The sequence below is a fragment of the Pseudomonas sp. FSL R10-2964 genome (genome assembly GCF_009600035.1).
In the GTDB taxonomy this organism is placed as follows: domain Bacteria; phylum Pseudomonadota; class Gammaproteobacteria; order Pseudomonadales; family Pseudomonadaceae; genus Aquipseudomonas; species Aquipseudomonas bubulae.
Map to the genome: position 1 here is coordinate 1 of NZ_WIWH01000025.1, position 57,671 is coordinate 57,671.

Sequence of the window (57,671 nt, forward strand, 5' to 3'; positions counted from 1 at the left end):
TAACACTGCTGCCGAACAACCTGCCATTCACCGCTCTCACCCCAGACTTTATTCCTTTCTTTAGACACAAGCTGCCGTAGGAACGAGGCTGCGTCCGATTGCAAAGCAATCGTAAAATCAGAATCCGCGGTTTAACTGAATAATCGCGTGCGCTGATTTTGCGGTGGCTACGCCGCCGAACGCAGCCTTGTTCCTTCGGCAGCTGCTACGGATATTGGTACAGGGCTACTTAACCGACCACGCCTGCACAAACTCGGCGCTGTCCACCTTGGGCGCAACGCGCAACTCGTTCTGCGGCGTGCCCAAATACAGGAACGCCACCACTTCCTCGCCCTCACCCAGCCCCAAACCCTTGGCCACATGCGGTGCATACGACAACTCGCCGGTGCGCCATACCGCGCCAATGCCCTGGGCATAAGCTGCCAGCTCAATGGCATGGGCCGCACAGCCCGCGGTAATCAGCTGTTCAGCCTTCGGCACCTTGAAGTGATCCTGCAAACGGGCAATCACTACCACCACCAAAGGGGCGCGCAAGGGCATGGCGCGAGCCTTGTCCAGGGCGGCCTGGGTCACTTCACCACCTTGGGCCAGCACGGCCTCGGCGAGGATTTCACCCAGTTGATTGCGCGCAGCGCCTTCAACCGTCAAAAACCGGTAAGGACGCAACTGACCGTGGTCCGGCGCACGCAAGGCGGCGGCGAAAAGTACTTCACGTTGCTCAGCCGTTGGCGCCGGATCGAGCAGGCGCGGGGCAGAAACACGGTTGAGCAAAGCGTCGAGAGCCTCCATTGGCCACCTCCTGAAGAAAATGTGCAGCTATTCTAACGGTATCTCCCGAAGGCTTGGCGGTTTACATAGCCCGGACCACAGGTAGAATGGCGCCCCTCTTTCATCCCCGAGCTGACTTCATGGCGTTGCCGACATTACGCATCATCGGTTTCATTATCGGCATCTTCCTGATTACGCTCGCGATCAGCATGGCCGTGCCCATGCTGACCCTGGCGATTTACGACCACCTGGGCGACTTGCCATCCTTTTTGTGGGCCAGCCTGATTACCTTCATTGCCGGCCTGGCGCTGGTCATACCGGGCCGCCCCGAGCAGGTGCATCTGCGCCCCCGTGACATGTATCTGCTGACTGTGTCCAGCTGGGTGGTGGTGTGCATCTTCGCCGCACTGCCGTTTTTGCTGACGCAGCACATCAGCTATACCGATTCTTTTTTTGAAAGCATGTCCGGTATCACTGCCACCGGCTCTACGGTGTTGAGCGGCCTGGACACCATGTCCCCCGGCATTCTGATGTGGCGCTCGATGCTGCACTGGCTGGGCGGCATCGGCTTTATCGGTATGGCGGTAGCCATCTTGCCCCTGCTGCGCATCGGTGGCATGCGCCTGTTCCAGACCGAGTCCTCTGACCGCTCCGAAAAGGTCATGCCGCGCTCGCACATGGTGGCCCGCCTGATTGTCGCCACCTACGTCGGCATCACCATTCTGGGCAGCCTGGCGTTCTGGTGGGCGGGCATGAGCGTGTTTGATGCGATCAACCACGCCATGTCGGCCATTTCCACCGGCGGTTTCTCGACCTCCGATCAGTCACTGGCCAAGTGGTCGCAACCGGCGGTGCACTGGGTCGCCATTGCCGTGATGATCATGGGTAGCTTGCCGTTTACCTTGTATGTGGCCACCCTGCGCGGCCATCGCAAGGCCCTGATCAAGGATCAGCAGGTACAAGGCTTGCTCGGCTTGCTGGTCGTGACCTGGTTCGTGCTCAGCATCTGGTTGTGGTGGACTACCAACATGCCGTGGTGGGACGCCTTCCGCCATGTCGCGCTCAACGTGACCTCGGTAGTAACGACCACGGGCTTTGCTCTGGGTGACTACAGCCTGTGGGGCAATTTCTCGCTGATGCTGTTCTTCTACCTGGGCTTTATCGGCGGTTGCTCGGGCTCGACTGCAGGCGGGATCAAGATTTTCCGCTTTCAGGTCGCCTATATCCTGCTCAAGGCCAACCTTAATCAACTGATCCACCCTCGAGCGGTGATCAAGCAGAAGTACAACGGCCACCGCCTCGACGAAGAAATCGTACGCTCGATCCTGACCTTTTCGTTTTTCTTCGCCATCACCATCTGCGTGATCGCGCTGGCCCTGTCGCTGCTGGGACTGGACTGGATGACCGCCCTGACCGGCGCCGCCAGCACGGTGTCGGGCGTAGGGCCAGGGCTGGGCGAGATCATCGGGCCGTCCGGCAACTTCGCCAGCCTGCCGGATGCGGCCAAGTGGATTTTGTCATTGGGCATGTTGCTTGGGCGACTGGAGATCATTACCGTGTTTGTATTGTGCATTCCGGCATTTTGGCGGCACTGATCCACAGAAGAGACCTGTCATGGACCAAATCCTGTCACTGCGCCATTACCGCCACGACCTGATTGCCCATAGCCATGAACATGCGCAGGTGGTGATCAGCTTGTCGGGCAAGCTGGATTTCGAAGTCGAGGGCCGGCCCAGCCTGCTGCGCCAGCAACAGCTGATGGTCGTGCCTGCGGGCGCCCACCACACCTGCGGCAGCCCGCAAGGCAGCCACTGCCTGGTGCTGGACGTGCCTGGTGACAACTGGCTGGGCCAGTCCCTGGGTGGGCACGCCGATGCCAGCCGCCGATTGCTCGACAACCCCGCACAGCTGCCTCTCGACCCGAAACAGCATCAACTGGTCGACTGGCTCGCCACCAGCCCGATAAACGACCCGTTGATTGCCCGCCAGGGTGCGATTCTGCTGCTCGCCAGCCTGGCTAACCTTGCCGGCGAACGGGCGCAACCCAAACGCCTGCCCTACGCGGCCATGGATGCCTATATTGAGCAGAATACTGCCTACCCTTTACAGGTTGCGGATCTGGCTCAAATTGCAGGCTTGTCCTGCGCCCGCTTGCACAGCCGCTTTGCCAGCGAGTGCGGGCAAACGCCAATGGACTACATCCGCCAGCGACGCCTGCGCAGTGCCCTGACGCTGCTGCGCCAAAGCGCCCTGGCCATAGGCGAAATAGCCAGCCGCGTTGGCTACAACTCGCAAAGCGCGTTCGCCGCCGCCATGCTGCGCGAATTCGGTGCCTCGCCTTCGGTGCTGAGACGCGAGTCTGGCGACAACTGACGCCAGTGTCGCGACAGACAGCTCCCCGCCCTGCCCCGTAGACTGCACGCCTTGCCTGTATTGAACCAAGGATTGCAATGACTCCGCGTACTGCCCTGGGCGCCCTGCATATCGGCGCTTTGATGTTTGGCCTGACTGGCGTGTTCGGCAAACTTGCCGCTGCATCGGCTTCGATCATCGTATTTGGCCGCGCCGCTTTCGCAGTGCTGGCATTGCTGTGCTTCACCGCGCTGGCCAAACGCAGCGCCTGGTACCGACTGACCCTGCGCGACGCCCGCAGTTTGCTGCTGAGCGGTGTGCTGCTGGCCGGGCACTGGATAAGCTTTTTTGTCTCGGTAAAAATCGCCGGGGTCGCGATTGCAACCCTGGGCTTTGCCAGTTTCCCGGCGTTCACGGTGATTCTGGAAGGACTGATTTTTCGCGAACGCATTCGTCCCAACGAAATAGTTCTGGTGGCGCTGGTCAGCATCGGGCTGATCCTGGTCACGCCAAGCTTTGACCTGGCCAGCCAGGCCACCGAAGGGCTGCTGTGGGCCGTCGCTTCCGGCTTGCTGTTTGCACTGCTGTCGCTGAACAACCGCGCCAACTCGGGGCGGATGCCCGCCGTGCAGGCCGCCATGTGGCAAAACGCGGTGGTCGCGTTGTGCCTGCTGCCCTTTGCCGGCCCGGGGCTGAGCGAAGTCCGCCCGCTGGACTGGCTATGGATCGGTCTGCTCGGGGTGTTTTGCACCGGCGTGGCACACAGCCTGTTCGTCGCCAGCCTGGCAGTGATCAAGGCGCGCACTGCCGCCGTGGTCTTTGCCATGGAACCGGTCTATGGCATCACCCTGGCATGGTTGCTGTTCCACGAAACACCCTCGCTGCGCATGTTGCTGGGCGGTGTACTGATAATCGTCGCCATCGTGGTGTCGAGCCGCATGCGCAGCGGCCCCGCACCCGATAAGGCAGGGCTGGACGCCGCCGCTCACTGAGCCCGGTCGTTGTGCCCCAGGTCGCGCTGCGGGTCAATTTGGTCACGCACTCGCTGCTTGAGCACCTTGGCTTCGGGAAAGCCGCCGTCAGCCTTGCGTTCCCAGATCTGCACACCGTCGCAGGTGATGCGAAACACCCCGCCGGTGCCAGGCTCCAGCACGACCCGGCCCAGGTCTTCGGCAAAGGTGCTGAGCAACTCTTGAGCCAACCAGGCGGCACGCAGCAGCCACTGGCATTGGGTGCAGTAGGTAATGACAATTTCGGGTTTATTGATCGACATGATTTCAAAGGCTCTTGAAAGGAAGGCGCCGCTATAATAGCCGCCTTTCTCGCTTGCCCAGAGACTCATGATGCGCCGCCTGCTCTGTTGTTTGTTCCTGTGTCTTTGCCCTTTGGTGCTGTTTGCCGCCGAAGCCGCCAAACCCAAAGTCGGCCTTGTGCTGTCCGGCGGCGCGGCCCGTGGCCTGGCCCACGTTGGCGTATTAAAGGCCCTGGAAGAACAGGGCATTCATATCGATGCCATCGCGGGCACCAGCATGGGCGCAGTGATTGGCGGTCTGTATGCCTCCGGCTACAAAATCGATGAGCTGGAAAAACTCGCGCTGAGCATCGACTGGCAAGAGGCCCTGTCCGATGCGCCGGAGCGCGAAGACATACCTTTTCGGCGCAAGCAGGATGACCGCGACTTTCTGGTCAAGCAACAACTCAGTTTCCGCGACGATGGCAGCCTGGGCCTGCCATTGGGCGTGATTCAGGGCCAGAACCTGGCATTGCTGCTCGAAAGCCTGCTGGCACACAGCAGTGATGTGCGCGACTTCGACAAACTGCCAATCCCGTTCCGCGCCGTGGCCACTGATATCGTCAATGGCGAAAAAGTGGTGTTTCGCAAAGGGCATCTGCCCCAGGTGATCCGCGCCAGCATGTCAATCCCGGCGGTATTCGCCCCGGTCGAGATCAACGGCCAGCTGTTGGTCGATGGCGGCATGGTCGACAATATCCCGGTGGATGTGGCCCGGGAGATGGGCGTGGACATGGTCATTGTGGTGGATATCGGCACCCCGTTGCGGGGGCGCAAACAACTCAACACCGTGTTCGACATCCTCAACCAGTCGATCACCCTGATGACCCGAAGCAATTCAGAAGTGCAGCTGGCATCATTGAAGCCTGACGATATTTTGATTCAGCCCGCCCTGGCCAGCTATGGCGCCACTGATTTTGGCCGCTCACTTGACATCATCAATGCAGGCTACAGGGCCACGCAGGTGCTTGAGAAACGCCTCGCCAGCCTGCGTCAACCTACGGACGTGCAACTGGCTGAAGCCCGCACCCCCGAAGAACGCACTCCGGTGATTACCGCGATCAAGATCGAAAACGACTCGAAAATCGGCGATTCGGTAATCCGCTACTATATTCGCCAGCCCATCGGCGAGCCCCTGGACCTGGGCCGCCTGCAACGTGACATGGGCACGTTGTACGGGCTCGATTACTTCGATCAGGTGCAATACCGCGTGGTGCACAAGGGCAAGGAGCGCACCCTGGTCATCAGCGCCAAAGGCAAGCGCAGCGGTACTGACTACCTGCGCCTGGGGCTGAACCTGTCGGACGACATGCGCGGCGACAGCGCGTTCAATATTGGTGCCAGCTACCGAGTCAACGGCATCAACCGGCTGGGTGCCGAATGGCTGACGCGGGTGCAGATTGGCGACAAGCAAGAGCTGTACAGCGAATTTTACCAGCCCCTGGATGCCGGCTCGCGCTACTTTGTCGCCCCCTATATCCGCGCCCAGTCACAAAACGTGGAAATCATCGACGAGAACGACCCTATTGCCGAGTACCGGCTGGAGCGCTATGGCTTTGGTCTTAACTTTGGTCGCCAAATCGGTAATAGCGGTGAAATTCGCCTGGGCATCGGTGAGGCATGGGGCAAGGCTGACGTACGCATCGGTGAGCGCGACATGCCAAGCCTCAACTTCAAAGAGGGATCCTATGATTTGAAGTACTCATTCGACTCACTGGATAACGTGTACTTCCCCCATTCAGGAGAAGACATCAGCCTGAGCCTGCGCCAGTTCGACCCGAGCCTTGGCTCGGATGAGCGCTATCGACAGTGGGAATTCAAACTGGACAAAGCCATGAGTTCAGGCCCCAACACCTGGATATTGGGCGGGCGTTACGGACGTACCCTGGACAAGACTGAAATTGTCACCTCGAGCTTCTTGCTCGGCGGGGCACGACAACTCTCGGGTTTCAGGGAAGATGCGATTTCGGCACAGAATATAAGCCTGATGCGCGCCGTTTATTATCGTCGCCTCACGCCCCGCTCGTATTTGCCGTTTGATTTTCCGTTGTATGCCGGCGCTTCTCTGGAGCGCGGACGTGCCTGGAACAACGACAACGAGTACAACAGCGGCTATATCAATGCGGCGAGCATTTTTATCGGCTTTGACACGCCGCTGGGGCCGCTGAACTTCAGCTACGGCTTCAACGATGATGACCAGAAAGCGCTGTATCTGAACCTGGGGCAGACGTTCTGACGGCTGAAAACAGACTACTGTGGGAGCGAGCCTGCTCGCGATGCTGGCAGCGTGGTCTTTTAGGCAGGCCGCAGTGATGCCATCGCGAGCAGGCTCGCTCCCACAACAGGGATGTGTGAGATCAGTTCTTTTCGAGGTTATCCAGAATCCGCTTGTGCACACGCAGGCAAATGCGCGCTTCTTCTTCATCAATACCCACGAACAGCTCCTGACGCAACGCCGTGGCAATGGCTTCGATCTGTTCGATCAGCGGGCGGGCAGAATCACTCAAGACGATTTTTTTCGCACGGCGGTCTTCAACCACCGCGTGACGCTGCACCAGCCCCTGCGCCTCGAGGCTGTCAAGCAGACGAGCCAGTGTCGGACCTTCAACGCCAACGCTCTGGGCCAGTTCGCGCTGCGTGGGCGCCTCGTCAAAACGGGCCAGATGCAAAAGCACCAGCCAGCGTGCCTGGGACAAGCCCAGGCCAGCGAGACGACGATCCAGCTCGGCACGCCAACCACGGGACATTTGGGCCAGTTGCATACCAAAACGGTGTTGATCGGTTAACGGCATAAAAAACTCAATGTTTAGACTGAAAATAGAGTGAAACTAATTATTAGTCAGCTAAGCATGCCGTTTGCTCATAGGCAAGGCCTATAAGTCAATCAATCGTTACATAATCCCCGTAATAGCTAGATTTCAAACTCCGATTGCAGGGCTGCACGCACGCAATACAGCACGCCCTCAGGTACCCGCCCCTTGAACTGCTCGGCGATGCTGGCCACGCTCGGCAGCTCGCCTTCACCATCGAGGAATGCATCCTGCACTTCCTCCATCAGCTCTTCAGGCAAGTCCAGTGCCTGCTCCAGCGACAGCTCCTGACGACCTATGGCTTCGGCCAGCATGGTGTAAACGTTCTTTTCCGAGCACTGCAATTGCCCGCTGATCTGCAGCGGAGTCATGCCGGCGCGGGCCAGGCTGATCAGTTCGTGGCGGATATCGGCCACCACCTTCGGTGTTTCGCCCTGCCCGCCCAGCACTTCGAGGAATGCCTCGCCATAACGCTCCAGCTTGCGTGCACCGACACCGCTGACCCTGGCCATCTCGGACATCGAGGTGGGCTGGCTGCGCAGCATTTCGAGCAGCGTGGAGTCGGGGAAGATGACATAGGGCGGTACGCCGTGCTCCTCGGCCAGTTTGCGCCGCAGGGCACGCAGGGCTTCCCACTGTTCGCGCTCTTCGCCACGCACCAGCTGGCTGGCCGGGCTGGCAGAGCTGCTCTTGACCGAGATTTGCGGCTTGAGCTCGCGACGCAGCTCCAGGGTCACTTCGCCACGCAGCAACGGCCGGCAGCTGTCGCTCAGGCGCAGGCCGCCGTAGCCTTCAATATCGATGTCAGCCAGACCACGGGCCACCAGCTGGCGGAAAAGCGTGCGCCACTCGCCTTCGGCGCGGGCTTTGCCCACACCAAAAACAGACAGATGTTGATGGCCAAAGCTGCGGACTTTTTCGTTTTCGCGACCCAGCAGCACGTCGATCAAGTGTCCGGTACCATAACGTTGGCCCGTGCGATAAATCGCTGACAGCGCCTGACGCGCTGGTTCGGTGGCATCCCAGGTCTGCACGCCATCCACGCAGTTGTCGCAATGCCCGCAAGGTTGTGGCATTTCTTCATCAAAGTAAGCGAGCAGGGTCTGACGGCGGCAGCGGGTTTCTTCGCACAGCGACAGCATGGCGTCGAGTTTGTGGTGCTCCAGACGCTTGTGTCGCTCGTCGCCTTCGGAGTTTTGCAGCATCTGCTTGAGCATCACCACGTCTTGCAGGCCGTAGGCCATCCAGGCATCCGCCGGCAGACCATCACGGCCTGCGCGGCCGGTTTCCTGGTAATACGCCTCTAGGGACTTGGGCAAGTCCAGATGCGCAACGAAACGCACGTTGGACTTGTCGATGCCCATACCGAACGCAATGGTGGCTACCATGATCAGCCCTTCCTCGTTGAGGAAGCGCTTCTGGTTGGCAGCCCGGGTGTCGCTGGGCAAGCCGGCGTGATACGGCAAGGCCGGGAACCCCTGATCGCAGAGGAACTGCGCGACTTCATCGACTTTTTTACGGGACAGGCAGTAGACGATGCCCGCATCGCTGCGGCGCTCCGACAAGAACGCCAGCAACTGCTTGCGCGGCTGCTCTTTGGGCACGATGCGATAGAAAATATTGGGACGGTCGAAGCTCGACAAAAAGCGTTCGGCATTCTGCAAATGCAGGCGAGTGACGATCTCTTCGCGGGTGCGCTTGTCGGCCGTGGCCGTCAGGGCAATTCGCGGCACAGTGGGAAACACTTCAGCCAGTTGGCCCAGCTGCAGGTATTCAGGGCGGAAGTCGTGGCCCCATTGCGATACGCAGTGAGCTTCGTCGATGGCAAACAAGGCGATGTCCAGGCTCTGCAAAAACGCCATCATGCGCGGCTGCACCAGACGCTCCGGCGCAAGATAGAGCATCTTGACTTCGCCACGCTTGATACGGTTGGCCAGCTCGCGCTGCTGCTCGGCACTGAGGGTCGAATTCAAGGACGCCGCGGCCACCCCGAGTTCCTCAAGGGTCGCGACCTGGTCGTCCATCAAGGCAATCAGCGGCGATACCACCACGGCCAGGCCATCGCGCAGCAAGGCCGGCACCTGGAAGCACAGGGACTTGCCGCCGCCGGTGGGCATCAGCACCAGGGCGTCGCCACCATTGGCCACGCGCTCAATAATGTCACCCTGGCGGCCACGGAAACTGTCGTAGCCGAAGATGTCTTTGAGTACGCGTTGAGCCTGTTCGAGCATAGAAACTCCAGAAATCGCCGAAACACCCCTGCGCCAGCACGATCCGCCGCGCCCGCAAGCCTCTAAAAGGCTCGGACCCAGGCCACCGGTACGCGACATTTAACGCAGGGCATCACAAAACGCGGCAGTATACCCGAGCACTCCCCCGCTGCGGGGGGTGTAATTGCAACACCGATAACCGGGAACTGATGGCAAATGTGCCCTGCGACTGGCTTGGAAGCTCAAGAAAGCCTAGAATTCACTATCGTTTATTTACTAGGTAACACTTAATGTCCTTCGCTGAGCAACTAACCCGCCTGCAAGCCTTCCTCGACGCCGACGAGCTGCATGACGAGGCGCTGGACTACGTGGCCACCCACGGCTATCTGACTGCCCTGTCCATCTGTTCCGAGGAAGTGCCAGAGCGCGAATGGATCGACGCGATCTTCTCCGAAGCCCCGCACTACAAGGACGACGCCCAGCGCACCGAAATCGAAGGCACGCTGATCCAGCTCAAGGCTCACATCGCCCGTCAACTGGCGTCCGATGAAGAGTTCGAACTGCCATGCGACCTGGATCTGGGCGACGAGCCGGATGATTCCGACCTGCGCGGCTGGTGTGTAGGCTTTATGGAAGGCGTATTCATGCGCGAAGCCGCCTGGTTCGAAACCGCCGAAGAAGAAGTCAGCGAAATGCTGCTGCCAATCATGGTGGGCTCGGGCCTGTTCGATGATCAGCCAGAATTCGAAGACATCGCCAAAGATGCCAACCTGATGGACGACATGATCGTTCAGATTCCGGAAGCGCTGACCGCCCTGTACCTGCTGTGCCAGGCGCCAGACGAAAAGCCGGCGATCCTCAAACCGCGCCACCACTGATCCTTTAGTGGTTCAGCCCCCACTCGGCAACCGCCCGCGGTTGCTGCGCTACGCTTTGTTTGCCATTGGCTGGCTGAGCGTAGCCCTGGGGGTGATCGGCATATTTCTGCCGGTACTGCCTACAACCCCCTTTCTGCTATTGGCTGCCGCATGCTTTGCGCGCAGTTCGCCGCGTTTTTATCAATGGCTGGTCGAGCACCCACGGCTCGGGCCATGGATCCGCGACTACCTGGACGGTAATGGCATCCCGCTCAAGGGCAAGGTCTACGCCATTGGCCTGATGTGGCTGAGCATTGGCCTGTCCTGCTACCTGGTACCCTTGCCATGGGCCCGGGGCTTTATGCTGACCAGTGCCGTGCTGGTGAGCATCTACATCCTGCGACAAAAAACCCTCGAAAAACCCTGAAACCCTGTGGGAGCGGGCTTGCTCGCGATCGCCCCAACTCGGTTTCCCTGACATACCCCGCAACCTGCATCGCGAGCAAGCCCGCGCCCACAGATTACGACTTGTGCCCGTGATTTTTCAGATAGGTATCGGCGCCCATCGCTTCGATCTGGCCTTCAATCAGCGCCTCGAACGGGCGCAGCAACGGCGTGAACGAGGTGGCCGGCTCCAGAATTTCCAGCGCCTGCACAATCGCTTCCAAAGTAGACAGGGCACCCGGCCCCGGCGCCTTGCGCAACCGGTAACGTGACACAGCGCCCTCGGGCAACGTCACCCGCGGCAATTGCGCCAGCAGCGGATTAAGGTGCAGCAACTTGCGCGCCTTGCGCCAGGTGCCATCGGGTACCACCAACAGCAACGGCAGGTCTTGCTCGCCGACAACATCGGCCACGATCAGTTGCGCATCGTCACCGGGGAACAATAACCGCGCCCGATACCCCGGCGGGTTGAGCAAGGTTGCCAAATCTTCGAACACCTCGCCAACCACCAATTGTGCGTTGGTCAGCCCCAAGGCTGCCAGTCGGGCGGTGTTCAGTGCGTGATTGACCTCACTGGGGTGCTGCAACAGCAACACGCGGGTACGGCTTGCCAGTTGTGGAATAAGTTCGCACAGGCAGTGGGACTGCGGGCGCATACAGCGCGGGCATTGGGCTCGGGACATAGAGTAAACGGGCTCGTTCAAGGTTTATGAAGCTGGGCTTTGAGCAGGTCGCGAAACGTCTGGATCAAGGGTTCGCGGCTGCGACCACGGCGCACGATCATCGAGAACGGCGCCTGATAGCCAAAGGTCGCGGGGAGCAGCACGCGCAGGTCACCCTTCTCCACCCAGGGCTCGGCATAGTGTTCGGGCAGGTAACCGATGTAGGCGCCCGAGAGCACCAGAATCAGCTGTGCCTCCATGCTGTCCACCGTCGCGGCGCTGTGCTTGAAGCCGTGGCGCGCCAGTTCAGCCTGGCTCCAGTAGCCGCGCCCGACCATCCGCTGCTGGGTAATCACCGGCCCGGGGATACGCCGTTCACTGAACAGAGGGTGTCGCGCGCTGCAGTACAGCCAGTGCTGCTCGCGGTACAACGGCTGGTAGACCAGCCCGCTCATGCGCGTGGAAAACGCTCCGATGGCCAGGTCCAGGCGATTGTCCTGAACCCCGAGCTGCAATTCATACGGGCTCATCACCGATAAATGCAGGTGCACCGCTGGATGCTCCTGGCTATAGGCACCAATGGCCTCGGCAAAGGGCAAGGCCTTGTCGTTGACCGTCGAGTCGATCACACCCAGGTTCAGGGTACCGCGCAACTCACCCTTGAGCGCTGCCGCGTATTGCTCGAAACCTTCCAGTTCGCCCAGCAGGCGCAGGGTTTCCTGATGGAACAACTCGCCCTTGCTGGTCAGGCTGAACCCGCCACGACCGCGATGGCACAGCACCAGCCCCAGATTGGTTTCAAGCTGGCTCATATAAGTGCTGATGGCAGACGTCGAGAGGTTGAGCGCCTGCTGGGCATTGGCGAACCCCTGGTGCCTGACCACGCTGGCAAAAATTCGCAATAGTTTCAGATCGGGTAAAGCGTTGGCCATCAGTAACTCACTTTCCACCGTGGGAGCGGGCTTGCCCGCGATACAGGCGCCCGGGTTTCAGCCTGCTCTGTGGTGATGCATTCGCGAGCAAGCCCGCCCCCACAGGCAATGATGAATGATCAAAGTCTACCGCTATCAGTTTAGAAAAACCTGAACTAAGTATTTGTTCGCAGCGATTCTTCCCGCCTCGTACCTTTCGCAGAATCGAGCGCCATAACTCCTACAAAACGACGAGGCCTTACCCGTGGACAAAATTCTTCATCAACCACTGGGCGGTAATGAAATGCCGCGCTTCGCCGGCATCGCCACCATGATGCGCCTGCCCCACCTGCAATCGGCCGCCGGCCTTGACGCTGCTTTTGTCGGTGTGCCCCTGGATATCGGCACTTCGCTGCGCGCCGGCACCCGCTTCGGCCCCCGCGAAATCCGCGCCGAATCGGTAATGATCCGCCCGTACAACATGGCCACCGGCGCCGCCCCCTTTGATTCATTGTCGGTTGCCGATATCGGCGATGTGGCGATCAACACCTTCAACCTGCTGGACGCCGTGCGCATCATCGAAGAAGCCTACGACGAAATCCTTGAACACGATGTCATCCCCATGACCCTGGGCGGTGATCACACCATCACCCTGCCCATTCTGCGGGCCATCCATAAAAAGCACGGCAAGGTTGGCCTGGTGCATATCGATGCCCATGCCGATGTAAACGATCATATGTTTGGCGAGAAAATCGCCCACGGCACCACCTTCCGCCGCGCCGTGGAAGAAGGTCTGCTGGACTGTGACCGCGTGGTGCAGATCGGCCTGCGTGCCCAGGGCTATACCGCTGAGGACTTCAACTGGAGCCGCAAACAAGGGTTCCGCGTGGTGCAGGCCGAAGAGTGCTGGCATAAATCCCTGACGCCATTGATGGCCGAAGTGCGCGAGAAAGTCGGTAACGGCCCGGTGTACCTGAGCTTTGATATCGACGGCATCGACCCGGCCTGGGCGCCGGGCACCGGCACCCCGGAAATCGGCGGCCTGACCACCATCCAGGCAATGGAGGTGATCCGCGGTTGCCAGGGCCTCGACCTGGTCGGCTGCGATCTGGTAGAAGTCTCGCCGCCGTACGACACCACCGGCAACACTTCATTACTGGGCGCCAACCTGCTCTACGAAATGCTCTGCGTGCTGCCCGGCGTAGTACATCGATAAGGACATCTCTGCGGTGCCAGCAAGCCTTGCGCTTATGGCACCAAGCCACCGTGCTTTAGCTGCATCCATAAAAAAAATAATCGGAGATTCGCCATCATGGCTCTAGATCTACTGGTCGTCCTTATCTACGCAGCGGCAATGCTGGTGCTCGGTTACTACGGCATGCGCAAGGCCAAAACCCACGAAGACTATCTGGTTGCCGGACGAAATCTGGGACCCACGCTGTATATGGGCACGATGGCCGCCACCGTTTTGGGCGGTGCCTCTACCGTCGGCACCGTGCGCCTGGGCTATGTTCACGGGATTTCCGGCTTCTGGCTATGTGCCGCTCTGGGTTGCGGGATCATCGCGCTGAACCTGTTTTTGGCCAAGCCGCTGCTCAAACTGAAAATTTTTACCGTCACCCAGGTGCTGGAAAAACGCTACAACCCGATGGCCCGCCAGGCCAGTGCGGTGATCATGCTGGCCTACGCACTGATGATCGGCGTGACCTCAATCCTGGCCATCGGCACCGTTCTGGAAGTGCTGTTCGGCCTGCCTTTCTGGATCTCGGTATTGATCGGTGGTGGCGTGGTGGTGATCTACTCCACCGTGGGCGGCATGTGGTCGCTGACCCTGACCGACATCGTCCAGTTCGTGATCAAGACGGTCGGCCTGATGTTCGTGCTGCTGCCCATCTGCCTGTACCGCGTCGGCGGCTGGGACGAACTGGTGAGCAAGTTGCCAGCCTCGAACTTCAGCTTCACCAGCATCGGCTGGGACACGATCATCACCTACTTCATGATTTATTTTTTCGGCATCCTGATCGGCCAGGACATCTGGCAACGGGTGTTCACCGCCAAAACTGCCAAAGTGGCCAAGTATGCTGGCACATTCGCCGGGTTCTACTGCATCCTCTATGGCCTGACCTGTGCACTGATCGGTATGGCCGCACACGTGCTGATTCCCGACCTGGATAACGTCAACAACGCCTTTGCCGCCATCGTCAAAGTGTCGCTGCCAGACGGTATTCGCGGGTTGGTGATTGCAGCAGCACTGGCGGCCATGATGTCCACCGCCAGCGCCGGTTTGCTGGCAGCCTCCACCGTACTGACCGAAGACCTGTTGCCAAGGCTGCGCGGCGGCAAGCAGTCGAGCCTGCGGATCAACCGCCTGTTTACCCTGCTGACGGGCATTGCCGTACTGGGTATCGCGCTGGTGGTGTCTGATGTGATCAGCGCCCTGACCCTGGCCTACAACCTGCTGGTGGGCGGCATGCTGGTGCCATTGATCGGCGCGATTTTCTGGAAACGCGCCACTACAGCGGGCGCCATCTCCAGCATGAGCCTGGGTTTTATCACCGCATTGATCTTCATGATCAAGGACGGCCTGGACGCCAACACCCCGATCTACTACAGCCTGGCCGTGGCACTGGCAAGCTTTGTGCTGGTCAGCCTGATAGATCGGCGCCCTGTGGCGGTGGCCAGCGTCGCCTGAGAAGGTCTTTCTTGAGCGGGTCCGACGTTCCTGTTCGTACCCGTTTTTCTGCCGATCTCATTTCATACAACCGCAAACACCAATACCCCGCCCACGCAGCGCCTTGTCGCTGCCAGCCCATTAGTCAGTCCAACTACGCTTGAAAAGCGGCTACAGGGGATGTAGCCGCTCAACTTCAAACTACCTGTGATTGATTAAATGGACTTAACACCATGACCCACTTCAAGACGTACCTGGCTATTGCCGTGGTGGCCACCACCACGATGCTCACCGGCATGAATGCTCAAGCCGATGTCACCACACTGACATTCGAGATCATCAACAACACCTCCGGGCCGCTCAAACTCAATCGTTCAAACTGGAACCTGTCGCTGGTCGAACCTGGCTACTTTGATGTCGATCCGTTAAGCGAGCATTCGATTGCAGTCAGCTATAAAACCAGCTTCGGCTACCCGCGCAAAACCCCTGCGATACTTCGCGAAGTCTTTTCATACGCCAATGGCAATCGGGAATGCACCTTTAACACAGCACTGCGGGTTACCCAGTCATTTGGCGTATTCAAACCCACACTGAGCTCTACACGATCTGCCAGTGCAACCTCGACGGGTATGGATGATGCGAAATGTGAAGCGCGAATAACGGAGAAAACAGACCAGGCGCCGCTAAACTACAGCGTGCGTTTTACCATGGGCTGACAAGCCCTGATGGATGGGGGCAGTTCACACTGCCCTTGTGTTGCCTGCAGCCCTTCACCCCTCTCGCCGGCAATCACCGGGAGCCGTGAACGGCACGCGACGCAAACGCAACTTTAGCGGCGACGTTGCGGACGACGACGCGGATCCTCGACAGGGATAGGCACAGGTTGCATTGGCGGCTCGATCAGGCCGAGGGCCACGCCCAGGTCATGGAGCCAGGTTTGCAGTTTGTCTTTCATATATCCCCCTTGGGGTCACTCGAGCGACGGGAATTCAGTGGTCGCTTCGTACAGATAATAGTCCTAAGTACTACAAGATGCTTGCTTAAGGTCAATGAACTTTAGGCTAAGTCGCCCCATACATCGGATTCAGGCCAGCACTTGAAGTTGCAGCGATTAATCATGAACTGGCAGCGAACGGGCCTGTTGCAGCTGTATCCAGGCATTCAGGTTTGCCCCCATCATGCCTTTTCGCCACATCAGCCAGGTCGTGGCGCATGCAAAAGGTTGTTTCAAAGGGTGTACACGGACATTTTCACGCCCCGGCAAGCTGGCCAGCATCGAAGCCGGCATCAATGCGACCCCCGACCCCGCCGCCACGCACGCCAGCATGCCTTGATAGGATTCAATCTCCATTACCCGGCCCATGGCTGCGCGATCACTGGCGTACCAGGCTTCAAGCCGGGCCCGATAAGAACAGCCCTGGCGAAAAGTAAACACTTCACGCCCCTGCACATCCTTGGCGTGGGTGATCTGCGGATGATCCAGATCACTGATCAGTACCAGGCGCTCGTCACAAAACTCCACCCCGTCCAGGCCTGCCAACTCCAGCGGGCCATCCACCAGGGCGGCATCCAGGCGCCCGCCCAGCAGCCCTTCGAGCAACTCGCCGCTGGGTGCCGATTGCACATGCAGATTCACCGCCGGGTAGGTGCGATGGTAGTGCGCCAGCAGGTTCGGCAAATGGATTGCCGCAGTGCTGTACATGGTGCCCAGGGTGAACTTGCCCGAAGGCACGCCACCCTGCACCGCGCTCAGCGCTTCATCGTGCAGGGCAAACAAACGTGCGGTGTAATCCAGCAGCACCTGCCCTGCCGGAGATAACTGCAAGCGCTGACGCTCACGCATAAACAGTTCGACCCCCATCTGCTCTTCCAGTTGCTTGAGCCGGGTCGACAGGTTGGAAGGCACTCGGTGCAGACGCTCAGCCGCACGGGTGATCGACCCTTCTTCAGCCACGGCCTGAAAAATACGTAATTGGCTGAACTCCACACGATTCTCCAAAACAGAATAAGTAGATCACTATTATTCATTTTTAGAGAAAGTCAAATACCACTAGCCTGACGGTCATTGTTCATTATCGGGAAATCCCAGCATGTCGCCCCTGATTCGCCTGCTCGCCAGCCTTGTTGCACTCATGATGGCCATGGGCATTGGCCGTTTTTCCCTGACGCCGCAACTGCCGCACCTGATCAGCGAAGGCCAGATCGACCTGACCGGCGCAGGGCTGATTGCCGCCGCCAACTACCTGGGTTACCTGCTCGGCGCCCTGGATGCCATGCGCGCCAGGCGCCCCGACCAGGTGCGTAACCGATTGCATACAGGCCTGTGGCTGTGCGTTGGGCTGACGCTGGCGTCGTACTGGGCCCAGGGGTTTTGGGCGCATCTGTTATTACGATTCGGCTCCGGGATCGCCAGTGCCTGGGTGATGGTGATGATCACCGCACTGAGTCAGCACATCGCTATCACCGCCAACCGACCGCGTCTGGGCGCTCTGGTTTTTGCCGGGCCCGGTCTCGGGGTGATGCTGACCGGACTGCTGGCCCTGGCCGCCAATTTAACCGGGCAAGACTCGGCCACGCTCTGGATGATTTATGCCCTGGCGGCACTGCTGATGTTGCTGGTGATTTTGCCCGCGCTACCGCAACCCGCTGCACTTGCCGCCCGGCCTCAAACGATGCAGCCCGATAACCGGCAACCCGGGATCGCCCGTCTGGGAGCAATTTATGGGCTCTATGGCCTGGGCTATATCATCCCGGCGACATTTTTATCCCAGATGGGCAATGCCCGGTTTCATGGCCAGTGGCAAGCCGATCTGTTCTGGCCAGCATTCGGGCTATGTGCTGCCATTGGCGTGGCACTGATCAGCTTTCGTCGGCCGCGCCCTGCTACCACGCGCTTCTGGCTGATGGGCGGGTTATGGATTCAAGCCCTTGGTGTGCTGGCGTGCCTGCTTCCGAGCAGCGCGGGGCTGGCACTTGGTGTAATCCTCTGCGGCACACCGTTTCTGGCCTGCATGCCGCTGGTGATGCAGTGCTCACGGGATCTGGCGCCCAATGCCACAGCGCGCAATGCGGCCATGCTGACCGCCTGTTTCGCCGTGGGCCAACTGTGCGGGCCATTGCTGGCTGCATTGAGCAGCCATTTCAGCGGCGGCTTGCAACCGGCACTGATCATCGCGGCCAGCGGGCTGCTGCTAGCGGGCACTCTGGCCTGGCAGTCGGTCAGCCCCCCAGCAGAGCACGCACTTTGCGACGCACCCACTGCTCGGCGCTGACAAACGTAATACCGCACAGCACCAGCACTGCGCCCACCACAAAGTTGACGCTCAGAGGCTCATGCAGCACCAGCACACCGAATGTCACTCCGAACAGCGGGGTCATGAAGGAGAACACCGCCAAGTTGGAAGCCATATAACGCTTGAGTAACCAGAACCACACCAGATAACTGAAGAACGACACGACCAGCCCTTGAAACAGCACACTGGCCACCGCCACGGTGGTCAGGCTGACGTGGCTGATCTGGCCGCTGAAAGCGGCAATCACCAGCAGGCCGAAAAAACCGACAATCAACTGATAGAACAGGGTCAGGGTCACAGGTGCCTCCGACAACCGCGAGCCGCGCACCACCACCGTGGTCGCGCCCCAGGCCATGCCCGCCAGAATGGCGTAGGCATCGCCCAGCAGCACGTTGCGGTCCATGTCAGCAAACGACATACCGCCCGCGAATGAGAAGGCAATCCCGGCAAACGCGAGCAATATCCCCAGCCATTGCAAAGGCCGCAAGCGCTCGCTGGGCAACAGCCAGTTAATCCCGAGTGCGGTGAAAATGGGCGCGGTATAGAGAAATACCGACATATGCGCGGCACTGGTCAGTTGCAGGCCTTCGGAAATAAAGAAGAACTCCAGGCCGAACAGGCTGCCTGCCAGTAAACCGCCACGCCAGGTGGCAGGCACCTGGCTCCAGCCACCCTTCCAGCAGATCAGCAGCCCAACCAGCAGTGCTGAAATACCGGAGCGCATGGCGGCCTGCATCACGGGTGCGATATCGGGTGCCGCCAGCTTGATGATGACCTGTTGCACACCCCAGATCAGGCACAATCCCAGCATCACTTGCAGTGCGAAAGCATCCGTTGCTCGCCGCGAAACACTCATAGTTCACCCGAAAAAAGCCACACCTAAAAAGGTCGAAAACAATCAGGACGCCAGCTTGCGTGCCGCCCAATAACCCGACAGGGCTGCAAGACAGGTCAGTAACCCGCCCCAGGCCATGTCCATCAATGCCAACTGGGGCGACCAGCCTTGCAGCGTGGCCCAGTTAGTCATGTCATAGGTGCCATAAGCCACCAGCCCGAAAAACGCACCTGCCAGAGCAGCCCTGCGCGCACTGGCCCGGGCAAGGGCCGGCAATACCACAAAGAACACCACGCCCAGCACATACAGCAGGTAAAACACGATGGCCGGGCCCCACTTGGGTTGAGCCAGCATCAACGAACCCAACAGCTCTTTATAGGTAGAGCTCATAAGCAGGCCCAGCCACAGGCCGTCAAGCACCAGAAAAGCCAGTAACGCACCAATATACGCCCACACTGCCTTGCTCATGTCGCCAGCCCCTCGTGTTGGATCAGATCAGTTCGATACGGTCCGGGTGGATCGCAATCTTGCCTTCCTTGTAGAGCGCACCAATGGCTTTCTTGAAGTTGCCCTTGCTGACGCCAAAATGAGTACTGATGACTTCAGGGGCACTTTTGTCGCTCACGGCGAGCACACCGTTGTTGTCGCGCAACTTGCTGAGGATCTTCGAATTCAGGCTGCTGGCTGCTTCCTGGCCAACCGGTTGCAGGCTCAGGCTGATCTTGCCGTCCGCACGGACTTCCTTGATATAGCCCTTTTCCTGCTTGCCCGCACGCATGAACTTGAAGATTTCATTCTTGTGGATCAAACCCCAGTGCTTGTTGTTGATCACGGCTTTAAAGCCCATGTCCGTGGCCTCGGCCACCAACAGATCAACTTCCTGGCCGACCTGATAATTGGCCGGGGTTTTGTCCAGGTAGCGGTCCAGACGGGCAGTCGCGGTGATACGACGCGTGTGCTTGTCGAGGTAGACGTGCACCACGACATATTCGCCGGCGGTCATCTGGCGCTTTTCTTCGGAATACGGCAACAGCAAATCTTTTGGTAAACCCCAATCGAGGAATACGCCGATGCTGTTAACTTCAACCACTTTCAAGCTGGCAAATTCACCGACTTGAACTTTTGGTTTTTCAGTGGTGGCAATTAACTTGTCAGCGCTGTCCAAATAAACAAAGACGTTGAGCCAGTCTTCATCTTCGCTGGGAATATCTTTTGGAATATAACGATTGGGCAACAGGATTTCGCCGTCAGCCCCACCATCCAGATACAAACCGAAGTTTGTATGTTTAACCACTTGCAAACTGTTGTAGCGACCGATTAAAGCCATGTCCAATACCCTCATTACGTAGGCGGCATTCTACCCGAGTTTAGGGGGGCAAATTGGAGTGCCGCAGCCCGCCATCCAAAAAATCTGCGAAAGGTTTGATTTATCAGGTTTTTCCAACGCGCCTTGGACGCCACTCGTCAGCCTGGCGGATGCTCAAAGGCCATCTGCGCACGGCCGGACACGTATACAAAACCTCCCGCGTTATGAATTAAAACAGCGAGTTAGCCGACAATTATGCAGTCGTTCATGCTGACTCATACTGCACCGATATTATTTTACGAAGATATTTAACAAGCAATTGTCAAGTATTTCAGGTACTATCACTGGCCAAGTTATTTTCTACAGGTCAATAGCCGCCATGCGTGTAAAAGCATCCGCCAGCAAAGCAAAGCCAGCTCCCGCTGTTGAAACCAGTGATTCCATCAATGCTCAAATCGAAGCATTCCTGAAATCCGGCGGCGAGATTCAGCAAATCAGCAAAGGCGTCAGCGGCCAAACTTTCGGCCCGTCCAAGCAAATCACGCTCGGCAAGAAGTAATACCCCCTCGCTTCATCTGGTCCTTATGCGCTTTGCCCTTCAAGGCGCTAGGACTCTCGATTTATCCCCTTTGTTCCCCTGCCCCGCCCCCGATTCGCATCGATAAATCGACGAACGGCACTTTGTTGCCGATATTCCTGCGTATGCTCCGAAGGCTCTGAATCAAGCCTTTGAGTCCAAATATGGAGCCGATCATGCTGACACGGACGGTGTTGCTGGCCAGCACGCTGCTGACCAGCACCATTGCAGACGCACAGGTGTTTTCCCGCGAGCTGGGCGACTTCGACCTGAAGCTGGCCACCCAGCCCAGCCGCAGCATGGCCCAGGGCCTGGTCAAGCCCACCAGCCCCGGCTCGACCTTTCATGGCGGCCTGGACCTGACCCACGACAGCGGCTGGTATGTCGGGCAATGGGCGCCCACCATGGGCATCAAGCCTGGCAGCAACCTGGAAGTGGATTCGTATCTGGGTTACAAGCGCCCCTTTGACCAGACCCTCAGCTATGAGCTGGGGGTGATCCATTACAGCTACCCCAAAGTCGACTCACTGGACAGCCAGCAGATCTTTGCAGGCCTCACCGTGCTGGGCACGCGCTTTGGCGCCGCCTTCAGCAATGATCCGGGGCGCCGCGACAGCACATTGTTTGCCGACCTGGGGGTCAACCAGCCCTTTGGCATCGGCGTAAGCATGAAATACACCACCCACCAACTGGGCTCACCGGTGTCCATTGCCGACGGTGGCAGCGTACGCGCATTCAATGACTGGTCGATCAAACTCTCGCGCCCCTGGATGGGCATTGACCTCAACGTGATCTACAGCGATTCCAGCCTGGACGGCAGCGACTGCTCTGCCTACTCAGGACAGAACACCCAGTGTGATGGCTTACTGACATTTAAGGCCGAGCGGACGTTCTACTGAAACGCCCGGGTTTTGTCGGAGCGGGCTAGCTCGCGATGCAGACGGCGCGGTTTCCCAGTCACCCCACGATGACACCATCGCAGGCAAGCCAGCTCCTGCAGACATTGCGGCGCTCACAAAATCTGCGGCGTTTCAGGCAACAAAAAACCCGGCGCAGGCCGGGTTTTTTGTGAGCCATGCCAGCGATTTACTCAGCCGCTGGTGCTTCTGGCTTGCGGCGCTTGAGCGGCGCCATGCCGTCCTTGCTGACCAACGAAAGAGCGTCGGTCTTCGGGCGGTTGGCGATCTTGCGCTTGGTCGGTGCCTTGGCGCCCGACTTCTTCTTGACGCCCTTGGCGTCGGTCTTTTTCTTCTTCACACCAACAGCCTTACCCGAAGCCTTGACGTTTTTCGGGCCGCCGTAGACGCCTTTGACTTCCTTGATGGTACGGCGCTCGAAGCTTTGCTTCAGGTAGCGCTCAATGCTGGACATCAGGTTCCAGTCACCGTGGCAGATCAGCGAGATCGCCAGGCCATCATTGCCCGCACGGCCAGTACGACCAATACGGTGAACGTACTCGTCGCCGCTGCGAGGCATATCGAAGTTGATCACCAGATCCAGGCCTTCAACGTCCAGACCACGGGCCGCCACGTCGGTAGCCACCAGAATCTTGACGCCGCCCTGCTTCAGGCGATCGATGGCCAGCTTGCGGTCTTTCTGGTCTTTTTCACCGTGCAAGACGAACGCCTTGTACTCCTGAGCCACCAGGCGACCGTAGATGCGGTCAGCCATGGCACGGGTGTTGGTGAAAACGATGGCTTTTTGATAAGTCTCGTTAGCCAGCAGCCAGTTAACAATTTGCTCTTTGTGCTGGTTGTGGTCTGCAGTGATGATCTGCTGACGCGTGGTGGCGTTCAACTGGCTGACCTGGTTGAGCTGCAAGTGCTCAGGGTTGTTCAGTACCTTGCCGATCATCTCACGCAGGCCCGAACCACCGGTGGTGGCCGAGAACAGCATGGTTTGCTGACGGTTCGGGCACTCATCGACCAGACGTTGCACGTCTTCGGAGAAACCCATGTCGAGCATGCGGTCGGCTTCGTCGAGTACCAGAACTTCAACTTCTTTCAAGTCGAGGTTGCCGGCATTCAGTTGCTCGAGCAAACGGCCAGGGGTGCCGATCAGGATATCCGGCACCTTGCGCAGCATGGCCGCCTGAACCTTGAAGTCCTCACCGCCGGTGATCAGACCGGACTTGATGAACGTGAACTGCGAAAAACGCTCAACTTCTTTTAGCGTTTGCTGTGCCAGCTCGCGGGTCGGCAGCAAAATCAACGCTTTGATACTGACGCGGATTTTGGCAGGACCAATCAGACGATTCAGAATCGGCAGTACGAAAGCGGCAGTTTTGCCACTCCCGGTTTGAGCTGTAACCCGCAGGTCACGCCCTTCGAGCGCGAGCGGGATGGCCGCTGCTTGCACAGGCGTAGGCTCGACAAATTTAAGCTCGGCCACAGCTTTAAGCAGGCGTTCGTGCAGGGCGAAATCGGAAAACACGGGTGCTACCTCGAAGAAATACAAAAAATCAGCGGCATAGAGTAACGGTTTCGAGCGCCAAGGCCGAGTTACTTTGCACGAACGGCGTGAAACAAATGGTTTTTTAGGGTCTTTAGTCCAATCAGGGCCCACAAATCGCCCTGAAGTGCTCTAATCCCATGGCCATTTATTACCGGATATCGTTTTAGCTTATGGATACTCAAGCACTCTGGAGCCAAATCCAGGACCTGTGGGCCAATCTGGATCAACATCCCTGGGTTTCGGCCATACTGGGCCTGATCGTTCTCGTGGGCGTCGCCCTGCTGGCCGGTCATATCGCACGCATTATTATCCTGCGCGTGACCAAAATGCTCGGCCGCCAACCGGCCCTGCACTGGATCAATGATTTACGCGAACACAAGGTGTTCCATCGCCTGGCGCAACTGACTCCCTCGCTGATAGTGCAGTTCGGGCGCAATCTGGTGCCGGACATGAGCGACAACGGTCGCCACTTCCTTGGCAACCTGGCGCTGGCCATCACCATCTTCGTACTGACGCGGGTTATCAGTTCACTGCTGGACGCCTTGCTCAACATCTATTCGCGCACCAACTACGCCAAGACCCGCCCGATTAAGGGCTACATTCAGCTGACCAAAATGTTGCTGTATGTGTTCTCGGCCATCATCATTGTCGCGACCCTGATCGACCGCTCGCCAATGCTGCTGCTTTCCGGGCTGGGGGCAATGTCTGCGGTTATCCTGCTGGTCTACAAGGATACCCTGCTGTCGTTCGTGGCCAGCGTACAGTTAACCAGCAACGACTTGCTGCGGGTTGGCGACTGGATCGAAATGCCTCAGGTCGGGGCCGATGGTGATGTGATCGATATCACCCTGCATACCGTCAAGGTTCAGAATTTCGACAAGACCATTGTCTCGATACCCACCTGGCGCCTGATGTCCGAGTCGTTCAAGAACTGGCGCGGCATGCAGCAGTCCGGCGGCCGGCGGATCAAGCGCAGCCTGTTTATTGACGCAAGCGATGTTGCGTTCCTGACCGATGAGCAGGAGCAACGTCTGGAGGGAGTGCGCCTGCTGAGCGACTACCTGCATCGCAAGAAAGCCGAACTCAAAAGCTGGAATGAAGCCCAGGGCAACGTGGCAGCCATGTCAGCCAACCGTCGACGCATGACCAATATCGGTACTTTCCGCGCCTATGCCCTTGCCTATCTGAAAAGCCATGCCGATATCCAGCCGAACATGACCTGCATGGTGCGCCAACTGCAAACCACGCCTCAAGGCGTACCCCTGGAGGTGTACTGCTTTACCCGAACCACTGTGTGGGACGAATACGAACGCATTCAGGGCGATATCTTCGACTATCTGCTGTCAGTACTGCCCGAGTTCGGTTTAAGCGTGTACCAGCAACCAAGCGGCAATGACCTGCGCAAGGGGCTGTTGACCAGAATACCGATCGAAGAGTGATGTGTAGCCGCTGAGGAGTACAGAGAGGCTGCGAGAATCTGAAAGCCCTGCGGGGCTTGTCGCAGCCTCTTGTCTCGTCAGCGGCTACATGTTCAGGCGTGCTTGAACTGCGGGTCGCCAGTGAGTTTGAACAACAACTCGATGCCCTGCGGCCAGGTGCCATAGCCACCTTCGCCATTGATATGCCCGGCATTCTCCAACCATACCAGTTCACTCCCCCAGGCCTGGCTGAAGGCCTCGGCCCGCTCGCGGGTGACATAGGGGTCGTTGGTACTGGCTACGGTGATCGCATCAAAAGGCAGGGTATTGAGCGGCATGGGGCTAAAGCCTGAGGTCCCGGCCGGGTAGCTGTCGGCCTCGGTATCACTGGGCGCCACCAGCAACGCCCCGCGCACCCGCCTTGCCTCCTTGGGGTGCTGCTGGGCCCAGCGGGCTATCAGCGTACACGCCAGGCTGTGACCCACCAGCACTACAGGGCGCTCGCTCTTGGTGATTTTTTTATGCAGGTTCTGCACCCAGTCAACACAGGCGGGGGTTTCCCAATTGTCCTGCTTGACCCGATGCAAACCGCTGTAGCGCTGCTCCCAGTGAGATTGCCAATGCTCTGTTCCTGAATTGAACAGGCCCGGCAAGATCAACACCCTGACTGTCATTCCGACTCTCCCTTAAGGCGATAGATGGACTGAGATTGACCTTAGACCGTCACAGCCCTGCGGTCTAGCCGGCTTATCCAGACGGCAATCAATATCACCAGCCCGCCCAGGAACAACCGCCCCAGAGGCTCGTGTTGATTCCAGATCAACAGGCTGAAAAACAGACCCACCGGCACATGCACGTTGTTCATGACCGCCAGGGTCGCGCCACTGACCATGCAAGCGCCCTTGTTCCACCAATACAGGCCAAGTGCAGTGGAGACCAGCCCCAGAAACACCAGCACTCCCCACTGCAAGGGGGCTTCAGGCCAGAAATCGGCTTTGCCGAACAACACAAAAGCAGGCAGTACCACAGCCAGCGCACCCAGATAGAAGTAACCGAAGCGCCGGTAATGCGGCAAATCGCTCGGGTAGCGGGCGACCAGATGCCGGTACATCACCTGACCGGCGGCATAAGTGAAGTTGCCCAGTTGCAGGAGCAGGAAGCCCTTGAAAAATTCGGGGCTGATGGTGTCAAAACGAATGACCGCAGCCCCCATAACGGCGACCAGTGCCGCAACAAGCGCCCACGGGTTGAAACGGCGGTTGATTGCATCCTCGATTAGGGTCACGTGCAGGGGGGTCAGGATGGTGAATAACAACACCTCCGGAACCGTAAGCACTCGAAAACTCAAGTACAGACAGACGTAGGTGACACCGAACTGCAGCGCCCCGATCAACAGCATGCCGCGCATGAAACCGGGTTCGACCTGACGCCAGCGTGTGAGCGGAATAAATACCAGCCCCGCCAGTACCACACGCACCAGTACCGCAAAGTAACTGTCGACGTGCCCCGCCAGATACTCGCCAATCAGGCTGAATGAAAACGCCTGAATCAGGGTAACAATTAACAGATAGCCCATGAATCTCTCGCTCAAAAACCGTAGTTGCCTGTTCGTTTACGCCGTGGCGAATCCGAAAGAATGGGCGACCTTAGCGGGTTTGCCGGGGAAGTAAAATGCTGGCTTGCCAATCTCATCCGCTCCAGGGCAATTGAGACCTCAGGGCGCACAGCACTAGAAACCGGTCAGCCGCTTCCATTCCTGCAAGGCGTCCGGGCCCAGCGGCCTGAACAACGCCGGATCGTGAAAGAGTGCCTGCTGGATCTCAACCAGGTTCATGGTTGCGCTTTGACTCATAAACGGCACCAGTTGCCCGTGCCACAGGGCTCCGTCCGCGGTGAAATAGCCGCTTTTGTAGGGCCGTCCGGGATAAATCTGCGAGTAGATTTTTTCCGCGAAATAATCCACCACACTTTCGTCATAATTGACCCCCTCCCCGGAAATGACCTGCAAACCGGCTCTGCGATGAGAGGCCGCATGGACATACTCATGCACTACCGTGGAGCGCACCTTGTCGGAGTCCACCAGACCGTTTACCACATAATCCGGATGATCCGTGGCGATATGGATCTTGCCTTGCGGGGAGGTCCAGGCGACAGGGCTGGCTTTCGTAGAGGCCGCGTCGTAGGGGATATCCATCCTGACCGCCAAATCACTGGCCGTTGTCGAAATGACTTCAACGCCCTCCAGTTCGACATTGAACCGGGTGCGGATTTCCTGCTCAATTCGCTTGAAGTCGATGCCGCTCTCAACCTGCCAGGGGGTACTCGTCGGCAGCTTGTTCAGGTTGCGGTAAAGCTGCGGCCCGTCCGGCTCCGGGGTGAACAGGATCTCGGGGGCGGTCTCCCATTTCGATCTTGGCTTGGGTTGCAGAGTAATCTGCGGGGCCAGGTCCCAGACACCTGAGGTCTGGCCCTGAGCTGGCCTATACGCAACAAAGGGGCCAGCCTGTTCACCATCCGTATGCAACTGCCAGAATCTGTTTCTGACCCGCACCACCTCATAAGCCTCGGGCGGATCTCCAACCGCGATATAGGATCTATTGTCGAAGGTATGGACACCTGTTGTCGTATCGGGCTGCCGCCCTTTCAATGAAACGTCGCTGCGCCGGAATGTGGTCATGTCCCCCAATGAGGCCAGCCCGTTATCGTCCTGCAGTCTCCAGGTATGCAAACTGGCGGTCTCTGGCACTTCATCCCCCCCGCCCTTGATCCCTCTTCTTTTCCATTGCCCCGCAGCACCCGCTTCAGGCTTGGCAATTACCCCGCTGCTGAGCAGTTGCGAGGGATTGTCAGGACTTCTGACTCGCAGCAAGTAATAACCATCGGGAAGATCAGGGCTGGCAGAAACAAAGAATTTTTGCTGGCCGAAATGTACTGACCGGGCGCCTGAGGCCAAGCGCGGCCCATAGGGAAGACTGGATACAGGATCAATCAGGCGGTAATCACTGGTCGTGACGCTGCCCGTGTTGCGAACCTGCACGTTTTTAACATCACTGACCGTACGCAGCTCATCGCCCTGAGCCACAGGCTTCCAGGCCCCGGGATCCGCGATCGTTACCAGCCCCTGTTTAATGTCGTAACGCGCCACGCTTGAAAGGCTGGTCACTTGCCTGAAGTGCCCGAGACCTTTCTCAGCCAGACAAGCACCACCCTCAAGCAGTTTGACACCGCTCCACTTGAGCAAACGGGGCAAGCCATCCAGGGGGTTCAGCTCCTGAGCCAGAGACACCAGCAGGGTTCTGGCGAGCTTGCCCATCCGGGGCAACACGGCCTTGAAGCCGATCTTTCCAGCCAGGTTGATCACCCGCACTGCCCCCCCGGCAAATCTTACGACGGGGACCAAAAACAGCAGGTCCAGGAGCATCCCGAATGCCCCCGAAGCTCTGCGTTTCTGATCATCCGAAAGCAGATCCTCGATGCCCCCCCAAAATGGCGTAATCACCTTTAGCAATGACAGGGCAGGATGTGCCTGGTCAAAAGCCGTCACTCCCCGGGCAGCCGCACGAGCTTGCCCCTTGTCGATATAGAGCGGAATTAGCCTGGCAATCTGTTTGCTGCGCAAGGAGTTGAACGTATCGGGCAGATGACTGCTCGTCTCGTCTCCCGCTGGCACGCTACCAAGCTCCTCAATAATCAGCCTGGATCGGGAGGTCTCATGGGGCATGGGTTTGTGCCCGGTCCGATAGGCATTTTCGTCAATATTCAAAACCGTGCCATGCCGAAAAGTGTGGACCCAGGTGTGAATACCGATTTTCTTTGGAGCGATTACGCCTCCTACCAGCAATGGCTTGAGCCTTGGACTCTCTTGTATGTGCAGCGCCCTTGGGAAAATCTCGTAGAGATCACAGGTTTCTTTTTTGCACACTTCGAGAATAAACCCCTGACGCAACATCAGTGAGTCCGTGATTTCGGGGCTGTCCTCACTGACACTGCCGGTACTTTCAGCTCTGACTCGCAATACCCTGACATGGCTGTATTCAATGTCCTGACGCTGCCGCGGGGGCAGGCTGTCCAGTAAAAACCTGACAACCGCCTGTTGTGCTGCCACCAGCGCCGCTTCATAGGCATTGTACTGCCGGTTGAATTCCAGCTCGATATTCACCGGCAACTTCTTGAGCCGTGAGAAGCGCTCGGCACTTGCACGAACCTCCTCGGCACTCGGTATGGTGGCTGATGTGTAGGGCGGAAAATCCAGCTCCAGATGCTTGCCGGCAGCGTAAAGCTCAAACAGCGGCATTCTGCCCCTGGCAGCCGTGAACTCGCTGAAATAGGGATTCAGGCCGCGCCGGGCCAGCTCTTTTTTTGCAATTTCAAACCTGTTGGGGGCAGGTTTTAACAGGTCATTGGTTGCTTTGAAAATCGCGTGTTCATACGCATCCAGCGCTTGTACTGCGCGCTGGATCTCCACGCTGGAATAAGCAGCCAGGGGCATTTTAGGTACAACGCCATGCAGGGCCGCCCAGGCCATCAGTGGAGGCAGGCGCAAGGCAAGAATGGCTGAAGACTTCTCGCGGAGCAGAACCTGTTCCTGCTCGTTTGCTTTGGCGGAAAAAACGAGCCCCTGCCCCTGCTTGCCAGGCAACAGGATGACTTCCTGAAATGTCATGCGCAGTGTCGAGCCTGGCTCGATGGCATGCGCCAGTTCGGCACCATGGCGCAAGTTGACCCAACTGGGCGAACCGTAAGTCAGTTCGCCAGGAATATCGCGGACACTGAAATCCGGTGGCATGGCCGTTCGCAACAACCGCGCCAGCAACGCGGCAAACGCCGAGGATGCAGCTTGTCGCGAAGTAAGCAAAAAGGTCTCAAAATCGCTGCGGATCCACGCATAGGTCCTGCCCCATAGACGATCCGAGTGCAAATCGTAACCGGCCACTTCACCAGCCTGCGAGTATCGAAGCACAAGAGTCTTCCAGACCAGTTGGGTACATAGCGTCACCGGGCTGGTCTCACCATCGCGTGCGCCATGCCACCCCAGGACCTTGAGCAATTCGCGACCGAGACACTGACCGCATTCTGAAGTCAGCAGCTGTTGCAGCGCGACTGCAGGCCTGGTGTGAGCGAACCGGGCAGGGTCAAAATCAGGCAGGTAATGTGCCAGCAATTCCAGCGGCGGCAGAGCGTTAACACCTTGTGAAGGCTGCCGGGACGATATAAAACCCTTGACGGCATTCAGCAGCTTTCGCTCCTGATCCGCAGTGAGAAGGCAGTCAATCAGGGGCGTGCCCCGCTCCATACCCATACACCGAACTGCATACTGCTCTTCAAGATCGTTCAGTGCCTGCAGCCTGGCAGGAGCCGTAGTTGGGCCAGCCGGAATGACACGGTAGTACTCGAGCATTTCCGGCAGAGTTACAGACTCACCGTAATCAAAAAGATAGGTTTGCCCGTCACCCTGCAGGTAGGTCTCCAGATGCCCGCGCAGTCTGACCGGCAGTGTTTCTGCAAGCGGCAGGCGCTGGTACAGCACCTGTATAGCCTCGCCACGCAAGTCATCCTTGAACAACTGAAACTGGCGAATTACCTCACTGATGGCGCACTGCAGCTCTGAATGCATGGCTGGACGCAGCCTGCGCGAAGACGGTACAGCAGACTGCTTGAGCATTTCGGACATAGCCTGCAAGTCCGCCAAGGTAGCGTCTGCCTGCTGTTTGAACGTGTTTATCGGTTCATCTGGCACCGCCTCGGGTGCTACAGGCAATTGGTACTCGACAGCGATGTACCTCAATGGGCGAACAAGAGCCTGTATGCTTTCACGAAACTCCTGCGCTGCCATTTCGATGCAATTGTCACCTGCACAGATAAAGAAAAGATCTGCTTGGGCAAAAACGTTGAATGCCTCGAGATTGGCAACCATTTCACGTAGCACATCGCCGAGCGGACTGGTACTGACAAGCTGCAAATGCTCTGGATTTATCCTCCCGGCTGACAGATCTGTGACTTTGCTGTCATCGCGGTAACCCTTGAGATTCAGACTGTCCATATCGAATGGTGAAACCAGTGGCTGGATCAGGGGGAATGCCTGCACCAACCCGTCATTCAGGGCGGTGTTCCTGAACGCTTGCGCGATGTGCTTTCCCTGTCGGGCTGACTCGCACACCTGCAGCGCATGCCCGACACGAAACCTGGCCCTGAGATCAATTGCCTGCTCCAGATAAAGGGGCTCCACCGAGCCAGAACGGATCAGATGCGTACAACTGTCCTGCTGCCAGCTCAGCAGTGTTGTCAGGCAGTGGGCAAAGGCATCGCCGCCGGGTACACCCGGATAGTCCACAAGCGCACGTGGACGATGGGCAAAAACAGCGTCCCGGTGGCCCAACGCAACCCCGGCTCGCAACCAGGGATGGTTTTGTGGTTGATCCAGCCAGAGCGTCATGCAGTCACTGAACTCACTGCCCGAGGAAAACTCGATCAGTCCCTGACCTGCAATCAACAGGATGACACCCGCAGGACTGTAGATAGGCAGATCCCGCGGACTGCTGGTAAGAACCAGACATCCGGCAACCCGGGCCTCGATTTCAGGCACCCGCAGAAACAGCTCATACACGCCGGGGCTGTGCAGATCCATCGCATCGCGCACGCCGCCGGTTATCCCCTTGATCATGGCCGCCCCTTCAGCCGTCAAGGTGCCGTCGTGCAAACGCAGATTGGCTTCAGCGGCCCTTTGCCTGGCCATTCTTTGTGCCAGCCAGGCCTTGAGAGGCTCGTTCATCGGCAGGTCACGGGCATAGCGATTATCGGCGTCCTGCAGAAGTTTAAGCAGAACCCCAGGCTTCTCCAGACCGGAGTGACTGCGATAAAAATGGCCCGCACTGGCCGCAGGGTATGTCCAGGCAGTCATTTGGCCGTCCGTGCTCATGCCGTCCGGATGCGCAGCCAACTCGCCGCTCTCCCTGTAGGCCGCGAACAGCTGGACAATGCTGCGGCTCTCCCATTCATGGCCGGATACCCCCAGGACGCCGAAAACAAGTCGCTGCGGATCGACACCTGCCAGCTCATGGGGCGAGGCAACAGTCATGGCCGACTTGAGCCCGTCCAGCGGTGTACCGCTATAAAAAGCCGCTACCTGTTGCTGGTAGTTCAAGCTGGCCCGGACACCTACATCCTGCAACATGGCCACGAGCTCACTGCCGGTATTGTCGCCGCCAACAATGCGCGCCCCCAGATCCCCATAGACTCCCGCCTTGTCGAAGATACCGACCAACCCCTGAAAAACCGGCAGCTCACGGCTCGCCAGATATCGACTCAGTTCCTCACCCAGAGTCCGGGAAGTGGCGGGACTGGCAACCTGCTCGGTCTGATCCTGATTCCACACAAGCCGATAATCAGTGACATGCATTGCATCCAGGTCAAATGCTTGTGACACAAACGCAAAGCGCCGGTGCAACGTTGTGCGAAACGAATCTCTGGCGGCCGCAAGAAAAGTGGGCTGTCGGGATAGGTGGCCGGCAATGGCCAGCGCTTCTCTTTGGAGTTGCGCCTCTGGGCGGGACGAAAGCATGGACATGGCACACAGCCCTTAATCAGTGATGTTTTGCCATCCGATAAGGATCCCGGGCAAAACAATTAAAGGGCAAAGCTAACAGAGCATGGACCTGTAAAAAGATAGATACATAGCGCACTTGAAAGGCGTGAACATGCTTGTACGCAACAAATGCTCCAGACAAAAAAAGCCCGATCCAGCGCAAAGGCTGATCGGGCACGGGCACTCAATAAAGTGCAAAGGGAGGTTCGATGCGCGAACCGCATGCTTGAAGGAGCAATGAAACAATTAAGCCATCGGGCGATTATCTGTCGATTAACAGACTACGCGATGGCAGACAACCTGGCCTTGGCCTGATTCAAACCTTTCTCCTGGAAGTCACCGCCCAGGTTCATCCCTTCGGCATGGATAAAGGTCACATCGTGAATGCCGACAAAGGCCATGACCTGACGCAGATATGGTTCCTGATGGTCCGAGGTGCTACCCGCATATAGCCCGCCGCGAGCCGTCAACACGTATGCTTTCTTGCCGGTCAAAAGCCCCTGTGGACCGGTTTCGGTGTACTTGAAGGTCACCCCGGCGCGCAATACGTGGTCCAGCCAGGCCTTGAGCGTGCTCGGTATCGCAAAGTTGTACATGGGCGCCGCCAGCACCAGTACATCAGCGGCCAGCAACTCGTCGGTCAACTCATCGGAGCGCTTGAGGGAGGCGTGCTCGTCTGCACTGCGTTGTGCTTCGGGCTTCATCCAGCCACCCAACAGGTTGGCATCAAGGTGCGGTACCGGGTGCAGGGCAAGGTCGCGAACGGTGACCTGATCGGTCGGATGGGCTGCTTGCCACTGGCTGATGAACTGCTGGGTCAACTGACGGGAAAACGAGCCTTGCTGGCGGGCGCTACTTTCAATGATCAGAACATTGGACATGGCGGACAAGCTCCATCTGTAAATGCTGTAAGAATGGAGCCAAGATTAGGGGTCATTGATTCGATAAAAAAGCGCAATTACCTGCTACAACCTATCTATAAATCTGTTTGTTTAACGGTATCCTGTAACCACTCCAAAATCAGAGGAATTCATTGTGAAAGCGCCCCGCGTGACCCTTGATCAATGGCGCACCTTGCAGGCTGTGGTCGACCACGGAGGCTTCGCACAAGCCGCTGAAGTTCTCCACCGCTCACAGTCGTCTGTCAGCTATACCGTGGCCCGCATGCAGGACCAGCTCGGCGTGCCGCTGCTGCGCATCGACGGACGCAAGGCGGTGCTGACAGAAGCCGGTGGCGTGTTGCTGCGTCGCTCCCGGCAACTGGTCAAGCAGGCCAGCCAGCTCGAAGACCTTGCCCATCATATGGAGCAAGGCTGGGAAGCCGAGGTGCGCCTGGTCGTCGACGCAGCCTACCCCAACGCCCGGTTGGTGCGCGCCCTGACCGCTTTTATGCCGCAAAGCCGGGGCTGTCGCGTACGTCTGCGTGAAGAGGTTCTTTCCGGCGTCGAGGAAGTGCTGCTCGAAGGCGTGGCTGACCTGGCCATCAGCAGCTTCAATATTCCCGGCTACCTGGGTACCGAGTTGAGCACCGTGGAGTTTGTCGCCGTGGCCCATCCCGACCACCCGTTGCATCGCCTGCAACGCGAGTTGCATTTCCAGGACCTCGAAAGCCAGTTACAAGTGGTGATTCGTGACTCCGGGCGCCAGCAACCACGCGACGTTGGCTGGCTGGGCTCCGAGCAGCGCTGGACCGTCGGCAGCCTGGCCACGGCGGCTGCCTTTGTGGGCAGCGGGCTGGGGTTTGCCTGGTTGCCACGGCACATGATCGAGCGCGAGCTCAAGGAAGGTCTCCTCAAGCCGTTGCCGCTCAACCAGGGCGGCAATCGTCACCCGGTGTTTTTCCTGTACGCCAACAAGGACAAACCCCTGGGCCCGGCAACTCAAATCCTTGTCGAATTGTTGCGAACTTTCGACACGGCACCGCTCGAGGCACCTTTCGCCGCACCGCAGCAAGCGTGATGAGCAGTGGGCAGGAACCTGATTCGAGAATATCCTGTCCAACACCCGCCGCCCGTGAACATCTGCCATTGCAAGATGTGGCACGGGCACTGGTTCAATGCCCCCCAGCTTCACTGACGGTGCGGCATAGAACGGTCACCCAACTTTTCAGGATCACTGAACCATGCTTAAAAAAATTGCTCTTGCCGCTGGCGCCCTGCTGTTCGCTGCCAACCTTATGGCGGCTGAAACTGCCAAAGCGCCTCACGTGGTACTGGATACCAGCTTTGGCAAGATCGAAATCGAACTGGACCCGGTCAAGGCTCCGATCAGCACTGACAACTTCCTCAAGTATGTCGACAGCGGCTTTTACAACAACACCATTTTTCACCGCGTGATCCCGGGTTTCATGGTGCAAGGTGGTGGTTTTACGTCGCAGATGGTGCAAAAACAGACCCGCGACCCGATCAAGAACGAAGCCAGCAACGGCTTGCATAACGTTCGCGGGACCCTGTCGATGGCACGCACGTCGAATCCGAACTCGGCCACCAGTCAATTCTTCATCAACGTGGCAGACAATGCGTTTCTGGACCCGGGCCGTGATGCCGGTTACGCCGTTTTTGCCAAGGTGGTAAATGGCATGGACGTTGTTGACCAGATCGTCAACTCGCAAACCACCACCAAACAAGGCATGCAAAATGTGCCCATCGATCCGGTACTGATCAAGTCGGCCAAGCGTATCGACTGACAGGCGCTATCACGCAGGAAGCGCTGACTGGAAACAATACACGGTCGCTGCTGCCGCAGACGGCTATGCTGCCTTCGCCTGCAGCGACCGTGTTTTGCTCTGCCGGTCACACCACTATAAGGAGAGCCCGCGCTGCGGGCGTCAGTGCCAATGCTCTATCGTCGCTTCGAACAACTGATCGATATTTTTCGCGAAGCCCCCACTCCGGCTCCGCCCAGCACTGTCTGGGCATTTTATCTCTACTACCTGCGCCAGGTCTGGCCCGTGTTTGCCGCCTTGCTGGTGGTCGGGCTGATCGCGGCACTGATCGAAGTATCGCTTTTCAGCTACTTGAGCACGCTGATCGACCTGACCCAGGGCACGCCCAATACTGACTTTTTCAAGGTCCACAGCGGTGAGCTGATCTGGATGGCCGTGGTCGCACTGATCATCCGCCCGGTGTTCTTCGGCCTGCATGACCTGCTGGTGCACCAGACCCTGAGCCCCAGCATGACCAGCATGATCCGCTGGCAAAACCACAGTTATGTGCTCAAGCAAAGCCTCAACTTTTTCCAGAACGATTTTGCCGGGCGCATCGCCCAGCGCATCATGCAAACCGGCAACTCCCTGCGTGATTCGGCGGTACAGGCCGTCGATGCGCTGTGGCACGTCCTGATCTATGCCATCAGCTCGCTGGTGCTGTTTGCCGAAGCCGACTGGCGCCTGATGATCCCCCTGCTGACCTGGATCCTGTGCTATGTCGGGGCCTTGTATTACTTCGTACCACGGGTCAAGGAACGCTCGGTGGTATCTTCTGATGCACGCTCCAAACTGATGGGCCGCATCGTCGACGGCTATACCAACATCACCACCCTCAAATTGTTCGCCCACACAAACTTTGAGCAGCAGTACGCGCGCGAAGCCATTATCGAGCAAACCGAAAAAACCCGACTGGCCAGTCGCGTGGTCACCAGCATGGACGTGGCAATCACCAGCCTGAATGGCCTGCTGATCGTCAGCACCAGCGGCCTGGCGCTGTGGCTGTGGAGCCAGTCGCTGATCAGCGTCGGCGCAATTGCCCTGGCCACCGGCCTGGTGATTCGTATCGTCAACATGTCCGGCTGGATCATGTGGGTGGTCAACGGCATTTTTGAAAATATCGGCATGGTTCAGGACGGCCTGGAGACCATCGCCCAACCTGTCGCCGTGACTGACCGCGACCAGGCTCCACGCTTGATCGTCAACCGTGGCGAAGTGCGTTTTGAACACGTTGACTTCCACTACGGCAAGCGCAGCGGGATCATCAGCGACCTCAACCTGGTAATTAAACCCGGTGAAAAAATCGGCCTGATCGGCCCTTCCGGTGCCGGCAAGTCAACCCTGGTGAACCTGTTGTTGCGCTTGTATGACCTACAAGGCGGTCGCATCCTGATCGACGATCAAAACATCGCCGAAGTGACGCAGGAAAGCTTACGCGAACAGATCGGAATGATTACCCAGGACACCTCGCTGCTGCATCGTTCGATCCGCGACAATTTGCTGTACGGCAAGCCGGACGCCACCGACGAGGAGCTGTGGGAAGCCGTGCGCAAAGCCCGGGCCGATGAGTTTATCCCGCTGCTATCCGATGCCCAGGGCCGCACCGGTTTTGACGCTCATGTGGGCGAGCGCGGCGTCAAGCTGTCCGGCGGCCAGCGCCAGCGTATCGCCATTGCCCGCGTGCTGCTCAAGAACGCTCCGATCCTGATCATGGACGAGGCCACCTCGGCACTGGACTCCGAAGTCGAAGCCGCGATCCAGGAAAGCCTGGAAACCCTGATGCAAGGCAAAACCGTGATTGCCATCGCCCACCGCCTCTCCACCATTGCACGGATGGACCGTCTGGTGGTCCTGGAAAACGGCCGTATCGCTGAATCCGGAACCCACAGCGAGCTGCTCGCCAAAGGTGGCTTGTACTCGCGTTTGTGGCAACACCAGACCGGTGGTTTTGTCGGCATCGACTGAACCAAAAAAGCGCTAGCTGCAAAGCGCGTGGAGCACAACGCCAGCCCCCGATTTCAAAGGGGGCTGGCGTTTTTTATGGCACTGGAAAAAAAACCGGCGAGTGCTGTAATTAGTAAAGGATTCGGGAGAATCCTGTAGTAAATCGCAGGAGGCAACGCCGCTTCAATTGCTCGATGGATTTATCCATCCGGGATCTCCTCCATGACCTTGTTCAAACGTTCCGTCACTGAGTTGCTGGGTACTTTCTGGTTGGTATTGGGCGGTTGCGGCAGTGCTGTGCTCGCAGCCGCGTTTCCTGATGTCGGCATCGGCCTGCTGGGGGTGGCTCTGGCATTTGGCTTGACCGTGGTGACCATGGCCTTTGCCATCGGCCATATAAGTGGTTGCCATCTCAACCCGGCCGTGTCGTTCGGCTTGTGGGTTGGTGGACGCTTTCCTGCAAAAGAACTGCCTGCCTACATCATTGCCCAGATCCTCGGCGGCGTGATTGCTGCCGGGCTCCTGTACATGATTGCCAGTGGCAAACCCGGCTTTGATCTGGCTGCCAGCGGGCTCGCAGCCAATGGCTATGGCGACCACTCACCCGGGGGCTACTCCATGGTGTCGGGGCTCATCTGTGAAATCACCATGACCGCCATGTTTATCCTGATCATCATGGGCGCCACTGACAAACGGGTATCCGCGGGGCACGCCCCTCTGGCCATCGGCCTGGCGCTGACGCTGATCCACCTGATTTCGATCCCGGTGACCAACACGTCGGTCAACCCGGCGCGCAGCACAGGCCCGGCGCTGATCGTGGGCGGCTGGGCGCTTCAGCAGTTATGGATGTTCTGGTTGGCGCCAATGCTGGGTGCGGCCATTGGCGCACTGGTCTATCGCTGGCTGGGCAAGGAAGGCAGCTAAACGGCCGGACGCGAGGGTCAGGCCTGCCGATATGGCAGCGCCGACCTCGCCTCTTCAGCATACGCCAGCACACCGACCCGCTCACGCTGCAAAAAGTCACTTACGGCCGCCTTCAAGCCCTGATGGCGCAGGTAATGCCATGAGTGTGTGATCACCGGTTCAAAGCCGCGAATCAGCTTGTGCTCGCCCTGAGCACCAGCATCAAAACGCCTGATACCGTGGGCGATAGCGTAATCCATGCCCTGGTAGAAACACGTCTCGAAATGCAGGCGGTCAAACTCGCCAAGACATCCCCAGTAGCGACCATAGAGACTGTCGCCGCCGATCAGGCTGAACGCCATCGCAACCGGGGTCGAACCCTGTTTGGCCAGCACCACGCGAATCGATTCGGGCATGCGCTCGGCCAGCAGGCTGAAGAAATCCCGGGTCAGATACGGCGTTTGCCGTCGCACAGCATAGGTGTTGGCGTAGCAGGCGTAGACAAAATCCCATTGCGCTTCACTCACCTGCTGGCCTTCCAGCCACTCAAACTCAAACCCCTGCCCTGCCACTTGCTCACGCTCTTTGCGCATCTGTTTGCGCTTGCGTGAGCTCAGGGCATCGAGAAAATCCTGAAAGTCCCGGTACCCGCGGTTCTGCCAGTGAAACTGACAACCCAGCCGTTGCATCCAGCCGGGTTGTTGCGCCAGCGCCGTATCGGCCAGCAGGTCGGTGAAATTGATATGGGCGCTGGACAACCCTTCGATCTGCAGATAACCGGGCAAGGCCGCCAGCAGCTCAAGCCCGTCCTCGGCACGGGCGGCCAACAACCGGGGGCCGCTGACCGGACTGAACGGTACTGCCGCAAGCAGCTTGGGGTAGTACTCGATACCTGCCCGCTCACAGGCTTGCGCCCACTCGTGATCGAACACGTACTCACCGTAGGAATGCCATTTTCGATAACTGGGCAACGCCGCCTGCAACTGCCCATTTTCATAATGCAGTAAATGCTCGGGCTGCCAGCCTGAATGCGGGCCCAGGCTGGCACTGTCTTCCAGGGTACTGAGAAAGGCATGGCGCAAAAAAGGCTGGGCCACCGGCACCAGCGCATCCCATTCATGGGCGGGGATGGTGGACAGGCTGTCGAGTCGTTGAAGCGGCATTAATAGTCCTCAAGGCGCGGCGTAGACGCGATGGTATCACCCAACCACTGAATCGCTTCACTGTCACAGACTTGCTATCAGTCTGCCACTTTTCTGTCATATCCACCCGCGATACTGACGCCGCTTCTTAGAACACGGGGTTATGAGCGACCTGTTTGCCAACACGCTCATGACACGCCAAGCCTCGTTAACGTGAGCCCGTAAAGGGCCGATTTTTCTTGGGGTGGCTAGGGCCATCTCAGCACTGGGAGATTCATAATGCGTCTTGTATCTACACGGGTTGCTGCGGGACTGTGTGGTGGCCTGGTATTGGCCATGAGCGTTCCGGCCAGCGCTGCGGTCGATGCCAAACTGCTCGAAATGCTAAAAGCCAACGGCTCTATTTCGCCTGCACAGTACTCCGAGCTGCAAACTGAACTCGCCAGTGAGAATCAAGCCAAGCAAGAAGCTGCCGCCGACCAGGTGAAAAAATCCGATCTCAGTGCCTTCGAACAGAAAGTCGCCTGGGCCGCCAAAACCGAACTCAAGGGGGATGTACGGGTTCGTCAGGAAACCGTCAAGATCGACGGCGAATCCGATGGCAAGAACAAGGACCGCCAACGTATTCGTGCTCGCCTGGGCGCCTATACCGAAATCAACCCGCAGGTGAATACCGGTATCCGTATCGCCACTGGCGGCGGTGACGATGCACGTTCCACCAACCAGGATCTGGACAACTACTTCGACAAGAAGCAACTGTGGCTGGACATGGCGTTCATCGACTACCACCCGACCGCCGTCAAGGACCTGCACCTGATTGCCGGCAAGATGCCACAGCCGTGGGTCAATATGGGCGATGTAATCTGGGATAGCGATATCAACCCGGAAGGTCTGGCCGCCACTTACAAACACAACCTGGGCAACAGCGGCGTCGAAATGTTTGGTAGCGCCGGTTACTACACCCTCAAGGACAACGTTGACGGCGAAGGCGTGCAATTCAAGCACGACCTGAGCCTGTACGCCGGCCAGCTGGGTGCTCGCTTCGCCCCTACCGACAGCCTGAAAGTGACCTTGGGCGGCAGCGTTTACAGCTACAACAACGACAAGGACAGCAAGTGCCCGACCACCGGGACCAAGACCACCCCATGTGCACTCGGCGTCAACGGTAACAGCACTGACGAGTTCCGCCTGTACGAAGGCTTCGGCCAGGTCGATATCGCCAACCTGCCCGTGCCGCTGTCGCTGTACGGCCAATACGTGCATAACGCTGCCACCGACAGCGATCAGGATGATGCCTGGTTGGTGGGTTTCAAATCCAAGCTCAACGCCTTCAGCCTGGACTACAACTACCGCGATATTCAGCGTAACGCCGTGGTCGGCGCTTTCACCGATTCTGACTTCGCCAACGGTACTACCGGTTCCCGCGGTCACAAGTTCAAAGTGGGTTATGAAATCGACAAGAACTTCGGTGTCGGCGTGACCTACTTCCTGACCAAGGCCGACTACGCGACCTCCACCCAGAAAGATGCCAAGGCCAACACCTTGCAGCTGGACCTGGAAGCCAAGTTCTAAAAGAAAGGTTTACTCAATAGACAAAACGCTGAAGTCATTCAGCGTTTTGTGCCGTAAAAGCAGAGCGAGGATGCCGTCGGCCCCCATCACATCCACCGACAGTGTTCTCGTTCATGCCCCGCCATCAGCGCGACTGCTCGCGCATCATTCGCTCAACCGTCTGCTCCAGATCCTCCGGTGGCGGTTCGGGAAGTTTTTGCAACGTGCCCCTCAACAAACGCATTTGCCTGATAAAACGCCTGCAGTTCGGACAGAACAGCAAATGATGGCGTACCAACAACCGCTGACGAAAACTCAGCTGGCCATCCAGATAGTCACTTGAGACCGCTACTTGCTGTTTGCAGGTCAACATTCGCCAGTTTCCTCGAAATGTTCCACGGTCGCGAAGACTTTGAGTCGGGCGCGATGTATCAACACCCGGACATTAGAGAGCGATATCTCAAGAATATTACAAATTTCTTCGAGTTCGAGCCCCTGGCGCTCGCGCAACACCAGCACACTGCTCTGCAACTGCGGCAGACTGAGGAGCGTTTGCTCAAGACATTCGCGCAACTCATCTTCGCTGAGCAATGCGTCAGGGCTGTCCTGATGCCAGGAATAAGGGGCAAGCAACCAGTGGCCATCGCTGGAAAACCGCTCATCGTCGACAGTACCGTGGGGCGAAGGCAAATCGTCGAGCAGCACTTCACGACGATTTTGCTTGTAGCGTTGTTTCGCCGCATTGGCCGTGATGGTCAGCAGCCAGGTTTTCAGGCTCGAACGGCCTTCGAACCCGGACAGGTTGCGCACCACTGACAGCCAGGCGTCCTGAACGATTTCGTCAGCATGGCGATTGCCGACGATCGCATAGGCCACAGCGCGCATGGCACCTTGATAGGTAGTGACCAGCTCGCGGAAGGCCTGTTGCTCGCCGTTAAGCAGACGTTTGAGCAGGTCAGCGTCGTCAACAGTTGCCATGCAGGTCTCCGCAACCGGAAAGTGATTTTTCTGTGTGGGAGCGGGCTTGCTCGCGATAGCATCACCGCAGTTTGCCTGTCAGACCGCGCTGCCTGTATCGCGAGCAAGCCCGCTCCCACCACAAACCAGCTGTGACCTTAGCGTTTACGCAGAATCACGCTGCCAATCGAGTAGCCGGCACCGAACGAGCTGAGCACCGCCAGCGAACCGCTTGGCAAGTCGTCCTGGTACTTGTGGAAGGCAATCACCGAACCGGCCGAACTGGTGTTGGCATAGGTGTCGAGAATCACCGGAGCTTCTTCGACCGAAGCTTCGCGGCCCAACAGCTTGCGCACGATCAGGTGGTTCATGCTCAGGTTGGCCTGATGCAACCAGAAACGTTTGACTTGCGCCACGTCCAGCTGGTTTTCCTGCAGATGCTGGCCGATCAGTTCAGCCACCATCGGGCAGACATCGCGGAAGACCTTGCGCCCTTCTTGTACGAACAGTTTGTCCGGGCTGTCAGCTGGCTCGTCGGATGCACGGTTGAGGAAGCCGAAATTGTTGCGAATATTGTTCGAATACGTAGTCAGCAGTTTAGTGCTGACGATGTCGAACTGGTGTTCGGACGTTGCCAGGTCGGCACGCTCGACCACTATCGCGGTCGCGGCATCGCCAAAGATAAAGTGGCTGTCACGGTCACGGAAATTCAAGTGGCCGGTGCATACTTCAGGGCTGATAAGCAGTACCGCGCGAGCCTGGCCCAACTGGACGCTGTTGCTGGCGGTCTGGATACCGAACGTTGCGGAAGAACAGGCCACGTTCATGTCAAAACCAAAACCCTGAATACCCAGTGCATGTTGCACTTCGATGGCAATGGCCGGGTACGGGCGCTGCAGGTTGGAGCAGGCCACGATCACGCCGTCGATGTCAGCGGCGGTTTTACCCGCGCGTTCCAGCGCTTGTTTGGCAGCGCCAACGGCCATTTCGCAGAGTACCGACATTTCGTCGTTGGAGCGCTCCGGCAAATGCGGGCGCATGCGCTGCGGGTCAAGGATGCCTTCCTTGTCCATCACAAAGCGGCTTTTTATGCCCGAAGCCTTTTCGATAAAGGCGGCGCTGGACTCGGCCAGAGGCTGGATTTCACCGGCCTCGATAGCCACGGCGTGGTCCGCGTTGAACTGTTGTACATAGGTATTGAAAGACTGCACCAGCTCTTCGTTGGAGATGCTGTTGGCCGGGGTGTACAGGCCGGTGCCGCTGATGACGACGTTATGCACGATCGTTCCTCTATTCTGTTCAAGCAGAAGATATTGAAATCGTTTCAGGTACGGATAGCCGCGAAGTTTGCCATAAATGCCAGCATTTGGCGTTATTTACGGATCTTGCAGTAATCCCCCGTGGGAGCTGGCCTGCTCTCGATTGCAGCAACACGGTGCAAATGCATGACCGCGTCGCCTGCATCGCGAGCAAGCCCGCTCCCACAGGACTGCAGGCTCAAGCCTCCACCAAACTCCACTGCTTACTCAGGCGCTTGTCCGAAATCGGCACCTTGGTCCCCAGTTGCTGGCCGAATAACGACACCCGATATTCTTCCAGCCACCAGCGGTACAACTCAAGTTGCGGATCGCGCTTGCCCTCCTGCGCATGCTTGGTCGCACGCGCCTGGTACTGCGCCCACAAACCACTCAGCTCACCACTCCAGACCCGGTCTTTTTGCACCTGGCCCGGCAGTTTTTCAAGACGCATTTCTATCGCCTTGAGGTAGCGCGGCAACTCTTTAAGCCACAAAGCCGGGGTTTCGCGCACAAAACCCGGGTACACCAGATGGCTCAGCTGCTGCTTTATGTCATTCAACGCCACCGCCTGGGCCAGATCGATCTTGCCCTTGAAGCGTTTTTGCAGACCATGCCACAGTTTGAGGATTTCCAGCGTCAGTCTGGCCAGCTTTTCCGCATGTTCGGTCCAGGCTCCGCGCTTGCGCTCGGCAAGCGATGCCAGCCCCGCGCCATCACGGGGTAGTACCGCCTCGCCTTCCAGGATGCAGCTGTCGAGGCTGGCCAGCAGAATGTCCTCCACCAGGCTCTCGACCCGACCCAATTCGCGGTACAAAAGGCCAAGCTCAGTCAACCCTGGCAGCTTGCCACGCAAAAATTTCGCCGGTTCCGCCAGTTGTTGCATCAGCAAACGCTGCAACGCACGGCGATGCTGGAACTCAGCCTCGGCCGGGGTAGAAAAGCGCCCTTCCTTGACCGTATTGCCCTCTTCCACCAGCGCCGGGTAAACCGTCATCGACAGCCCGGCGATCTTCTGCTGGGTTTTCTCCGCCACCGGGGCAAACACCTTGGCCTCGACCGGCTGCTGATTTTTCGCGGTTTGCGGTACGGCCAGTGCTGCCTGACTGGCCTGGGCAAAGCGGGCCGTCAATTCGGCCAGATCACGACCCTCGCCGAGAAACTTGCCGTCGGCGTCGACCACTTCGATATTCATCTTCAGATGATTTTCAACTTGCTGCGCGGCTTGCGCCCAGGCCTCGTCGCTCACCCGAGCGCCGGTCATGCGCAGCAATTCGCGGCCCAGGGTTTGTGGCAATGATCCCTCAGCAAATTCCATGCGCTGCAACGCGGCCTTGACGAAGTCCGGCACCGGCACGAAGTTTTTGCGCAATGCCTTGGGCAAACTGCGCACCAGAGCGATGCATTTGGCTTCTATCATGCCGGGCACCAGCCACTCCATACGTTCCGGCGGCAAAACCGGGAGCAGCGGCGCTGGCACCTTGACCGTCACGCCATCGCGGGGGTGGTTGGGTTCAAAGTGATAGCTGAGCTCCAGGGTCAAATCCCCCAGATGCAACGTGTCAGGGTAATGCATGGCCGTGATTTCGGTGGCTTCGCGGGCCAGCACGTCTTCTTCGCGCATGATCAGCAACTGTGGATCTTTCTGGCTGTTGACCCGATACCAGCTGTCAAATGTCGCGGTCTGATGAATCTCGGCCGGCAGGCGAGCGTCGTAAAACGCGTAGAGGGTTTCTTCATCCGCCAGAATGTCACGGCGCCGGGCCTTGGCCTCCAGTTCGTCGAGTTGTTCAAGCAACTGCGCGTTGGCCGTCAGGCATTTGGCCCGCGACTGAATTTCGCCACGCACCAGCCCTTCACGGATAAACAGCTCGCGGGACAGCACCGGGTCAATCGGCCCGTAATGCACGGCACGGCGACCGACCACGATCAGGCCGAACAGGGTGATCTGCTCATAGGCCACCACCTGCCCGCGCTTCTTCTCCCAATGGGGCTCGAAATAGTTCTTTTTCACCAGATGCCCGGCCAGCGGTTCGATCCAGTCCGGCTCGATCTTGGCCACCATCCGCGCATACAATTTGGTCGTTTCTACCAGCTCGGCAGTCATCAGCCACTGCGGACGCTTTTTACCCAGCCCCGAAGACGGATGGATCCAGAACCGCCGCTGGCGCGCCCCGAGGTAATCTCCGTCCTCGGTTTTTTGCCCGATCTGGCTCAGCAACCCCGACAGCACAGCCTTGTGCAGCTTTGCATAATCGGCCGGTTCCTGATTGACCGTGAGCTGCATATCGCGACAGATCAGGCTCAATTGACGGTGGGAATCACGCCACTCGCGCAACCGCAGGTAGTTGAGGAAGTTCTTGCGACACCAGTTGCGCAGCGGGCTGGCCGTCAGCGCCTGGCGCTGCTCCTCAAAACCGCGCCATACGTTGATCAGACCGGCAAAGTCAGAGTCGACATCTTTCCATTGCGCGTGGGCCTGATCTGCCGCTTGTTGACGTTCCGGCGGACGTTCACGCGGGTCTTGCACCGACATCGCACTGGCGACGATCAATACTTCCTGCAAACTGCCGAGCTTGGCGGCTTCGAGCAACATACGGCCCATGCGCGGATCCACCGGCAGGCGGGCCAACTGACGGCCCAGCGGTGTGAGCTGATTTTCGCGGTTAACCGCCGACAGTTCTTGCAGCAGATTGAAACCGTCGGTGATTGCCTTGCCGTCCGGCGGCTCAATAAACGGAAACGCGGTGATTTCGCCCAGGCGCAGGTGCAGCATTTGCAGGATGACTGCCGCAAGGTTGGTACGAAGAATCTCAGGATCGGTAAACTCCGGGCGACCGTTAAAATCTTCTTCGGCATACAGGCGCACGCAGATACCCGGCTCGACCCGGCCACAACGACCCTTGCGCTGGTTGGCGCTGGCCTGGGAAATCGCTTCTATCGGCAGGCGCTGGACCTTGGCCCGGTAGCTGTATCGGCTGATGCGCGCCGTGCCGCTGTCAATCACGTAACGGATGCCCGGCACAGTCAATGACGTTTCCGCTACGTTGGTGGCCAGCACCACACGGCGGCCCGGGTGCGACTGGAAAATCCGCTGCTGTTCGGCAGGCGACAACCGCGCATACAACGGCAGGATCTCGGTGTGCTTGAGTTGCGCCTTGCGCAGCATGTCGGCGGCATCGCGGATTTCCCGCTCGCCTGGTAAAAATACCAGCACATCGCCGGGGCTTTTACGCTCACTGCGCTCGAACGCGGCAATCTCGTCCAGGGTGGCAATTATGGCCTGGTCGACGCTCAGGTCTTCTTCAACGTTGTTGCCCTCTTCGTCCTGCTGGGAGGTCAACGGGCGATACCAGGTCTCGACCGGAAAGGTACGGCCCGACACTTCGACAATGGGCGCGTCATTGAAGTGTTTGGAGAAACGCTCAAGATCGATGGTTGCCGAGGTGATGATGACCTTCAAATCGGGACGACGGGGCAGCAGGATCTTCAGATAACCGAGCAAAAAGTCGATGTTCAGGCTGCGCTCGTGGGCTTCGTCGACGATGATCGTGTCATAGCGTTCGAGATAGCGGTCGTGCTGGGTTTCGGCCAGCAGGATACCGTCGGTCATCAGCTTGATCAGGGTATTGGAATCGCTCTGATCCTCAAACCGCACCTGATAGCCGACCAGCGCACCCAGCGGCGTGCCCAGCTCTTCAGCCACCCGGCTGGCCACACTGCGGGCGGCGATGCGGCGCGGTTGGGTATGGCCGATCAGGCCGTGCTGCCCACGGCCGATTTCAAGGCAGATCTTCGGTAACTGGGTGGTTTTGCCCGAGCCGGTTTCACCGGCCAGGATCAGCACCTGATGCTTGAGCAGCGCGGCCTTGATCTCGTCCCGCTTGGCCGCGATCGGCAGATTTTCGTCATAGCGAACCTGCGGCACACTGGCCGCCCGCGCTGCCACCTGCGCGCACGACGCCTGCACCCGCTCGGCCCAGGCGGCCAGCTTGGCGTCGTCAGGCTTTTTGCGCAGCTCATGCAATTGCCGGCGCAGCTTGTGGCGGTCGGCAATCATGGCTTGATCGAGGTTTTTCAACAGTTGGTCGATAGCAGGCGATTCGTCAGTCATCAGGTGCGCAGAATTCTTCGTAAATGCAGGGGGCGGATTGTCGCAGATTTGGACGCTCATGCACGAATCTGTAGGAATTAGCGCGTTGTCTTGTCCGCTGCATCCCCTACACTGCCCGCCTTGAAACTTGTAAGGAAAATCCCGTGAGACTTGTCGATTTGCTGCGCATGCTGTCGCTGGCAGGCATTTGGGGCGCCAGCTTTCTGTTTATGCGGATCATTGCACCGGTACTCGGGACCATCCCGACAGCTTTTTTCCGGGTTTCCATCGCAGCAACCGGTCTGGTGGTGATTCTGGCGCTGATGCGCGTGCGCTGGGATTTCGGCGGCAAACTCAAGGTAATCCTGATACTGGGGGTTATCAACTCCGGGGTACCGGCCACGCTGTATTCGGTGGCGGCCCAGGTGTTGCCTGCCGGTTACTCATCGATTTTCAACGCCACCACACCGTTGATGGGCGTATTGATCGGCGGTCTGTTTTTCAGCGAAAAATTGACCCTGACCAAACTGGCCGGGGTGTTTCTGGGCTTGCTCGGTGTAGGCATTTTGACCCGTGCCGGGCCGGTTGCTTTCAATCTGGACTTGCTGATGGGCGCCCTCGCCTGTCTGCTGGCCACCACCTTTTATGGATTTGCCGGCTTTTTGGCACGCCGCTGGCTGGATCAGCAAGGCGGTCTCGACCCTCGTCTTTCGGCACTGGGCAGTATGCTCGGGGCTACTTTGTTCCTGCTGCCGCTGTTCGGGCTGAGTGTGATCAATCAGCCACCGGTCAGTTGGGGCGGGACGAGTGTCTGGTTATCGTTGCTGGGTCTGGGGCTGGTGTGTACGGCGTTTGCCTATATCCTGTACTTCCGCTTGCTGACCAGCATTGGCCCGGTCAAATCCATGACCGTGACCTTTATGATCCCGCCGTTTGGCGTGCTGTGGGGCGCGCTGTTTCTGGGCGAGCCGCTGTCGATGGCGCACCTGTACGGAGGTCTGCTGATCGCCGTGGCGCTGTGGCTGGTGCTCAAGCCCGGGGCAATGGCAGCGTCCAAATAATCACATGCCGTGGTGGGGTTTTGGCAGGCAATTGACATAAAAAATCCAAAAAAAACCGCTCTCGAGAGAGCGGTTTTTTGTGTCTGATGCAATCAGCCAAACAACCAGCGCCACAGCAGTATCAGTACCAGCACCGCCAATATCGGCCGGGCGATACGATAAAGTTTGGGATTGCGGCGCTTCCACTGTTTGACCACGCCACTGAAGCGGTCACTGAAGGTTTTGCTCCAGGCGTAGGCCTTGTTGATCCCGCCAACGCGTTCGTCGTCCAGGTTCTGCGGCGCAGTCGCCTTACCCAGTTGCGCGCTGACCCAACGGTTGATACGGGTCATCAGCGGGCTGGTCAATGGCCGCTCGATATCGCAAAACAGAATGACGCGGGTGATATCGGTTTCGTTCTTGACCCAGTGCACGTAAGTCTCGTCGAACATCACGTCTTCACCATCACGCCAGGCGTATTCCTCGCCATCGACAAAGATGCGGCAAGCGTCGGAGTTGGGGGTCGACAGGCCCAGGTGATAACGCAGTGATCCGGCAAACGGGTCGCGGTGCGGGTTGAGGTGGCTACCGCCCGGCAACAGGGCAAACATCGCACCTTTGACGTTGGGGATGCTGTTGACCAATTCAACGGTTTTGGGGCACAGCAATTCAGCCGATGGCAGCGCCTTGTCGTACCACTTGAGGTAAAAGCGCTTCCAGCCCTTTTTGAAGAACGAACCGAAGCCTGCGTCGTTGTTCTTCTCGGCGGCGCGTATATAGCCCTCATCGAACAAGTGCATGGCTTCTTCGCGGATCGCTTGCCAGTTGTCCTTGAGCACATCCAGCTCGGGGAACTTGCTGCGGTCCAGGTACGGCTTGGACGGTACCCCGGAGAACAGGTACATCAGGGCGTTGTAGGGCGCAAAGAACGCGGAGTGGTTGACGAATTGGCGCAACACCGGCAACCGTGCCTTGCCGCGCAGGTGCACGTAAAGAATGCTGCCGACAAATAACAGTATGAGCCCTGCCTTAATGGCGAAGGATAAGGTCATGCAACAACTCCTCAAAAATACCGTGCAGCATCAATAGCCCGATGTAGCAGCAGGCCATGATAAACACTACAGGCGTAGGACAAAACCCACGAATCCAAATAATCAGTATTAAGTCTTACGCAACAGCAGGCTGATTATTCAGAAACTTGGGCATTAGCCACTTGATTTGAGTCAGTTGCACAAACTCTGCGGGGAACGGGCGCGCCACCCCCCGCACAATGTTACGGGTGCAATTCCTGCTCGCTGAACAGGTCGCTGAACAGGAAGCTCGACAGATAACGCTCGCCCGAATCGGGGAGGATCACAACGATGGTCTTGCCTTGCATTTCCGGGGTTTCCGCCAGTCGCACCGCCACGGCCATCGCTGCACCGCAGGAGATGCCGCACAGGATGCCCTCTTCCTGCATCAGGCGCAGGGCCATGGCCTTGGATTCGTCATCGCTGACCAGTTCGACCTTGTCGACGATCGACAGATCAAGGTTTTTGGGGACGAAACCGGCACCGATGCCCTGGATCTTGTGCGGTGAAGGCTTGATTTCTTCCCCGGCCAACGCCTGGGTGATCACCGGCGAGGTGATGGGCTCGACGGCCACCGACAGAATCGGCTTGCCCTGGGTGTGCTTGATGTAGCGCGAAACCCCGGTGATCGTGCCGCCGGTGCCGACGCCAGAAACCAGTACATCAACGCCGCCATCGGTGTCGTTCCAGATTTCCGGGCCGGTGGTTTTTTCGTGGATCGCGGGGTTGGCCGGGTTCTCAAACTGCTGCGGCATAAAATACCTGGCCGGGTCGCTGGCCTGAATTTCTGCGGCTTTGTCGATCGCGCCCTTCATGCCCTTGGCCGGCTCGGTCAAGACCAGCTCGGCACCCAGCGCCTTGAGTACCTTGCGCCGCTCGATGCTCATCGATGACGGCATGGTCAGCATCAATTTGTAACCACGCGCCGCTGCGACAAACGCCAGGCCGATCCCCGTGTTCCCCGACGTAGGCTCGATGATGGTCATGCCCGGCTTGAGTACGCCACGGCTTTCGGCATCCCAGATCATGTTGGCGCCAATCCGGCATTTAACTGAATAACCGGGGTTGCGGCCTTCGATCTTGGCCAGGATGGTCACGCCGCGCGGCGCAATGCTGTTGATCTGGACTAAAGGCGTGTTGCCGATGGATTGGGCGTTGTCTGCATAAATGCGGCTCATGGCGGGGTCCTTGTGCACCTTTTGGGAAGATCCCAAGGGTAGGCCTCACGCTGACATGCGTCCAGTCATGGCGTGACGCCTCATTCAGGGACTTAACAAGAGGAAAGATGTTCGCCCCAATAAACACGGGCTTTCAGCGGCATTTGGTGCATCTGCCCGCACTGTGCGCACCGGTCGCGTGTCGCACCAGAACCGCTCCCGGTGCGTGCACACAAGATTGCTTGCTGGGGGTGCACAGTGGTCTGACCGAGAGCCCGCACTCAAAGGGAATGCTCTCGCACCGTCCGGCTCTCTCGTTGGTTCAGCCGGTGCACAGTAGTGCCTTAATCGGGTGTGCTCACTCCTTGAAGTGAACACGTCAAAGTTCGGCTCTTGGCTCCATCAGGCTGCGACATTCCAATGCCGCTTCACAGTGGCAAGGCTGATGCCAAGCGCGGTAGCCGTCCGCGATTGACTCACGCCAGCGGCCTTCTGAGCCTGCACAGCCGACGTGGTGCCAGTAGCCGCAGGTCGACCTAGAGTCTTGCCCTCTGCCTTTGCACGCTCAAGCCCAGCCTGAGTACGCTCAATCAGCAGGTCACGCTCGAACTCAGCGACAGCAGCGAGCACCTGCATCGTCATTTTGCCCGCTGCACTTGTCAGGTCTACACCGCCCAAGGCGAGGCAATGCACACGAACACCCATCGCATCCAGTCGCTCTACTGTGCTGCGCACGTCCATTGCGTTACGACCCAGACGGTCGAGCTTGGTCACAATAAGCACATCTGTACTCTCCATGCGCTCTAGCAGCTTCATGAACCCCGGACGCTCAGCAGCAGAAGTGCTGCCTGAGATCGTCTCTTGTACGACGCGCTGGGGTTGCACGTCAAAGCCAGCATTGTGTACCTCCAAGACTTGGTTAGCAGTGGTCTGGTCAGTGGTCGATACTCGGGCATACAGGAAGGTACGGCTCATGCTGTGTCTCCAGCGCTAGTGTCATCTAATGTGGTGTCAAGATACGCTAGTGTCACTTAATCGTAAAGCACGTTTTATGACACCAGCTTTAAACACTGACAGACGGTAGCACCTAACGGACGTTTAATGACACCTAACAGCTACCAGCCATTCAGGCCACCATGCAGCAGCACGTCCCACAGAGACCTAGGGTGATACTGTGATGACGCAAAGGAGGGTCAGCACAGCAGGCTGATGGCAGCATCGCACGGTGTTGTACGTGGCAGCACCGCATCCTCTCGACGCGCTGCGCAGTGCGTGAGGCTTCCAGAAACGCGAGCACGATGCTTCAAGGCGCGATGCGCAGGCGCAGGATGTGCGCGACCAACACCGCAGGCCCGCGCAGGATCAGTACGCCCGCTCGCGCCTGAGCCCGCGCGTTAAGGAGCCACCGGCAGGACCGGCATGGGGGCGAGGCTGTGCTTTCAGTGGAGGGACCCTCTCGCGTGAATATAATAATTTTAGGTTTCAGCCAGAGGCCAAAAAGGGAAGCAGCCTTTAGGCCACTTCCAGATGTTGCTGTGAATGCCGGTGTAAATGCTGCTCTAGCAGTTCGATCTGTTCAGCACGCTCGGCGTGTTCCATAAGGATTTCACGGACAACCCAAGCGGGGACAGTCAGAAGCTGCATGTCCCAGTGCATGAACCCACCGAGGTCGGTGCCTTCCCAGTCAACGATTACCGGCAGGTGATAATTCCTAGGCCAGATGCAATGCTGAGCCATGCTCTTATCATGCGGCCACGTAATCTCAATCGGGCAGCCAGCCACCACGCTTGGAAGACAATTCACCACGTACCGCAAGCCGCTGGGTGAAGTGTCAGACAGGACGTACTCGTCTTGCCAAGGTTTGATCACAGGGGCCTTGCTTCGGGCCTCGACCTTTGTCCGGGCGCGGCTCATGCCACCTCCACACTGGCCTCGGTTCTAACCCGCTCGCGATGCAAGGCAACCAGCACATCCATGGCGAGGTACTTCTCCCCGTTCAAGGTGACGACGTATGTTCCGGTGTTTGTTGGGCCACCGGCAACATCTCCAGCTTCACGGCTACGAGTGCCGGTGCAGCCGTTCCAGCGATTCCAGCGCAGCCCACTTGGGCTAGATAGGTCAGGGCTGAATGCTTCGGTGAAGGTGCTCAGGATCTTACGAGTGATTTTAGCTTTCATTTGACTCTCCAATACAGGCAGCCCACCGTATTGGCGGGCTTTAAGTTTGTTTGGGTTTAGGTGCTGCAAGGGCTTGGGCGATGCTTCGAACTAACAGCACCAGCTCGCGGTCGATCTCCAACAACGGAGCAAGGGCGGCACGGGACAGTTCAGGATCGCCGGACAGCAGCGCATCCACAGCAAGCATCAGTGTCTCGGTGTCGAGCTGAACGCTCCCAGCGCGCAGCACACAACCATCAGAGAGGTGGTGCCGCCCGACGACTACTGGCCCCAAGCGGTTCAGAATGGCTTTCTGATCCAGCAGGCGCTGGGTCCGCAGGTGGCGCTGCTGCCAGTTGTCGGAGGCTGCATCGTCCTTCGGCACGTACACCACCTGCCCGTCGGGCAAGGTCTTGAACACACTTGGTACGCGGGCACCATTGCAGGCCCGGCAAGTCAGGTTCCGGGTGTGTCGCTCGCTCCCACCGCAATCAGTGCAGCACCAGCCAGGGTCGATGAAAGTCCTAGCGCCCGACATAACAGCGGTGTACCGGGCTGGCTTCATGCTCCGCATGCTTTGCAATCTCGACTCATATCCCGGATACCCGAGGCGCATCTTTATCAAGTCGTCAGCAGAGGGATGTTGCCCACGCCGAAGCGCAGGCTGTTCAATGATCACAACAGGGCCTGCAACTTGTCAGCGAAACCACCACCAGTAACTGCGGGGGCTAGTCGCGCTGCTTGCGAACACTCACGGGCGATACGTCGGCGGTCTTCAATCGCACGATCTTGACCAGCAGTGCAGGCCTCGACAGGCATCCAAATCTGGCCCACGTATTTGCTCAGTACCCAGCCACGGCCCGGTTGAACTTCCACGTTGTAGCTGGCGCCGGTAGTCGCGGTGCCGTGCCCTTCAAAGGTCACAGTTCCACGAGACTTGCAGGCCCCGGCCCATGCATCAGCAATTGCACGCCAGTCTTTGCCACGCCCAGCCACCAGTGCAGGGACGTTCACACCGGGGCCAGCAAGGTTCTGAGCCATACCGGCGCGATCAGTGTCCACCAGCTCAAGTAGGAACTTGAACTCAGCCGCGCTCAGGGACTTCGATGCGTCGATAGCGGCCAACTCACCGACAGCGGCAACCTGCAAACGGCTCTGCCAATCCTTGTGCACCTCAGCGGCAGCAGTGCGCTCACGCATGGACAACTCAACGTATCGGTTTAGTTGCAACTTGTGTAATGCATGCGCAGCGAACACCCGCACCGCGTACTCAATATCTTGAACAGTCTTGATGTCGTCACCCGCAGCCTTGCGCAAGTCTTCACTCATCTGCCCACCTTTGGTGCGGAAGTGGTACGACACTGGCTCACCAGCACTAATACCGGCTGCGTACAGCACACGAGATGGAAGCGCAGAGCTTACGGTGCAATCCAGAACGGCTTGCGCTTGAGCCAGCAGATCAGCCAGCGCAGGGACAGGTGGGGCAACTGGCGAGGCGCTTGGGACGATGGTTAGTGCCACAGCCTCCACAGCGGCATCTCCCGCTGTAATCGGGGCCATTAGATCGGCATCGGATAAGCGAGCGAATTGTTCAGCGGTCGGGGTTTTAGAAGCGGTCATAGTGGGTCTCCTTAATTAATGGCGTGTTATTCGGTTGGTGCGTCGCGGTATGCCTGAGCGAATGACTGGGCCGTTTCGCTTGAGTCGGCATCGATGCCGCTGTTCTGGAAGTAATAAGCAGCCAGAGCCAAGTCGCCTCGGGTCAGGTCTTTGCCGTCGAGGATTTGAGCGATCTCGGTCTCATATTTCGCCTTCAAGGCAAGGCGCGACGAACTGCGTAAATGGCTGGTAAGGAACTCCAAACGGGTCCTCTCGTGGTACGACAAGCTGGAGTTTTTGGTAGCCATGGGTCGGCCTCCTTGTTCAGGTGATTAGATTCGATTGGTTTATGCAGCAGAGGTCGGCAGATCGGCGTAAGGACAGCCGGAGCCAGGATGAAACTGTGACGGTTACTTCTTGAGTTCTTCAGCCATCTCCAGCAACAACCCGACCACAGCCCAGAGCGGCCAAGTGGGATTCATATCGGCAAAGGTGCGGAATGACTTGCAGCCCGTGACTTCGGTGATCTGTTCAAGTGTGATGCCGAGGCCCAAGGCGTACCGGCGTACGCCACCAGCAGTGGCTGGCAAATACCACAATGGAAGACGGAACCCAGCAGCAGCGGCCAGCTCACGCCAGCGAGGGGCATCTGAGAAGTCGAGTTTAAGGTTCTTGCGTGCGTGATCCTGAGCGGCAAGTCGGGTAGCTGCTGCTTTCTCAGGATTGGATTGAACTGATTGAACTTGCATTGTGTAGCCTCCATAACGTTGGGGACGGACACACACTGGGACGGATCTACGGACGCAAGGAATCGCGCCAGTGCTGAACTAACCCAGTCGGGTTGCTCAATCGATAGCGTTGATTCTGCGTCTGGATTAGCCGTACGAAGGCGGGTATCGATCGAAGTGCACGGGTGCGGGTGCAGCGGGTTTGAATCAGGAATACGTCAGTTGGTGAGGCTGGCGGTTGGAACGGTTGAAACAACATCCAGAAGATGCAGTTAAGCCGACCCGGTAGGGTAGCCAGGGTTACAGGGCTATCGTGGTTTTAAGGCGTGAAATCACCGTACGAACACGGGTTTCATTCGATAAGCCGCGTGGGGTTGAGGTGCAGCGGAATAGGTTGCCAGCGTCCACGAAGGAGAGCGCGTCACTGGCGGCTGTACTCGATGACCAATCGAACACAGCGGGGAAACAGGCCGACTAATCGGCGGGGTTATTCGTCTTCTTCATCATCGTCTAGGTTGCCTTCGTGGTACCGGCGCAGCCAGTACGCCTCAGGCGTCTCGTATGGCGCCTCTTGAATCCACCGCTGTACATCGGCGAGGGGCTCGCCTAGATCGGAGGCGATAGCAGCAGGCTGCATACCTTCGTGCGCCATGCGGCGAGCTTGGTGCTGGGGCATCAGCTCGGAGTCGTCACATATCACAGACCCATCAGGCAAGGTGATTATGCTCATTGTCTATCCTATGCTTTTATCTTAGGGATTTGGTCGGATTCAGGCGTGACAAGCGTGACAGATGAGTCACGCTTTCGAGTGGCGATGCAGGTGCTGCCGCACGGTTGCGTACTTCTGCCCAAGGCGACGTGCAATCTCACCGGCATTCAATCCGTCCGCTTTCAGACATACCGCCTCTGCCTTCCAGTCTAGTCCGGCTTCTGCGACATCCATACGAACTTCGTGCTGCGCCAACTGCGCTTTCAGAGCCGCAATCTCAGACTCCATACGAGCCTGCGCCTGCTCGACTGCGCTGAGTCGCTGCCGGTCTTTCGTATGCTCCGCCAAGCTGTACAACGCGGCTACGGTTCCGGCCAGACTTCCGCTCACAGCGCCGCGTTCCTTTCTACGCGACAACACACCCTGTTCCCGCATGGCAACGCGAGCCGGGTGTTGCTCTTGCTGGTCCCATGCTTTCGTGGTGTGCAGGCTACGCTTGCTCGCGAGTTTGTTCGCGGTCTTTGCTGGGACGCCAGCATCTCGAAGCATTGCGCTTGCGCTGGGCTTGTTCCCATCGGCCATGCACGCATCGTGGGCGGTCTTCATAACGTGGTGAACCTCAGCCATCGTGGCATATCGTGGTGTGAAGCCAGCAGCCTTGAGCACGGCTGAGCGTCTCGCGGCAGCCTCCCGGTCAATCTGGGCGAACTCTGCGCCGACTGATCGGCCCTTGAGGTTCCACCCGTCGAGATTACCGTGCTTATTGAAGTACGCAATCCCGGTCTGGAGGTACGGCCCAATTGCGTTCCCGGTGACGTGAGGTAGTTCAGCCTTAATACGGCGATTGATCCTGATTTGTGCTTCGGTTTGTGTCATTAGCGGGAACATCGGCTCCAAGTCTCTTACATCTAAATCTGTCAATTCGTCGCCTCCTATGTTGTCGTTTTCCTCACGTGGTATTCGGGGAGAGCCGCATCATCGTGCTGTCACCCTTGCTCTGTACTAGAAGAGTTAGCTATTGCTAGGTAGCTCAGAGAGGTAGTTATGCTTCCTTCCTCCTCGGAGTGTCCCGCTATTGCTAACTTCCCCTTCCCATAGAGGTACTAGGCAAACGACAACTCCCCTACAAGCCACGTCCTATAAGGCTCTAAGCGATTCGACACATAGTGGGGATTCCGACGGCTTCGCAGTGCGTTTCTTAGCTGATTTAGATCCGCTCTGGCTTTGGATCTGGGATCAATTCCCGAACCTTTGCCAGCAGCTCACGCGGCCTATCCAACGGCTGGCTACCACCATAAATACTTGTGGCTTTCGATCCGGCTGGGGTGTGCCCGAGGATGCCGCCAACCTCGTCTGTAGTCGCGCCCACGGCACGCAGCAGGTCGGCCAGTGTGTGGCGTTGACTGTACAACGACAGGCCTTCTTCACCGCCAAGCAAGCGGCGGAACACACCTGAGGCGTTCTGCACCCGACGCCGAACCCGTCTGTCACGCTCTACCGGGGTAGCGTCAGCAGCGAGGCCCAAACCTTTCAGGACTTCTCGAAACAAGGGTGCATCATCGGCGTGCACAGGTAGATCACGACGACTCGCCGCGTTCTTCCCGCCATTCAGAGCAGCTTTAAACACCAGCTCACGGTTGCCCAGAATATCCACCCGGTAACCTAGTGCCTCTGGCCCCTCTTGAAGCAGCTCACCGGGGCGTAAACCATATCGAGCCAGCAGGACCACCGTCGCGTGGTGCACCGGGACCTGCCGTTTCACCTCAGCGTGGATACTGAGCATTCGCTCTAAAGAAATACTGGACCGCTGATTTACATTCATCCCGCCACCTGATCGGACAGCCCTTGCAACGGCACCGGTCCGGGGCAAAGAAATACCCTCCCAGCCCGGAACTCTGCGCAGCACAGTAATCAACCCCGCAGCGTCACCGTGCACAGACGTAGCTTTACCGCCCGCCTCCAGCCGCTCAGCGCAGTACTTCATCACTCGCTCAAGTTGATCCGCTTGAGTGCTAGGCCACGCCAAGACACGGCGTGTGAGGCTTTTCAACTTGGCCACCCGGCTAGGCCCTACGCCTTCGTAATAATCATCGAGCACCGCTTGGAACACCACCTCGGTGACGGTGCCCGCAGCACCAGAAGTAGCGGTTGGAACGGCCCTTTCAGCAGGTTCTAGCGGTGT

The 57,671-nt window shown here is 58.3% G+C and carries 52 protein-coding genes (1 of these 52 running past the window's edge); 19 read left to right on the forward strand and 33 right to left on the reverse strand.

From position 1 onward, the window contains the following. Positions 1-225 precede the first annotated feature (225 nt). On the reverse strand, positions 226-789 hold the full coding sequence (locus tag GHN92_RS15075; protein ID WP_095002646.1) for a nitroreductase family protein: 564 nt from the start codon (positions 787-789) through the stop codon (positions 226-228). Between the two features lie 119 nt (positions 790-908). Here GHN92_RS15075 and GHN92_RS15080 point away from each other — a divergent pair, with 119 nt between their 5' ends. From GHN92_RS15080 to GHN92_RS15090, 3 genes are all read left to right on the forward strand, one after another. After that, entirely contained in the window at positions 909-2,363 is a 1,455-nt protein-coding gene (locus tag GHN92_RS15080) for a TrkH family potassium uptake protein (RefSeq protein ID WP_153380530.1), read from the forward strand. A gap of 19 nt (positions 2,364-2,382) precedes the next feature. Beyond that, a complete protein-coding gene (locus GHN92_RS15085; RefSeq protein WP_095026941.1) occupies positions 2,383-3,141 on the forward strand; it encodes an AraC family transcriptional regulator in 759 nt (252 codons plus the stop codon). Positions 3,142-3,218: 77 nt separating this feature from the next. After that, positions 3,219-4,112, forward strand: coding sequence for a DMT family transporter (locus GHN92_RS15090; protein WP_133143749.1), 894 nt, complete (start codon positions 3,219-3,221; stop codon positions 4,110-4,112). Here the strand turns inward: GHN92_RS15090 and GHN92_RS15095 are convergent. Continuing rightward, positions 4,106-4,393, reverse strand: a complete 288-nt coding sequence (locus tag GHN92_RS15095) for a SelT/SelW/SelH family protein (RefSeq protein ID WP_095002712.1) — start codon at positions 4,391-4,393, stop codon at positions 4,106-4,108. The two genes, GHN92_RS15090 and GHN92_RS15095, sit on opposite strands and share 7 nt — an antisense overlap. Positions 4,394-4,463: 70 nt before the next feature. Here GHN92_RS15095 and GHN92_RS15100 point away from each other — a divergent pair, with 70 nt between their 5' ends. Then, positions 4,464-6,647, forward strand: a complete 2,184-nt coding sequence (locus GHN92_RS15100) for a patatin-like phospholipase family protein (RefSeq protein WP_095018931.1) — start codon at positions 4,464-4,466, stop codon at positions 6,645-6,647. Positions 6,648-6,768: 121 nt separating this feature from the next. Here GHN92_RS15100 and GHN92_RS15105 read toward each other — a convergent pair whose 3' ends face one another. Beyond that, positions 6,769-7,203, reverse strand: a complete 435-nt coding sequence (locus GHN92_RS15105) for a MarR family transcriptional regulator (RefSeq protein WP_095002651.1) — start codon at positions 7,201-7,203, stop codon at positions 6,769-6,771. 119 nt (positions 7,204-7,322) lie between these two features. Further along, complete coding sequence (gene recQ, locus GHN92_RS15110) at positions 7,323-9,452, reverse strand: DNA helicase RecQ (protein ID WP_153380510.1); 2,130 nt, start codon at positions 9,450-9,452, stop codon at positions 7,323-7,325. 269 nt (positions 9,453-9,721) lie between these two features. Here recQ and GHN92_RS15115 point away from each other — a divergent pair, with 269 nt between their 5' ends. Continuing rightward, the gene (locus GHN92_RS15115) at positions 9,722-10,309 is read left to right on the forward strand and encodes a YecA family protein (RefSeq protein ID WP_095025660.1); all 588 of its coding nucleotides are present in this window, start codon (positions 9,722-9,724) and stop codon (positions 10,307-10,309) included. 7 nt (positions 10,310-10,316) lie between these two features. Then, a complete protein-coding gene (locus GHN92_RS15120; protein ID WP_169916488.1) occupies positions 10,317-10,715 on the forward strand; it encodes a YbaN family protein in 399 nt (132 codons plus the stop codon). A gap of 94 nt (positions 10,716-10,809) precedes the next feature. On the opposite strand, the gene GHN92_RS15125 is transcribed toward GHN92_RS15120, so the two are convergent. Together GHN92_RS15125 and GHN92_RS15130 are read right to left on the reverse strand one after the other, a co-directional pair. After that, on the reverse strand, positions 10,810-11,415 hold the full coding sequence (locus GHN92_RS15125; RefSeq protein WP_095002654.1) for a tRNA-uridine aminocarboxypropyltransferase: 606 nt from the start codon (positions 11,413-11,415) through the stop codon (positions 10,810-10,812). Positions 11,416-11,432: 17 nt separating this feature from the next. Beyond that, a complete protein-coding gene (locus tag GHN92_RS15130) occupies positions 11,433-12,326 on the reverse strand; it encodes a LysR family transcriptional regulator (RefSeq protein ID WP_153380522.1) in 894 nt (297 codons plus the stop codon). Positions 12,327-12,570: 244 nt separating this feature from the next. Between GHN92_RS15130 and speB the strand changes: the two genes are divergently transcribed. The 3 genes from speB to GHN92_RS15145 all read left to right on the forward strand — a co-directional run bounded on the left by speB (position 12,571) and on the right by GHN92_RS15145 (position 15,692). Beyond that, positions 12,571-13,521, forward strand: coding sequence for an agmatinase (gene speB / locus GHN92_RS15135; protein WP_095002656.1), 951 nt, complete (start codon positions 12,571-12,573; stop codon positions 13,519-13,521). 96 nt (positions 13,522-13,617) lie between these two features. After that, positions 13,618-14,997 (forward strand): sodium:solute symporter, encoded by a 1,380-nt coding sequence (locus tag GHN92_RS15140; protein ID WP_095002657.1) that lies wholly within the window; start codon positions 13,618-13,620, stop codon positions 14,995-14,997. A gap of 212 nt (positions 14,998-15,209) precedes the next feature. Next, positions 15,210-15,692 carry a hypothetical protein gene (locus GHN92_RS15145; RefSeq protein WP_095002658.1) on the forward strand — a complete coding sequence of 161 codons (483 nt, stop codon included), beginning with the start codon at positions 15,210-15,212 and terminating at the stop codon, positions 15,690-15,692. Between the two features lie 113 nt (positions 15,693-15,805). On the opposite strand, the gene GHN92_RS24185 is transcribed toward GHN92_RS15145, so the two are convergent. Together GHN92_RS24185 and GHN92_RS15150 are read right to left on the reverse strand one after the other, a co-directional pair. Further along, positions 15,806-15,931: a PA1414 family protein gene (locus GHN92_RS24185; RefSeq protein WP_254924894.1), complete on the reverse strand. Its 126-nt coding sequence runs from the start codon at positions 15,929-15,931 to the stop codon at positions 15,806-15,808. 156 nt (positions 15,932-16,087) lie between these two features. Further along, positions 16,088-16,963, reverse strand: coding sequence for a LysR family transcriptional regulator (locus tag GHN92_RS15150; RefSeq protein WP_133143752.1), 876 nt, complete (start codon positions 16,961-16,963; stop codon positions 16,088-16,090). Positions 16,964-17,066: 103 nt separating this feature from the next. Between GHN92_RS15150 and GHN92_RS15155 the strand changes: the two genes are divergently transcribed. After that, the gene (locus GHN92_RS15155) at positions 17,067-18,248 is read left to right on the forward strand and encodes an MFS transporter (protein ID WP_133143753.1); all 1,182 of its coding nucleotides are present in this window, start codon (positions 17,067-17,069) and stop codon (positions 18,246-18,248) included. Here the strand turns inward: GHN92_RS15155 and GHN92_RS15160 are convergent. Genes GHN92_RS15160 through GHN92_RS15170 form a run of 3 tightly spaced genes read right to left on the reverse strand, consistent with a single transcriptional unit; the run spans position 18,196 to position 20,431 of the window. Beyond that, positions 18,196-19,125, reverse strand: a complete 930-nt coding sequence (locus GHN92_RS15160) for a DMT family transporter (RefSeq protein ID WP_095002661.1) — start codon at positions 19,123-19,125, stop codon at positions 18,196-18,198. The genes GHN92_RS15155 and GHN92_RS15160 overlap by 53 nt on opposite strands. Positions 19,126-19,167: 42 nt before the next feature. Beyond that, complete coding sequence (locus GHN92_RS15165; protein WP_095002662.1) at positions 19,168-19,572, reverse strand: DUF2177 family protein; 405 nt, start codon at positions 19,570-19,572, stop codon at positions 19,168-19,170. Between the two features lie 22 nt (positions 19,573-19,594). Beyond that, positions 19,595-20,431, reverse strand: coding sequence for a S1 RNA-binding domain-containing protein (locus GHN92_RS15170; RefSeq protein WP_095002663.1), 837 nt, complete (start codon positions 20,429-20,431; stop codon positions 19,595-19,597). A 358-nt stretch (positions 20,432-20,789) separates the two neighbouring features. On the opposite strand from GHN92_RS15170, the gene GHN92_RS15175 reads away from it, so the two are divergent. After that, positions 20,790-20,969: a hypothetical protein gene (locus tag GHN92_RS15175; protein WP_016781632.1), complete on the forward strand. Its 180-nt coding sequence runs from the start codon at positions 20,790-20,792 to the stop codon at positions 20,967-20,969. 194 nt (positions 20,970-21,163) lie between these two features. Next, the gene (locus GHN92_RS15180) at positions 21,164-21,886 is read left to right on the forward strand and encodes a TorF family putative porin (protein WP_095002664.1); all 723 of its coding nucleotides are present in this window, start codon (positions 21,164-21,166) and stop codon (positions 21,884-21,886) included. Positions 21,887-22,073: 187 nt separating this feature from the next. Here the strand turns inward: GHN92_RS15180 and GHN92_RS15185 are convergent, their stop codons facing one another. After that, on the reverse strand, positions 22,074-23,420 hold the full coding sequence (locus GHN92_RS15185; RefSeq protein WP_095002665.1) for a DEAD/DEAH box helicase: 1,347 nt from the start codon (positions 23,418-23,420) through the stop codon (positions 22,074-22,076). Between the two features lie 191 nt (positions 23,421-23,611). Between GHN92_RS15185 and GHN92_RS15190 the strand changes: the two genes are divergently transcribed. Further along, on the forward strand, positions 23,612-24,880 hold the full coding sequence (locus GHN92_RS15190) for a mechanosensitive ion channel family protein (RefSeq protein WP_133143754.1): 1,269 nt from the start codon (positions 23,612-23,614) through the stop codon (positions 24,878-24,880). 92 nt (positions 24,881-24,972) lie between these two features. Here the strand turns inward: GHN92_RS15190 and GHN92_RS15195 are convergent, their stop codons facing one another. From GHN92_RS15195 to GHN92_RS15210, 4 genes are all read right to left on the reverse strand, one after another. Next, positions 24,973-25,533 (reverse strand): alpha/beta hydrolase, encoded by a 561-nt coding sequence (locus GHN92_RS15195; protein ID WP_095002667.1) that lies wholly within the window; start codon positions 25,531-25,533, stop codon positions 24,973-24,975. A gap of 41 nt (positions 25,534-25,574) precedes the next feature. Further along, positions 25,575-26,435 carry a carboxylate/amino acid/amine transporter gene (locus GHN92_RS15200; protein WP_095002668.1) on the reverse strand — a complete coding sequence of 287 codons (861 nt, stop codon included), beginning with the start codon at positions 26,433-26,435 and terminating at the stop codon, positions 25,575-25,577. 153 nt (positions 26,436-26,588) lie between these two features. Beyond that, a complete protein-coding gene (locus GHN92_RS15205; RefSeq protein ID WP_153380526.1) occupies positions 26,589-32,423 on the reverse strand; it encodes a hypothetical protein in 5,835 nt (1,944 codons plus the stop codon). A gap of 299 nt (positions 32,424-32,722) precedes the next feature. Beyond that, positions 32,723-33,322: an FMN-dependent NADH-azoreductase gene (locus GHN92_RS15210; RefSeq protein ID WP_095002670.1), complete on the reverse strand. Its 600-nt coding sequence runs from the start codon at positions 33,320-33,322 to the stop codon at positions 32,723-32,725. Positions 33,323-33,476: 154 nt separating this feature from the next. Here GHN92_RS15210 and GHN92_RS15215 point away from each other — a divergent pair, with 154 nt between their 5' ends. From GHN92_RS15215 to aqpZ, 4 genes are all read left to right on the forward strand, one after another. Continuing rightward, complete coding sequence (locus GHN92_RS15215) at positions 33,477-34,400, forward strand: LysR family transcriptional regulator (protein WP_095002671.1); 924 nt, start codon at positions 33,477-33,479, stop codon at positions 34,398-34,400. A gap of 163 nt (positions 34,401-34,563) precedes the next feature. Beyond that, positions 34,564-35,127: a peptidylprolyl isomerase gene (locus GHN92_RS15220; RefSeq protein WP_095002672.1), complete on the forward strand. Its 564-nt coding sequence runs from the start codon at positions 34,564-34,566 to the stop codon at positions 35,125-35,127. 150 nt (positions 35,128-35,277) lie between these two features. Beyond that, positions 35,278-37,110 carry an ABC transporter ATP-binding protein gene (locus GHN92_RS15225; protein ID WP_095002673.1) on the forward strand — a complete coding sequence of 611 codons (1,833 nt, stop codon included), beginning with the start codon at positions 35,278-35,280 and terminating at the stop codon, positions 37,108-37,110. Positions 37,111-37,311: 201 nt separating this feature from the next. Next, a complete protein-coding gene (aqpZ, locus tag GHN92_RS15230; RefSeq protein WP_095002674.1) occupies positions 37,312-38,013 on the forward strand; it encodes an aquaporin Z in 702 nt (233 codons plus the stop codon). Positions 38,014-38,030: 17 nt separating this feature from the next. Here aqpZ and GHN92_RS15235 read toward each other — a convergent pair whose 3' ends face one another. Further along, positions 38,031-39,155, reverse strand: a complete 1,125-nt coding sequence (locus GHN92_RS15235; protein WP_095026948.1) for a GNAT family N-acetyltransferase — start codon at positions 39,153-39,155, stop codon at positions 38,031-38,033. A gap of 258 nt (positions 39,156-39,413) precedes the next feature. Between GHN92_RS15235 and GHN92_RS15240 the strand changes: the two genes are divergently transcribed. Then, positions 39,414-40,706, forward strand: coding sequence for a putative porin (locus GHN92_RS15240; RefSeq protein ID WP_165446539.1), 1,293 nt, complete (start codon positions 39,414-39,416; stop codon positions 40,704-40,706). Positions 40,707-40,830: 124 nt separating this feature from the next. Here GHN92_RS15240 and GHN92_RS15245 read toward each other — a convergent pair whose 3' ends face one another. From GHN92_RS15245 to hrpA, 4 genes are all read right to left on the reverse strand, one after another. Continuing rightward, positions 40,831-41,058: an anti-sigma factor gene (locus GHN92_RS15245; protein ID WP_095002677.1), complete on the reverse strand. Its 228-nt coding sequence runs from the start codon at positions 41,056-41,058 to the stop codon at positions 40,831-40,833. Beyond that, complete coding sequence (locus GHN92_RS15250; protein WP_095002678.1) at positions 41,052-41,663, reverse strand: RNA polymerase sigma factor; 612 nt, start codon at positions 41,661-41,663, stop codon at positions 41,052-41,054. The genes GHN92_RS15245 and GHN92_RS15250 overlap by 7 nt, the downstream gene beginning before the upstream one ends. A gap of 137 nt (positions 41,664-41,800) precedes the next feature. Next, positions 41,801-42,922, reverse strand: a complete 1,122-nt coding sequence (locus GHN92_RS15255; RefSeq protein ID WP_095018937.1) for a beta-ketoacyl-ACP synthase III — start codon at positions 42,920-42,922, stop codon at positions 41,801-41,803. A 217-nt stretch (positions 42,923-43,139) separates the two neighbouring features. Continuing rightward, positions 43,140-47,051, reverse strand: a complete 3,912-nt coding sequence (hrpA, locus tag GHN92_RS15260) for an ATP-dependent RNA helicase HrpA (protein WP_095018956.1) — start codon at positions 47,049-47,051, stop codon at positions 43,140-43,142. A gap of 143 nt (positions 47,052-47,194) precedes the next feature. On the opposite strand from hrpA, the gene GHN92_RS15265 reads away from it, so the two are divergent. Continuing rightward, positions 47,195-48,091 (forward strand): DMT family transporter, encoded by an 897-nt coding sequence (locus GHN92_RS15265; RefSeq protein WP_133143758.1) that lies wholly within the window; start codon positions 47,195-47,197, stop codon positions 48,089-48,091. A gap of 92 nt (positions 48,092-48,183) precedes the next feature. On the opposite strand, the gene GHN92_RS15270 is transcribed toward GHN92_RS15265, so the two are convergent. The 12 genes from GHN92_RS15270 to GHN92_RS15330 all read right to left on the reverse strand — a co-directional run. After that, the gene (locus GHN92_RS15270) at positions 48,184-49,122 is read right to left on the reverse strand and encodes an aspartyl/asparaginyl beta-hydroxylase domain-containing protein (RefSeq protein ID WP_088377780.1); all 939 of its coding nucleotides are present in this window, start codon (positions 49,120-49,122) and stop codon (positions 48,184-48,186) included. A gap of 221 nt (positions 49,123-49,343) precedes the next feature. Beyond that, on the reverse strand, positions 49,344-50,318 hold the full coding sequence (cysK, locus tag GHN92_RS15275) for a cysteine synthase A (protein ID WP_095002681.1): 975 nt from the start codon (positions 50,316-50,318) through the stop codon (positions 49,344-49,346). A gap of 381 nt (positions 50,319-50,699) precedes the next feature. After that, complete coding sequence (locus GHN92_RS15280; RefSeq protein WP_048377265.1) at positions 50,700-51,272, reverse strand: recombinase family protein; 573 nt, start codon at positions 51,270-51,272, stop codon at positions 50,700-50,702. Positions 51,273-51,809: 537 nt separating this feature from the next. Then, on the reverse strand, positions 51,810-52,034 hold the full coding sequence (locus GHN92_RS15285) for a hypothetical protein (RefSeq protein WP_048377296.1): 225 nt from the start codon (positions 52,032-52,034) through the stop codon (positions 51,810-51,812). A 173-nt stretch (positions 52,035-52,207) separates the two neighbouring features. Further along, positions 52,208-52,474 (reverse strand): hypothetical protein, encoded by a 267-nt coding sequence (locus GHN92_RS15290; RefSeq protein ID WP_130872526.1) that lies wholly within the window; start codon positions 52,472-52,474, stop codon positions 52,208-52,210. A gap of 40 nt (positions 52,475-52,514) precedes the next feature. After that, complete coding sequence (locus GHN92_RS24190) at positions 52,515-52,874, reverse strand: hypothetical protein (RefSeq protein WP_232527687.1); 360 nt, start codon at positions 52,872-52,874, stop codon at positions 52,515-52,517. 254 nt (positions 52,875-53,128) lie between these two features. After that, positions 53,129-54,073, reverse strand: coding sequence for a hypothetical protein (locus tag GHN92_RS24195; protein WP_232527688.1), 945 nt, complete (start codon positions 54,071-54,073; stop codon positions 53,129-53,131). A 26-nt stretch (positions 54,074-54,099) separates the two neighbouring features. Beyond that, positions 54,100-54,360 carry a hypothetical protein gene (locus tag GHN92_RS15310; RefSeq protein ID WP_130872527.1) on the reverse strand — a complete coding sequence of 87 codons (261 nt, stop codon included), beginning with the start codon at positions 54,358-54,360 and terminating at the stop codon, positions 54,100-54,102. Positions 54,361-54,462: 102 nt separating this feature from the next. Further along, positions 54,463-54,801 (reverse strand): hypothetical protein, encoded by a 339-nt coding sequence (locus tag GHN92_RS15315; RefSeq protein WP_130872528.1) that lies wholly within the window; start codon positions 54,799-54,801, stop codon positions 54,463-54,465. Between the two features lie 466 nt (positions 54,802-55,267). Next, positions 55,268-55,510, reverse strand: coding sequence for a hypothetical protein (locus GHN92_RS15320; RefSeq protein ID WP_130872529.1), 243 nt, complete (start codon positions 55,508-55,510; stop codon positions 55,268-55,270). Between the two features lie 66 nt (positions 55,511-55,576). After that, positions 55,577-56,410: a helix-turn-helix domain-containing protein gene (locus GHN92_RS15325; RefSeq protein ID WP_130872530.1), complete on the reverse strand. Its 834-nt coding sequence runs from the start codon at positions 56,408-56,410 to the stop codon at positions 55,577-55,579. 286 nt (positions 56,411-56,696) lie between these two features. Next, a protein-coding gene (locus tag GHN92_RS15330; protein WP_130872531.1) for a DUF6538 domain-containing protein crosses the window boundary here: on the reverse strand, positions 56,697-57,671 show its 3' portion. 471 nt of this gene lie beyond the right edge of the window; 975 of the gene's 1,446 nt are visible here — the last part of the coding sequence; its start codon lies off the right edge, out of view; the stop codon is at positions 56,697-56,699.

What these genes read in the sequence shown, in the direction of transcription:
- GHN92_RS15075 (WP_095002646.1), bottom strand. Translation starts at nt 789, where the DNA reads ATGGAGGCTCTCGACGCTTTGCTCAACCGTGTTTCTGCCCCGCGCCTG.
- GHN92_RS15080 (WP_153380530.1), top strand. Translation starts at nt 909, where the DNA reads ATGGCGTTGCCGACATTACGCATCATCGGTTTCATTATCGGCATCTTC.
- GHN92_RS15085 (WP_095026941.1), top strand. Translation starts at nt 2,383, where the DNA reads ATGGACCAAATCCTGTCACTGCGCCATTACCGCCACGACCTGATTGCC.
- GHN92_RS15090 (WP_133143749.1), top strand. Translation starts at nt 3,219, where the DNA reads ATGACTCCGCGTACTGCCCTGGGCGCCCTGCATATCGGCGCTTTGATG.
- GHN92_RS15095 (WP_095002712.1), bottom strand. Translation starts at nt 4,393, where the DNA reads ATGTCGATCAATAAACCCGAAATTGTCATTACCTACTGCACCCAATGC.
- GHN92_RS15100 (WP_095018931.1), top strand. Translation starts at nt 4,464, where the DNA reads ATGCGCCGCCTGCTCTGTTGTTTGTTCCTGTGTCTTTGCCCTTTGGTG.
- GHN92_RS15105 (WP_095002651.1), bottom strand. Translation starts at nt 7,203, where the DNA reads ATGCCGTTAACCGATCAACACCGTTTTGGTATGCAACTGGCCCAAATG.
- recQ (WP_153380510.1), bottom strand. Translation starts at nt 9,452, where the DNA reads ATGCTCGAACAGGCTCAACGCGTACTCAAAGACATCTTCGGCTACGAC.
- GHN92_RS15115 (WP_095025660.1), top strand. Translation starts at nt 9,722, where the DNA reads ATGTCCTTCGCTGAGCAACTAACCCGCCTGCAAGCCTTCCTCGACGCC.
- GHN92_RS15125 (WP_095002654.1), bottom strand. Translation starts at nt 11,415, where the DNA reads ATGTCCCGAGCCCAATGCCCGCGCTGTATGCGCCCGCAGTCCCACTGC.
- GHN92_RS15130 (WP_153380522.1), bottom strand. Translation starts at nt 12,326, where the DNA reads ATGGCCAACGCTTTACCCGATCTGAAACTATTGCGAATTTTTGCCAGC.
- GHN92_RS15140 (WP_095002657.1), top strand. Translation starts at nt 13,618, where the DNA reads ATGGCTCTAGATCTACTGGTCGTCCTTATCTACGCAGCGGCAATGCTG.
- GHN92_RS15145 (WP_095002658.1), top strand. Translation starts at nt 15,210, where the DNA reads ATGACCCACTTCAAGACGTACCTGGCTATTGCCGTGGTGGCCACCACC.
- GHN92_RS24185 (WP_254924894.1), bottom strand. Translation starts at nt 15,931, where the DNA reads ATGAAAGACAAACTGCAAACCTGGCTCCATGACCTGGGCGTGGCCCTC.
- GHN92_RS15155 (WP_133143753.1), top strand. Translation starts at nt 17,067, where the DNA reads ATGTCGCCCCTGATTCGCCTGCTCGCCAGCCTTGTTGCACTCATGATG.
- GHN92_RS15160 (WP_095002661.1), bottom strand. Translation starts at nt 19,125, where the DNA reads ATGAGTGTTTCGCGGCGAGCAACGGATGCTTTCGCACTGCAAGTGATG.
- GHN92_RS15165 (WP_095002662.1), bottom strand. Translation starts at nt 19,572, where the DNA reads ATGAGCAAGGCAGTGTGGGCGTATATTGGTGCGTTACTGGCTTTTCTG.
- GHN92_RS15170 (WP_095002663.1), bottom strand. Translation starts at nt 20,431, where the DNA reads ATGGCTTTAATCGGTCGCTACAACAGTTTGCAAGTGGTTAAACATACA.
- GHN92_RS15175 (WP_016781632.1), top strand. Translation starts at nt 20,790, where the DNA reads ATGCGTGTAAAAGCATCCGCCAGCAAAGCAAAGCCAGCTCCCGCTGTT.
- GHN92_RS15180 (WP_095002664.1), top strand. Translation starts at nt 21,164, where the DNA reads ATGCTGACACGGACGGTGTTGCTGGCCAGCACGCTGCTGACCAGCACC.
- GHN92_RS15190 (WP_133143754.1), top strand. Translation starts at nt 23,612, where the DNA reads ATGGATACTCAAGCACTCTGGAGCCAAATCCAGGACCTGTGGGCCAAT.
- GHN92_RS15195 (WP_095002667.1), bottom strand. Translation starts at nt 25,533, where the DNA reads ATGACAGTCAGGGTGTTGATCTTGCCGGGCCTGTTCAATTCAGGAACA.
- GHN92_RS15200 (WP_095002668.1), bottom strand. Translation starts at nt 26,435, where the DNA reads ATGGGCTATCTGTTAATTGTTACCCTGATTCAGGCGTTTTCATTCAGC.
- GHN92_RS15205 (WP_153380526.1), bottom strand. Translation starts at nt 32,423, where the DNA reads ATGTCCATGCTTTCGTCCCGCCCAGAGGCGCAACTCCAAAGAGAAGCG.
- GHN92_RS15210 (WP_095002670.1), bottom strand. Translation starts at nt 33,322, where the DNA reads ATGTCCAATGTTCTGATCATTGAAAGTAGCGCCCGCCAGCAAGGCTCG.
- GHN92_RS15220 (WP_095002672.1), top strand. Translation starts at nt 34,564, where the DNA reads ATGCTTAAAAAAATTGCTCTTGCCGCTGGCGCCCTGCTGTTCGCTGCC.
- GHN92_RS15225 (WP_095002673.1), top strand. Translation starts at nt 35,278, where the DNA reads ATGCTCTATCGTCGCTTCGAACAACTGATCGATATTTTTCGCGAAGCC.
- aqpZ (WP_095002674.1), top strand. Translation starts at nt 37,312, where the DNA reads ATGACCTTGTTCAAACGTTCCGTCACTGAGTTGCTGGGTACTTTCTGG.
- GHN92_RS15235 (WP_095026948.1), bottom strand. Translation starts at nt 39,155, where the DNA reads ATGCCGCTTCAACGACTCGACAGCCTGTCCACCATCCCCGCCCATGAA.
- GHN92_RS15240 (WP_165446539.1), top strand. Translation starts at nt 39,414, where the DNA reads ATGCGTCTTGTATCTACACGGGTTGCTGCGGGACTGTGTGGTGGCCTG.
- GHN92_RS15245 (WP_095002677.1), bottom strand. Translation starts at nt 41,058, where the DNA reads ATGTTGACCTGCAAACAGCAAGTAGCGGTCTCAAGTGACTATCTGGAT.
- GHN92_RS15250 (WP_095002678.1), bottom strand. Translation starts at nt 41,663, where the DNA reads ATGGCAACTGTTGACGACGCTGACCTGCTCAAACGTCTGCTTAACGGC.
- hrpA (WP_095018956.1), bottom strand. Translation starts at nt 47,051, where the DNA reads ATGACTGACGAATCGCCTGCTATCGACCAACTGTTGAAAAACCTCGAT.
- GHN92_RS15270 (WP_088377780.1), bottom strand. Translation starts at nt 49,122, where the DNA reads ATGACCTTATCCTTCGCCATTAAGGCAGGGCTCATACTGTTATTTGTC.
- cysK (WP_095002681.1), bottom strand. Translation starts at nt 50,318, where the DNA reads ATGAGCCGCATTTATGCAGACAACGCCCAATCCATCGGCAACACGCCT.
- GHN92_RS15280 (WP_048377265.1), bottom strand. Translation starts at nt 51,272, where the DNA reads ATGAGCCGTACCTTCCTGTATGCCCGAGTATCGACCACTGACCAGACC.
- GHN92_RS15285 (WP_048377296.1), bottom strand. Translation starts at nt 52,034, where the DNA reads ATGGCTCAGCATTGCATCTGGCCTAGGAATTATCACCTGCCGGTAATC.
- GHN92_RS15290 (WP_130872526.1), bottom strand. Translation starts at nt 52,474, where the DNA reads ATGAAAGCTAAAATCACTCGTAAGATCCTGAGCACCTTCACCGAAGCA.
- GHN92_RS24195 (WP_232527688.1), bottom strand. Translation starts at nt 54,073, where the DNA reads ATGACCGCTTCTAAAACCCCGACCGCTGAACAATTCGCTCGCTTATCC.
- GHN92_RS15310 (WP_130872527.1), bottom strand. Translation starts at nt 54,360, where the DNA reads ATGGCTACCAAAAACTCCAGCTTGTCGTACCACGAGAGGACCCGTTTG.
- GHN92_RS15315 (WP_130872528.1), bottom strand. Translation starts at nt 54,801, where the DNA reads ATGCAAGTTCAATCAGTTCAATCCAATCCTGAGAAAGCAGCAGCTACC.
- GHN92_RS15320 (WP_130872529.1), bottom strand. Translation starts at nt 55,510, where the DNA reads ATGAGCATAATCACCTTGCCTGATGGGTCTGTGATATGTGACGACTCC.